This is a genomic window from Ruegeria sp. AL11, from assembly GCF_056540865.1.
The window spans coordinates 230,018-287,688 of record NZ_JBQFXO010000008.1 but is presented as its reverse complement, the minus strand read 5'-3'; the positions used below and the strand labels follow the sequence as shown (position 1 = coordinate 287,688).

Here is a 57,671-nt window from a genome sequence, read left to right as displayed (position 1 = left end):
GGAAAGAACACTCACGGTCCGCTTCTTCCGCCGTGAAGACATAGCGCTGAATTTCCCTGTTCTCTTTCAGATCCCAAAGCACCAGCTTGGCGTCGCCGTCTTCGAACGGAGGGCCTGCAACATGGCCCTGATCGAGAATCCACATCACGTCATTGCGGTCGATTTCAAAACCCAGCACGGCTTTCAGGCCATCGGGGTTCGACATGCTGTTCATGTCTTCAGACGGAAACGCCTCGAGTTCCCAAGTGTCGCCGTTCTTGACCAGCTTGGAGACGGTTGAGGGGATCTCTGCCCCACCCCAACGCGCGGTGGACACATAGATGTTGCCCTGGCTGTCGACCTTGGCGCCTTGAACCAACGCTTTGCCGTAAATCTCGCTCCCTTCCCAAGCGGATTTTGTCGCCGCGTCCTTGACGGCATAGGGCAGAGTGTTCCATTCCGCGACCACCTCGGGCCCGTTCGCGAGCGCCGGGGTAGCCAGGACGGCGGTAAGGGCCACCGTGTTGAGCATTCGTTTCAGCATGTATTCCTCCCTTGTTGTGTTCTGGTGTCCCGCAGGTTGTTGCGAGCAACCTGCGGGACGGTTTGTTGTTTTAGATACGGCCGTATTTCGCCAGACCTTCGCGCAGCGAGCCGCTTTCAATGATCAGACGCGCCTGTTCGGCTTCGCGCTCATCAATTTCGCGTGCCATGTCCAAGATCGCTTCGGCGTGTTCACGGGGGACCACAACCGCACCGTCGATATCTGCAACGATGATGTCGCCGGGGTGTACAATCACACCGCCCATGTCGACTTCTACATTCGAAGCCAGCGTACGAACGCGGCCCAGAGTGGTGCCCGGGTTAACGCAGCGGGAATAGACCGGGAAGTCATAGTCGCGCTTGATCTCGACCAGATCCCTCACGCCACCGTCCAGAACGGCACCTTCGTGTTTGTTGGCAACGGCTCCGGCGGTCATCAGACCACCCCACAGCGCCACATCGGTGGTGCCATTGGTCGAGATCACGATGACCGAACCGGCCTCGGATTCGTCGATTGCGTCAAGCGCGTGCTGCGGAGGCAGGAATTCATCGGTAGGGCCTTCCAGAATTGTTACGGCCGGGCCAACGATCTTCTTTTCATTGATGCGCGGCTTGATCGAGGCCGGCAGAAATCCGGTCTTGCCGGACACCTTGTCCACGGCATCCGCGACGGATGCGGTGGCCACGTCGCGAAACCCGGCAACGATTTCTTGGGTGTTCATGAGAGTATCCTCTTACGTTGGGAAGATTGAAAAGATGCGGCCGTTAGGGCCGCGTTGACTTGTGCGCGAGCCAAGTCGATGTGACCGGCCTCGAGCGCCTGGGCGGGCAGCAGATTTCCACCCATGCCGACGCAAAGCGCACCGGCGTTCAGATAGGTTTGCGCAGTGTCAGGAGACACGCCGCCAGTCGGCATTAGGGCGAGATTGGGAAACACGGATTTGACGGCCTTCAGGAAGCCGGGCCCTCCGGCAGCATCGGCCGGAAAAACCTTGATCACCGCAGCACCGTTTTCCGCATGATGGTGAACCTCGCCCGGGGTCATTGCACCGGGCAGATAGGGCACTTTCGCATCGCCGGCTTCGCCCGCGGCAGCATCGCTCCAGCACGGAGAGAAAACAAAATCGGCACAAGCTGCCAGCACCTTTTCAGCCTGATCCGCGCTAAGAAACGTTCCGGCGCCAGTGCAAATATCAGGATAGAGTTGGCGCAGCTCAGCGATCAGAGCAACGGCATCCGGAACCGTTGTAGTGATCTCCAATGCGCGGATTCCGGCCTCAGCCAGCAGGTCACAGGCCTTCAATGCGATTTCGGGGTCGCTGTGGCGGATCACCGGGACAATTTGCGCAGATCTCAAAGTGCTGACGAAATCTACCATTTGTTCACCCAGTGATCGGGTTGCTCGTCCTCAAGAACTCTCGCGACTTCACGCGCAGCACGTCGCTGCAGCACAGCAACCGAGCGTTCAGAGTACCAGGCAGCATGATCCGACACGATCGTGTTGGGGCTGTGCAAAAGGGGGTTGGCTGGCTCGACCGGTTCCTGTTCGAACACGTCGATACCTGCGCCGAAAACACGACCTTGGTGCAGAGCCTGAGCCAATGCGGCTTCGTCCACCAAACCGCCGCGCGATACGTTGATAACGATTGAGGTTGGCTTCATCTGCGCGATACGCTCGGCGTTCAGAATGTGCCGCGTTTCGGGCGTGAGAGGAGCATGCAGACTGACAACGTCGGACGCTTTGCAGAGGTCAATCAAATCCACCTTTTGCACGTCCGCCGCTTGGGCTGCGTCGTCGCTCAGATAGGGATCGAACACCAGAACCGAAGAGAACCCTAGGGCCCGGAATTTCCGTGCCGCTTGCAAGCCAATCTTACCGCAGCCAATCAGGCCAAGGGTGGCGTTTTCGCGGCTGGGGATCAAGGCCGCCTGCCCTACCCCCCATTGACCTTGCCGCACTTCCGCATCTCGGGACGGAATACGCCGCTGCACGGCAAGATACAGTGCCAGCGCATGTTCGCTGACTTCGGTTTCCGCACCATAGTCTGGTACATTCGCAACATAGATGCCTTGCGATTGCGCGTAGTCCAAGTCGATGTTGTCGACGCCCACCCCATAGCGGACGACGACTTTCAGGTTCGGGCAGGCATCGATCACAGCCGCATCCACAATGCGTTCCCGCACAAGGATGGCAACCGGATCCAGTGCCTGCAGGGCCGGGACCGCCTCGGTTTCCGGCGCAACCGGCGCGATCTGAACATCCTGCTCGGCCAACACCGAAGCCTCGGTGTCATAGGCGGCATAACCGGGTTCAAGAATAGCGATGGTTTGGCGGTTCATGTGGCGGTCTCTCGGCATGAGTTATTGGGCCTTGTAGGCTTCGACAGCGGCGTCGAGGCGATCGGGCCACTCCTCGCCGATCTCACCGACGATGTACTCGCGCACGGCAGGCTGCGCGGCTTCGCGGAACAGGGCCTTCTGCTCGGGACTGACGGGGACCACTTCCATGCCTTTCTCCGACAGGATCGCGGTCGCATTCGCGTCCTGCGCGGCGGTCATGCCACGGTGGATCGTTTTCGAGATCTCGACGCATTGTTCGACGGCTTTCTTCTCGTCATCCGTCAGGCTTTCGAAGAACATGTCCGACATCAGATAGGCGTGCCAGCTGAACACATGGCCATCCAGCGAGACGTATTTCTGGTGCTGGTAGAGCGACGCGTTGACGATATTCGTCACGCCGTTTTCCTGACCGTCCACAACGCCCTGCTGCAGTGCACCGGGAAGTTCCGGCCACGGAACGGGAGTCGCCGATGCGCCGAGGCTTTCGACCAGAGTCACCCAGACCGGCGCGGTCATTACGCGCATTTTCAGGCCTTCCATATCGGCAGGTTCGGCCACGGGCTTCACGTTGTTGGTGAAATTGCGCACCCCGTTGTCGGCTACGCCAAAGTTGCGGATGCCGGTTTTCGCCCGCATGTCTTCGGCCAGCGCGTCACCGAATTCACCGTCCATCACTGCCCAGGCCATCGCCTGATCGTCGAACAGATAGGGCATCGCCAAAACCGAGAAGGGTTTGTAGACAGCCGAGATCGGGCCGTCATGGATCGCCGCCATCTGAACTGTGCCCAGCTGCAGCCCTTCCATGATCTCGGACCCGCCACCCAGCTGCGATGCCGGGAAGATCTGAACGTCTATCGAACCGGAGGTTTTGCCCTCGACGCAGGCTTCAAACGCCAGCGCTGCGGCGTGTTTGGGCGAGCTCAGATCAGCGGCTTGAAAATGTGCGTATTTCAGCTCTTTAGCCGAGGCCGCACTGGCGGCGGTCATTGCAATAACGGCTGTTGCCGTCATCAGTTTCGACATGGTTTTCATGAGGTTCCTCCCTTTCATGTCAGTTCGCAAATCCAAAGAAGTTGGGGATGAAGGTGCTGACGCCTGGCACAAGAATGACCAGAAGAAGCACTACGAGTTCAGCCAGCAGCAGCGGCAGAACCGCTTTTGACAGGCGTTCGATTTTCAATTGTCCGACCGTGGCGATCACGAACAGCACCGGACCAACCGGAGGGGTGATCATCCCGATAGTCAGGTTCAGCACCAACATCATCCCGAATTGCAGCGGGTCGATCCCCGCGGAATAGGCAATGGGACCTAGGATCGGAGTCAGGATGATCAGCGCGGGCAGCGTGTCGATGAAGAAGCCGCAAATCAGGGCAAAGGCCGCCAGAATGAACAGAATTCCCAGACGGTTGTCGGTGATCTGAGTGATCAGCTTGGCCAGTTCCTGCGGGATTTGCAGGTAGGTCAGCAGCCAAGCAAAGATCGACGCCATCGCCACGATCAGGAAGACCGAGGACGTCACCACCGCAGCCCGCACAAAAGCGACGTACAGAGCGCGGACCGTGAAGGCGCGCAGGATGAAACCAAGGAACAGAGCGTAGGCTGAGGCCACCGCGCCTGCCTCGGTCGGAGTGAACACACCGAACAGGATACCGCCCAGAATGATTGCTGGCATGATCAGGGCCGGAATGGCCGCCAGAGTTGCACTGCGCAACTCAACCATGGTGGCGGGATGTTCGCGCCCGCGGTAGCCGTTGCGAGTGGACACGATATGGTTCGCGATGGCCAGCGCAACGCCCAGCATAACCCCAGGCACAATTCCGGCCAGAAACAGTCCCGCGACCGTCACTCCATTGGTTGAGATCGCAAAAATCACGGCCAGAATGGAGGGCGGTATAATCGGGCCGATGGTGGCCGTCGCAGCGGACAGGGCACCAGCATAGTTCTTCTCATACCCGGCCTCACGCATCATCCGCATGACAATGGCAGAAGGTCCTGCAGCATCCGCCAGGGCAGAGCCGCTGATCCCCGCAAACAGCATCGACACAAGGATGTTCACATGCCCCAGACCTCCACGTACATGCCCAACCAGAGCATTCGCAAAGCGCAACAAAGCGTTTGTTAGCCCGCAGGCCGTCATCAGTTCAGACGCGAGAATGAAGAACGGCACTGCCATCAGCGGGAAACTGTCGATCCCGGCAAACATGCGTTGGGTTGCGACCAGTGGGTTCAAAGATCCGTCGATAAAAATCGCGGACAGGCCGGCGATCCCCATCGTGAAGGCTACGGGAACACCCAGAAACAACGTCGCGAAAAACAGGATGATCAGGGTTTTTGCCACGGCTCAGACCTCCGCCTCATCGCCCTTGGCGCTGGGGCCGTGTTCAAACTCTTGGCCTACGAAACGTTTGGCGAAAAAGGTCAACTGGATCAGGAACAAAGCGCACCCGATCGGGATAGCGAGATAGGGAATGCCGCGCGAAATGCCGGTGGACATGGTTTCCTTGTTCCAGCCGAATTCAACGAATTTAACGCCCAGCCACAGCATCGTCGCCATGAAGGCAAACATCACGAAGACGATGCCCCAGCGCAGCAGGCGGGCCAGAGCGTCGGGCAGCAAATCCGGAATTGTGGTAATCGCGACCAAGCGACCTTCGCGCAAGGCAAGACCGGCACCGCAAAAAGCGCCGAGGATCATCAGGTGTCTGGCGACCTCTTCAACCCAGGCCAGGGACGTACCGAACCCGTATCGCCCCACCACATTGGCGAAGACGATTGCAAAGACCGTAGCCAGCGCCAAAGCCACCAGCGCCCGGTTCAACGCAACAATCCATGTTTCCAGAGTTTGCAAAGACGCCCCTCCCAATGCCGTCTCCTCGTGGAAATCAAAACTGGCATACAGTATGCTAATCTGTCAACACTAACACATTGTATGCCAGAAACAGGCCTGCTACTGTTGAACTGAGGAGAGCGACATGAGCCCATTCAACAGACCGAAATCATTGACGGAATTGGTGACCGAAAACCTGCGCGAGCGGATCATCAAAGGCGAGTTCGAACTGGGTGGGCAACTGTCTGAAGCTCGAATCGCCAAGAATCTTGAGGTAAGCCGCACCCCTGTGCGCGAGGCAATCAACCGGCTCGAGATGGAAGGTCTGTTGGTCGTTGAACCGCAAAGAGGCTCATTCGTGTTCAATCTGGAGCCCGAGGAACTGGCAAAACTTTGCGATGCACGTGTCTGCCTTGAAACAACCGCTTTGACCTCGGCCATGCAGACGAACCCAGAGGCGCTTCATGCCGCGCTTGATAAATGCGTTGATCGGATGACAGCGGCCCGTGAGGACGCGGATGATGCAGAATATCTTTATCAAGACACTCTATTTCACCAATGCCTTTTCGACTGTGCGGACAATCGGTTTCTGAACGACGCCTATCAAACGATTGCATTGAAAATGGCCGCTTTGCGCAGCCGGTTGGGGCATCACCCTGATCACATGGCTAAATCCTATCGGGAGCACATTGAGTTGCTTCAGTTCGTTCGGGATGGAAACGTTCCACAAGCCTTGGAAGTGCTGAAACTCCACATAGACAGAAAAGAAGGATCTTATTGGAGCGATGCGACGCAGCCCGACGGAACAGGTTCAGGATAGCGTGCGATGAATCGTCTAACCGGGAATGCCCAACAACGCGAGAACCTCGGCGATTCCGGGCCCATTTGACCAGTTGGTTCTCGTTCTAAAGAACGGCGCATTCTGGCCGGATGAAGAGCGTCAGATATCCTCTAACCTTAGACTCAAACCCGCGTGTTGGCATCATCGAGATCACGCTCCCGCAGAGGGCAGCACCTCTACGGCCAAAGCTTGATTCAGCAAGCCGAACAGGCGGTGGTAGTAGAAAGGGCATTAATAGTCCGAAACGGGTTTTATCTGGCGTGGCCCAAATCCCAAGTCATAGCACCGGATGCTGAGTATGTCTGCGATTGGATTCCAACCACTAGACCTATTGGTTGAAACCGCTATCCGGCGTCCATAAGATTTTCGTCTAAAAATGGCTGCGCAACCGCAGGCCAGAACGGCAGTTTTCGTTTGGTGAGCGCGAGGTCGTGGAACGCAGGCTGTGTTCCTCCGGGGCTGGCAACCTGCAGGATGTGGTTCGAAATTTGGCTGAACGGGCCGTAGAAATGGAACAGGGATTTCACCGCCACCACCAATTTCTCAGCCAGCCGGATGCCGATCTGCTCGAACGCTTCAGGATGGTACACCTGAACACGCAGATCGTTGACCAGCAAGTCGATCTCGCCACCCAAGCGGAGCCAGACCACGGTGCCCATTGGTTCAAGACCAGTGCCGAGATGCTGACCCAGGCCTGTCTCTATGTTCATAACCCTTGCAATCAGGTCGATCGGATCCCCTGAAACTACACCGGTTTTTCCACCAAGCCGAAGCTTCAATCTGCTTCCAATGCCCGCATCCTGACAAATCCGCACTACTCCGGGATCCCAGAACAAACCGCTGGCAAAATTTGTCATTCCACGCGCCAGCATGCCTTTCAGCAAATGGGTGGCGTCGCCCGGCGCTCCTCCGCCTGAATTGTCACCCATGTCCGCCAGAACGCATAGACCGGACCGTGTACCAATGTGATCCAGCGCCTCGGAGATCGGTAGATACCGCGTGGTTACTTCGTTTCGCAACTCAAAGAAGCGCCGCCCCAACTCCTCGGCCAGTCGCGCGGCCAGTTGTGCCTGGCCATCTGCTATTACCAACATCCGCGCGCCGACATCTTCGACATCTGCCCAGGGAAAACCGTGACTCAATGAAACCGACAACACACCGGGTCTGGTTTGAGCTGCGGCCATCTCGGCCACAAAATCCTTCATCGCCCCAGCTTTGGTCAGGTATAGGTTCATCATACGGGTATCAAAAAACGCCATCTTTGGCGTGATCTCACCCTCATGTGCCCGCTTTGCCAGATCAAACAGTTCGGCGGCGCAGGCTGTTGCATCGTCATGAGGGTATTCTCTGAAATGCACGATCAGATCGCTGGCGTTCAGCATCTTCTTTGTCAGATGAGAATGCAGGTCCAGCGAAACGCCGATCGTTGCATCCGGGCACTTTTTGCGGACGCGGGTCAGAATATCACCTTCGCAATCCTCTATATGCTCGGCCACCATCGCGCCGTGAAGTTGCAACAGAATGATATCTGCACCGCCGCATTCTGCGAGATCAGACAAAATCGCGCCGCTCAGCACGTCATAACAGCTGCGTGTGGTCAGACCGGCAGGTTCGGCTATGGCGGTCAGGCTTTCGACAACCTGCCAGCCCAGAATTTCGGCCTTTTCGCGCCACAGATGAAGCGCCTCCGTCATAAGGTTTGGAGGCTCCTGGGTCGCCGTACCATGCCGCAGGAAATAGTCCTCGAAACCCGACATCGCAGTCGGCATCGTGCAAAACGTGTTCGTCTCTGTCGACAGTGTCGCAATGAAAAGCTTCATAAATTCCCTGTTCCCAACACGTCAGAGGACGGCTGCAAGAGCCATCCTCTGATCTTTGGCGATGCAATCATATTTAACCAGAGTTATTCGGCTTTCCACCAACGCTCCATAAAGCTGCTTCCATCCAGATCCAGATTCGAGCCGAATTTTTCGGGCGTACCAACGCTTGGGCGCGTGGCAAAAACATATGAAGCAAACATCGGGATCGCGACACCACCCTGATTGGCGACGATATCCTGCATTTCACCATACATCTGGCGACGTTTTTCGGTGTCCAGTTCAGCTCGGGCCTCAACCAGAATCTTGTCGAATTTCTCATTCGACCAGAGAGATTCATTCCAAGCGACACCGGATTGGAACGCCAATGAGAACATAAGATCCTCGACCGGTCGTCCGGCCCAATAGCTGGCGCACCAGGGTTTTTTCGTCCATACCTCGGACCAATAGCCATCGTTAGGCTCTCGTTTGACAGAAACGTTGATCCCGCATTTCGCCGCCGAGTTCGAAATCAGCGTCGCCGCGTCCACCGCGCCAGGGAAAGCAGCGTCAGAGGACGAGAGTTCGACATTCAGCGACTCCAGACCAGCCTGTTTCAGATAGTATTTTGCTTTGTCCGGATCGAAAGTCTTTTGTTCAAGCTCAGCATTGAAATACTTCTGACCGGACCCGATTGGATGATCATTGCCGACCTCGCCGTAACCCAGCAGAATCTTGTCCACCAGCTCTTGCCGATCGATGCCCCATTTGATCGCCTGACGCACGTTGTTGTCGTCAAACGGCGCGGCATTGGTCAGCATCGGGAAGGAGTAGTGCTGCGTACCGGCAACTGAATGCAGCGTAACATTTGGATCACGCGAGACAAACTTGGCCGTCTTTGGATCAACCTTATCGGCAATGTCGACCGACCCCGCCGACAGCGCCGCCATCCGTGCGGTCGTATCCAGCAGCACCAGAAGCTTCCATTCGTCCACATGCGCGACATCGGGGTTCCAGTGGTTCCCGTGACGGGCCAGATCCGCCGAAATCCCTGGCTGGAAATCCTTCAACTGATAGGCTCCGCAACCGATACCGGATTGCCAGTCAATGCTGTCACCCTCTGCCGGCAGAATGGCAAAGCGGTAGTCGCTGAGGATAGCCGGGAAATCTGCGTTACCGCCCTCAAGCTCGAAAACGACGGTGTTTGGCCCGTCCGCACGCAGTTCCTTCACACCGGCCAACAGCGGCGCCCCAGTCGAGGTTGACCCTTCTCCGCGGTGAAAATTGATCGAGGCAATCACGTCCTCAACTGTCACTGTACGACCATTGTGGAACTCGACCCCGTCGCGCATCTCGAAGGTCCAAACCGACGCGTCCGGCGAGGCCTCCCATGATTTTGCAAGTGACGGCTGCACGTTGCTGTCCGCGTCGATCGCAGTCAGGAAACCGTTCATGCCCAGGCTCAACGGAATCAGGAAACCCGCTGATATCTGCCCCGGATTGAGTTGCTCGGTCGTCCCGCCATGACCAATCCCGGCAATCATGCTGCCGCCCTTTTTGGGCGTAGCCGCAAAAGCGCGATCCGCCAAAAGCGTTGCGGCACCGACGGTCATGCCGGTTGCCAAAACACCGCGCATGAACTGGCGACGATCCACCTGACGCAATTGCAGACGCTGTTCCATCTGCCGCACGTATTGAAATTTATCCATTGCTTGACTTTCCCTGAGCATTCTTCTGTTGCCCGCAAGATCACGCACCAATTTGAGCTTAACAATGATGCCACATTATGCTTTCTTTAGCGAGTTTATGCTAGCCAAGGCCCAACCACCGATGCACCAGAATTTAGCTGCAAACCTGCGTCACCTTTGTGCGGATTACCCGTCAGTGGCAGCTATTTGCAGAGAGATCGGCATCAACCATCAGCAATTCGCCAAGTACCTCAACGGCCGCAGCATGCCTTCGCCAAACAACTTGCGCCGCATTGGCCGGTTCTTCGACGTGGGCGAGCATATCTTGCTGGGAGATCATGCAGAACTGCGGCGCCACACCACCCAACTCGCCAAAACCGAGGCGGATCGGCGACGAGACCCTCTGATCGATGTGTTCCCAGGTGATCTTCAACGGCTGCGGCCATTTCTCGGATCTTATCAAGTGTTCTTTCGCGCACCGAACGATCCAACCAAAGCCATTGTCAACGTTGCCTTTTTGGATGAGCGGAACGGGACGGTTTACAGCCGTGTCGTCGAAGCCTTAACCGAAGGAAAGTCATCGACGCGCCGCTGGACAAGATGTGATGGCAAAGCCGCCTTCCGCGCTGGGCAAGTCTTTGTCGTCGATTCCGAACGCGGTCCAGACGCACCTGTCAGCCTGTACATTCTGAACAAACCCCATCGCGACAAGTCAAAGCTATTGTTCGGCACGATGTCTTATCTCGCTTCGTTGTCCGGCCGAACGCCGACCTCTTCTCCTGTCGTCTGGAAGAGAGCTGAAAACTACCGCTCAGTGCGAGAGCTGTTTTCGAAAAGCGGTATCGTCGATTTGAAGAGCACCAAACTGGATATGAAGGTTCGTCAACACCTTCTTGGTGCGTCCACAGACTCTGGTGCGAATATTATTACTGAGTAGCAGAACCGCAGGATACCTGCGTATGGGGGTCCGTGCCCATTTGTTTCTGCTGGTGGGGGTGGATCACGTCTCAATAGCGAGATCGGTAAGCATGTCTGATCTTACCTTTTTTGCACGCCGTATAATTCTATCTGCGGTATAAAATATCTTATCGTGACCTCGAAGAGATCATGGCTGAACGCGGCGTGAGGGTGAACCACGCCACTTTCAACGGGTGAATTGTCAAGTAGTCGCCTATGATCGCGAGGCGCGCGCAATTGAAGAAGCGACCAACGCTGAGTTCCCGGCGCAGGGATGAGATATTTGCTCGTGTTCGCGGCAAATGGATGTACCTCTATCGGGCCGCCAACACTGCTGGAAGCGGCAATTCTCTAGCTCCACGCCGGCTGGTTTTCGGTAATTTGCTGAGATCGATGGATGGGTGCGTCCAGTAAGTCGCTGGTTCTGGCCGTCGCATAGGTTTGCGACACATCCTTAACCATCTCGAGAGTGTCACACCCGTTCATCTGGGCTGATCGTCTGCCCTGCCGCGTCGAAAAATTGCAGTTTCTCGGGTGCAAAATACAAGCCGATTTGCGCTCCGGCTTTGATCTGCGTGTCTCCGCCAAGGCGAACCGTCACCTTCTCTTCAAACCCGCAATCAACGATGATGAACATATCTGCGCCAAGATACTCGACCACCTCGACCTTGCCGTCGCTGTGACCCGAGCCGGGTTCGACCACACTAATATGTTCCGGACGGATACCCAGCATCGTGGCGGTGCCAGTCCGATCAAACGGACCGCCTCCACCGTTATCCAGCTGAAACTGATCGCCGGACACGGTGCAGGGAATGACGTTCATTTTCGGACTGCCGATGAACTGCGCCACGAACAGGTTGGCGGGGCGTTCGTATAGTTCGCGTGGAGTGCCGACCTGCGCGATCTTGCCGAATTCCAGCACCACGATACGATCAGCCAGTGTCATCGCCTCGACCTGATCATGAGTCACATAGATCATGGTGCGGTTGAGGCTCTGGTGAAGCTTGGCAATCTCATACCGCATCTCGACCCTAAGAGCGGCGTCTAGGTTGGATAGCGGCTCATCGAACAGGAATGCGGTGGGATCACGCACAATAGACCGACCGATTGCAACGCGCTGACGCTGGCCACCGGACAGGTCTTTAGGTTTGCGCTCCAAATAGGGTTCCAGCTTGAGCACCTCGGCGGCTTTGCCCACGCGTTCGGCAATCTCGCCCTTGGATACGCCCGCCACTTTCAGCGAAAACCCCATATTTTCGGCCACGGTCAGGTGAGGATAAAGCGCATAGGACTGGAACACCATGGTCAGCCCGCGCTTCGAAGGTGGATTGTCGGTGACGTCATCCCCATTGATCAAAAGAGACCCGCGCGAGATGTCCTCGAGCCCACCGATCATCCGCAACAGGGTTGATTTACCACAGCCCGACGGGCCGACGAAGACGACGAACTCACCTTCTTCGATCTTTAGGTCGATGCCTTTGATCACCTGCACTTCGCCGAACCATTTTTCGACGGAATTGAGCTCTATGCTGCCCATCAGTTCCTCCCTGCCCAATGCAGCCAGACGGCAGCGGTCCATGTGAAAGAGTTGCCCCCAGCGGGACTGCCGGTAATCGGGTCGTAATATTCGGCAAATCCGTGGCCTGCGATCAGACGACCGGTTTTCAGGCGCAGTGCTTCGGCCTCAACCCCGTGGCCCATATCCTTCAGACCGAACCCCGTCAGCATGTTCATAAATGCCCATGTTGGCCCTCGCCAATATCGGCGCTCGTCAAACTTGGGCGAATTGTGATCATAGCTAGGGATCGGGTGGGGGACCGTGGTCAAAACAGTTTTCAATCGGTCCAACATTTGCTGGGATTCAATGCTTGCATACCAACACAGATAGCTTGCATTTGAAACGCTTTCAGCCCATTTGCCCGTATGCGCATTTCGGGAATCAAAGGTGCCCAAAGCCTCGTTCCACAGTGACTTTGCGCCGACCTCGAGCCGGTCTACGTCTTCACCGAGGCCTTCGGCCCTGATCCCCAATTCCTCGCTGATCGCCAGCAGATCGCGGGCGGCGCGTAGAGTTGTGAAACTCATCGTCGGATCGGCGACGCGGAATGGGTTCTTCTCTAGCAATTGCTGCTGATCCCAGCCCGCTTCACGCCCAATCTGAACCAGTTTGATGTAGCGGTCATAGTCGTATTTGGTGGGCCGGTCGGCGCTGTTCACGTGGCTCGTGTCGCGCCGCTGGTATTCCCCCACGTCTGAGGCATCAATGCTCGCCATTGCGTCGTCCCAGTCCGGTGCATTGTCACGCCCTGCCTCCCATGGGTGGGTGGTGCATACCGCGCCGTGGTCATCCAGACGCCATGTCATGAACCACCGATGCCAGGCAAACATGGCCGGGAACAGCGCGCGGAGGCGGGCTTCACCAGCCGCGCGGTCTTTCTCCCATACCCGCCGGGCCATGGTAGCCGCCAACGGTGGCTGGGTTACGCCAGAGGAGGCAATCGGCCCGATGCCGCCCCAGACATCCGGCCCGGGGAAATAGCCCGGATCCGTTTTGTGGAACAGGATGTGGGGAACCATTCCGTCCTCCCACTGGCCCGAGAACAGCGTCTCAAGCTCAGTCCAGGCGCGGTCGATATCGAACTCGGCAAAGCCCAGCGCGGCGATCGCGCTGTCCCAGTTCCATTGGTAGGGATAAAGCCCGCTGGTCGGGATCGTATAGCCACCCCGATCATTGGCGATCAGGATATTGCGTGCTGACTCTGTCGGCGAAGTAAAGTGGTTCATTTCTGTCATCCTTTGACCGAGCCAGCCGTCAGGCCTTTGGTCATGAAACGTTCAAGCCCCAGGAACAGGGCCATGATTGGAACAGTGGCAATCACCGCGCCAGCCATGAGGTGTTGGCGAGGGATTTCCGAAGAGTTCAGCATTGTGACGCCTCGGGTTAGAGTGAATTTCGAGGGATCATCCAGCAGCATGAAAGCTAGAAGGAATTCGTTCCAGGCGATCATGAAGACATAGAGCGACACCGAAGCCAGAGCCGGCAGGCTGAGCGGTAGGGTGATCTTCCAGATCACCGCCAAGCGCGAGAGACCATCCATCAGGCCGGCCTCTTCGACCTCGGTCGGGAGACCACGGAAATACCCCTGCAGCATGTACAGCGCGACTGGGATCGTGGTGACCGGGTAGATCATGACGATGCCGAGGATCGAGTTGCGCAGGCCAGTCAGCGAAAAGGCGATATAGATCGGCAGCGCCAGAACGATCATCGGCACCATGTAGATCAGCAGGATCGAGCGCGAGAACGCCTTTTGCCCTTTGAACCGGAACCGAGCGACGGCATAGGCCCCCGGAATGCTGAAGGCCAGTGTGATGAAGACCGTCAGCACCGAGACGTAGAAGGACGTCCACAGGTACGAGCCGAAATTGAAATCGCGGAACAGTTCCGTATAGCTGCGGAACAGCGCCCAACCCTGATCCAGATCCAGCGAGAAATCCAGCGGGTTCTGCAACAGCGCCTGCTGTGACTTCAGGCTGGTCATCACCATCACGTAGAAGGGAATGACCACTATCGCCGTGAAGAAGATATAACCGAAACCAGTGCAGAACCTGATCACGGCGTCTTCGAACTCATGACGGGTCAGTTCGCCAAAGGGCAGCTCTTTCAGGATTTCAGCGATCGACAGATGCATGACCACGGCAGTCGAAACCACGGTGACCGATAGCGCGAGCAGCGTTGTGTCCGAGCCGATCAGAACCGGGCCAAAGCCTGTCAGGCAAGTCAGACCCAAAAGGGCCGACACTCCCAGACGCGCCGAGGCATGACGAGCGGGAAAGCGGACATATGCCAGACCAGCCAACGCGCCCCAGATCAGGCTCAGCAGAACTTGGGGACGGAAGGCCGCGCCCGTGGCGAAGGACATGGTGACCGCGATGGTGGTAGCAATCACCACCAGCCACAGCGCACCCAGGATCGGGCCAGTGATATACCCTTGGCGCATCACAGACCCTCCTCACGGCTTATGAATTTGAAGAAGACAAAGCTGAAGGCGATCAGACATAGCAGGATCACCACGGCCACTGCCGCGCCCGCCCCGATGTTCGAGACCGCAAAGGCCTGTTCATACACGTTCACCGTCAGCGTGCGGGTGCCCGCGTTACCACCGGTCAGCAGGAAGATGTCGTCGAACTTGTTGAACGTCCAAATGAAGCGCAGCAGGAACAAGACCGACAGGATACCCAGCAATTGCGGGATACTCAGCAGCCAGAACTTCTGGAACGGTGAAGCCCCATCCATATCCGCCGCTTCATACATGCTGGAGTCGATGGACTGCATCCGCGCCAGAATGAACAGGAAGGACAGCGGGAAATAGCGCCAGATTTCAAAGACGGTGACCATGATCAGCGCCAGTGGGCGTTCCCCAAAGAAGTTGATCGGCTCGCTGCTCAGCCCCATCTGCACCAGCAAAGCATTGGCCGAACCCGAGAACGGATCAAACAAAGTGACCCAGGTAAAGGCCACGGCGATGACGGGGGCCACGTAGGGGAACAGGTAGAGACCCCGGATGAAGCCCTGCCCCTGGAAGCTTTTGTTCAGCAGCAAGGCAGCGAACAGGCCCATGACCAACGCACCGATGGTGCCGAAGACGGTGTAGAACAGGGTAACCCAAAGCACGCCCCAGAACTCGTCGCCGTCGAACACACGGGCGAAGTTCTCTAGGCTGAACTCGAAGTTTGTCAGCACGCTGGGGCCGCTGCCGGTGACCGTTGGTTCAGACCCTTCAACCAGATCTTCGAAGGAGTCCGGGTCGCCATCGACCGCAACGGGAACGCGAATACGCTCGCGCTCGCCGCCTTCCAGCGTACCAAAGTCGCAGAACAGCTCTTGCCCGTTCAATACACAGGGGGTTGCAATATCGCCAAGTGGCGTCACGCCATCGGGCAGGACATCCCGGACTGTCACGCCGTCGATCGCAATATCCTGACTAGAGTTGCGCAGGCGGTATTCGATCCGCAGATCATCACCCGATCCGCGCAGGCTTTCACGCACGACCGGAGCAGGCGGGCGCAGGTCAGACAGGGTGAAGGGCTTGAAGCTGATCCAGAAGATCGCCAGCAAAGGCAGGATCACAACCAGCGACACACTGATGATGGTCGGAGCCAGCAGCGTCCAGGCCAGACGCGCCTCGCGTTTGGCTAACGCCCCGGTTCCTGTCGGTGGGGAGGCCGAAGTCATGGGTTACCTCGAAGGGTTTAGGGGCAGCGGCGCGCACGCCGCTGCAGGTGCCGGGTGGTTACTGAACCTTGGCCAACTCTTCGTTCATCGCCGCAATGGCTGTGGCCGCGTCGATCTCGTCGTCAATATACTGGCGAACGACGCGGTTTATGGCCTGGCTGTTGATCATCTTCGATGCCAGCGCCAGTTGGCCTTCGGCCACGCCCCAGCGCTGCGCCACATCCAGACCGCCAACGATCTCGTCGATCATGGATTGTTCGTACAGCTCGCCCAGGGGCGCTTTGCGGTCGACACCAACAGGCAGCTCTGCCCAGGCTTCCGAGAACGCGGTCGGGTTGTCGGCATTGCCACGACGGACCGGGAACTTGCCTTCTGGCGCGATTGCCAGCGTCTGGGTGTAGCCGTCGTCCATGGCGAATTTCACGAACTCCATCGCCGCATCGGTATCGGCGTCGTTGGTGATACCGAAGTACCGCACATCTCCCCATGCCGCGCCATCGGGGTTTGATGGGCCGGACAGCTTGGTCACGATGCCGGTCTTGCTCGCCAGATCGCGCGAGGTCGGATCATCGTTGATGGTTGGCGGGGCACTGTCACGCAGACCCGCGAGTTCGTCCAGAATAAAGGGCGACCAGATGATCATTGCGGCTTTGCCGTCAAAATACAGCTCGCGCGATTGCTTCCAGAAAAGCTCACCCGGAGGCGACGCCTTGGAGATTGCTTTATAGAAATCCAGAACCTCGGTGGTTTTGGCTTCGTCAAGCGGCTGGAACCCATCGGGACCCACAGGCGACACTCCATTGGCGAGGAAGACATGTTCCAGCACCTGGCTCATGAAGTTTTCGTCCACTTTGGTCGCCGAGACAAAACCGTACATTTCCGGCGGGTTGTGCAGAGCCTCAAGCGCGGCCTGAATATCGGCAAAGCTGTCGGGGGCCTCCAAACCAGCCTCTTCGAACAGGTCCTTGCGGTAGACCACCATCTGGGTCCAGCCATCGACTGGCACCGAGGCGGTTTCGTCGTTGAACGCAGCCATCGCCAAAGCACCGGGGGCGAAAGTGTCAGCGCCTAGTTCTTCGATCACTTCAGTCGCGGCTTCGGTGTCCAGAATACCAGCCTCGGCCCAAGGCAGGGCATATTGCAGCGTGTGATAGACAACGTCCGGCAGGTCGCCAGCCGCAAAAGCGGCCGTCGCGCGCGTGCCCAGATCGCTTTCAGTGACCGGGATCACCTCAACCGTGGTACCGGTTTCGGCTTTGAACTGGTCTGCCATCTCTTGCTGTTTTGCCAGACGTTCAGGTTGCTCCTCAGTGGTCCAAAAACGGATCGTGTCGGCCTGCACGGATAGCGCTGTCAGCGCCAGCGCTAGCGACGAGCCAAGCATCAGCTTCGCAGCTTTGGGTGTTAGTTTCATCGGTGTCCTCCCCGGTTATGTTCACGTCAGATGGTTCAGTTTACGCGCCAATTCGTGTGACGTCAGATTTGGTGGCCCGTCAGAGTCACCTTCGATCAGGTTTGCTTCGGCCAGCTCTCGCAAGTCTGCAGCCGCTTCGCCACGGATTTGCCGGATCAGTAGGGTCGCCAGCCGTTCACCGGCCGCGCGAGAATCGACGGAAAATGTGGTCAGTGCGGGGCGCGCGTACCGGCACTCCGGAATACCGTCGTAGCCAATCACTGAGATGTCGCGCCCGATCTCGAACCCCTGATCCTGCGCATCTGCGCAGAAACCCAACGCGGCCAGATCAGTCGCAAAGACAATCGCCGTTGGAGGTTGATCCAAGGCCATCAGCACCCGTCCCTGAGCCGCGCCATCTTCACGCGTGCGCGCCCCTTCCTGGATCAGATCCGGATCCAAGGGCAGACCAGCAGCGTGCAAACCTTCGGCATAACCGTCACGGCGTAGATGCGCGTAGTTGAATTTGGGATCGCTGCCGACAAAGCCTATGCGTGTATGCCCCAAATCGCTCAGTCGCAAAACGGCGTTACGCATTGCGCTTTCCCCAGCTATGTCAAACCAGGAAGTCTCGCCCCAGTTATTTGGTTGTCCATACCCGGTGCGCCCATACAAAATATGAGGTACTCCAAGACTGCGCAGCAGGCCAATACGCGCATCCTTCACCGCTGTCCGCGGTAGAATGAATCCATCGGCCTTCCGTTCCTCATAAAGGCGGCTCAGCACCTTCAATGTGTCTTTTTCGGAGGTGGCCGTGGAAATGGTCATGGTCCAGTCGAGGCTACTTGCCGCTGCGCAAGCTCCGGCCAGAAAATCCTGCAAGAAGGGATTATGCTGATCCGGCTCCTCGCTGTTGATGACCATAGCTATCGCACGAACTTGCCCGGTCCGGATCGCCTGCGCGTGGCTGAGCGGCCGATATCCCAACACCCGAGCCGCTTTTTCCACCCGTGCGCGCGTCGCCGAAGAGATATCGGGATACCCGTTAAGCGCGCGCGAGACCGTGCTTTTGGACAAGCCCAGATGCGCAGCCAATTCGTCCAGTTTCACCCGGCCCGTGACGGTTGCGTTCCCTGACTGGTCACGCGGTGGATATGAAAGATTCGCGGTCATTTAAGCTATTTGTTCGCTCCGAAACCGGTTTCGGCAACAAGAAAGTTAAAAAAAGTGCAACTTGGCTATTTTTTGGACGTTATTTGAATTGCATCGGAACACTTAAAGAACACACGGAAGGGCTTTGTCGTAGCGTTGGGACCAGTCGCGTTGGTGCGGCTAGGAGGTGCCTGTTCGAGGATGGCTACATCCCAGAAAGCCCAGCATTGGTGTTCAATAGAAACTGGCGGAAAATTGGGCTACTTGCCGCTCCAATACCGCGGGCGTTTTCTCCAACAGCTGCTGCTTCAACAACCGGAGGAATCAAACCGCGTTTGTCTTGATTGGCTAGGTAACGACGAACCCGTGAAACAAGCTCGTCCCGTATTTCAGGTGGGAATGCACCATCAATGAAAATCGCCTCAAAGTCTATGACCGCGCAAATAGACAGCGCAGCCTTGGCGAGTTCCTGTGCCGTGGTGCCAATCCAGGGTTCGACATAGCGAGAAATGCTGCTCCAATCCTGCGGCTTTTTCCACAAAATGACCGGATCAATACCCGCTTCGATCAGCCTGTCCTCGAGCAGAAACAGCGATGCTGTGTCGATCAGTTGCTGGCTCTCACCCAAAGGACCCGTTGTCCGCATGGCGCCCAAGGCACCGGCATTGCCTTGGTTGCCCTCAAATACGGTGCCATTCAGGGCAACGCCTCCGCCAATCATTGAGCCGATGAAGAAATAAAAATAGTCTCGATACTCGGCCCCGCGGCCATAGAGGTGTTCGGCGTGACACGCGGCCGTCGCGTCATTGACCACAAAAACCGGCAGGTCGCTGAACTTGGCCACTTCGGAAAAAAAGTTCACGTTTCTCCAGGATTTGAATTTCTGAGCCGCAAGCCCAGACAGGTCGTGCCACTTCCACAGCTCGAACGGTGTACCGATCCCGATCCCGCATACCCGGTCGCGGAGCTTCTGGGGTTCATTGGCCAGAAGGTCTTGCAGTCCTTCCTCCAAAAACCCGAACACAGCTTCGGGAAGCGGGTAGTCATAAGTCGTCGAGAGCTGTTGGCGTGGCTTACCGGTGAAGTCGATCAAAAGAAGATCGGCGCTGCGGCGACCGATCTTCATTCCCACCGATAGAATGCCTTCGGGATTGAGCTCCATGGGGATCGAAGGTTTCCCTACTTTGCCCTTTAACGGCGTCCCACGTTTGAGAATCTCGTCCTTTGCGAGCTTACGCAGAATGATCGACACGGTCTGTGGGGACAAGCCCGTCAGCCGCGCGACATCGGCCCCGGCAGCAGGTCCATGCCGTTGTAAAACCGTCAGAATTAGGCGTTCGTTGTGATCACGAACACCGCTTTGGCTTACCCCGCCGGTTAGTATTTTCAGCGCCTCTCTTTCCATTACCCTAAACATAAACACCTTGTTTTCTTATGAAAAGATGCGCAGCCAAATTAATAAATAAACTTTATTTATTTATTGACACAGAGGCTAGAATCACGGTTTCTTGAGCAAGACCTTCATTGGAGGATGGAGGCGCGCCTTGTCGCTATTCCACGCAGGGCCACAACAATTTTCTGGGAGGAGACTAAATGAGAAATCTATTTAAGATTGCCGCATCCGCCACAGCGCTGACTTTGGCTGCAGCATCTGCGCAGGCTGCCGGGGAAACCGTCTGCCTGATTACAAAGACCGATACCAACCCCTTCTTCGTTAAGATGAAAGAAGGTGCGACCGCCAAGGCAGAAGAGCTTGGCATGACGCTCAAGGCGTTTGCTGGCAAGGTCGATGGCGACCATGAAACTCAGGTCCAGGCTATTGAGACCTGCATTCTCGATGGCGCAAAAGGCATTCTGCTGACGGCATCCGACACCAGCTCTATCGTTCCTGCGGTCAAACAGGCCCGGGATGCGGGAGTTCTGGTCATTGCTCTAGATACACCGCTGAGCCCGATTGACTCAGCGGACGCGACATTCGCGACGGACAACTACAAGGCCGGTCTGCTGATCGGTCAATGGGCCAAGGCTAAAATGGGCGACGCCGCAGCCGACGCCAAGATCGCGACGCTGGATCTGAACGTCAGTCAGCCGACAGTGGACGTTCTGCGCAATCAGGGTTTCCTCGACGGGTTCGGTGTGGACCTGGCGGACCCGAATGTCATCGGTGACGAAACCGATGCGCGTCTGGTCGGCAGTGACGTGACCGACGGCAACGAAGAAGGCGGCCGCCGCGCGATGGAAAACCTTCTGGCCAAAGATCCATCCATCAACGTTGTTCACACGATAAACGAACCGGCCGCTGCGGGCGCATATGAGGCGCTGAAATCCATCGGGCGTGAAAACGACGTTCTGATCGTTTCGGTCGACGGCGGATGCCCCGGAGTCCAAAACGTCGAAGCCGGTGTGATCGGCGCGACAAGCCAGCAGTACCCGCTCTTGATGGCGTCGCTTGGTGTTGAGGCCGTAAAGAAATGGGCCGAAGAGGGTGTGAAACCCGAAAACACACCTGGCAAAGACTTCTATGACACGGGCGTGGCACTCATCACCGACCAGCCAGTTGATGGGGTTGAGTCGCTGTCGGTCGCAGAAGGTCTGGATCTCTGCTGGGGCTAAAGACAGCTCTTTAGGTGAGGCGCGCAGCAGCGCCTCATCAATCCTTTCACCAGCAAACCGAAACTTCCTGTACACTGATTTCGTGGACGCGATGCCAGCCACGAAAAGGGGGAGATATGTCTGAAGCAAACCAAAACGCCCAGGAATTCGAAACCGCCGCCAATGCGTCAGAAACCGTTGCGGAGTTTGAAGATCACCGGCGTGGTGTTCTGGGGAAGTTGCAGCATCTTCTCCACGTCAATCCATCCTTTGTGCCCTTGATCGTTCTGGTTGGCGCGATCGTTATTTTCGGCCTGCTGCTGGGATCAAAATTCTTCTCACCCTTTGCGATGACGCTGATCCTGCAGCAGGTTCAAATCGTCGGCATCGTGGCCGCGGCACAAAGCCTTGTCATTCTGACTGCCGGCATCGACCTAAGCGTCGGCGCGATCATGGTGTTTTCATCCGTCATTATGGGTCAGTTCACCTTCCGCTATGGCATCCCCGTGCCCATAGCCGTGATGTGCGGGCTGGCCATGGGGACCCTGATCGGGGCTCTCAATGGATGGCTGGTCAGTCGCGTAAAGCTGCCGCCCTTTATTGTCACGCTCGGCATGTGGCAGATCGTTCTCGCGACAAACTTCCTGTATTCCGCAAACGAAACAATTCGCAGTCAGGATATCGAGGCCAACGCCCCGTTCCTGCAATTCTTTGGAACAAAATTCAGCGTCGGTGGCGCGACCTTTACGGTTGGTGTTATATTCATGCTCGTTCTGATTTTCGTGCTGGCCTACGCGCTTAAGCACACGGCCTGGGGCCGTCATGTCTATGCGGTGGGGGATGATCCCGAAGCCGCCGAACTATCCGGTGTGAACGTCCACAGAACGCTGATGTCGGTTTATATGTTGTCCGGATTGATCTGTGCCTTTGCAGGCTGGGCCCTGATCGGGCGCATCGGGTCGGTTTCACCAACATCCGGTCAATTGGCCAATATCGAAAGCATCACTGCGGTTGTGATTGGTGGTATCTCATTGTTCGGCGGACGAGGCTCCATTCTGGGGTCCCTGTTCGGGGCTCTCATCGTCGGTGTCTTTACTCTGGGGCTCAGGCTTCTGGGCGCGGACGCGCAGTGGACCTTCCTGCTTATCGGACTTCTCATCATCGCAGCCGTCGCAGTCGACCAGTGGATCAGAAAGGTATCGGGCTAATGTCAGACACAACTCCAGTCGTCCAAGGCCGCGGGATCGTGAAGCGCTATGGCCACGTTACCGCCATCGACCATTCCGATTTTGAACTGCGGCAAGGAGAAATCCTTGCGGTCATCGGGGATAACGGCGCGGGCAAGTCGTCCATCGTCAAGGCCATCTGCGGAGCCACGATCCCGGACGAAGGCGAGATCCTAATAGAAGGCAAAAAGGTCAACTTCACCTCGCCGATCGACGCCCGGAACATGGGGATCGAGATCGTCTATCAGCAGCTTGCCATGTCCCCTGCCCTGTCGATTGCGGACAACATGTTCATGGGGCGCGAGATTCGCAAACAGGGATTCATGGGCAAATACATGCGTCAGCTGGATCGGCCTGCCATGGAAAAGTTCGCCCGCGAAAAACTGACTGAGCTTGGCCTCATGACCGTGCAGTCAATCAATCAGGCGGTAGAGACACTATCCGGCGGCCAGCGCCAAGGCGTTGCCGTTGCGCGCGCAGCTGCCTTTGCGACCAAGTTCATCATCATGGACGAACCGACGGCGGCTTTGGGCGTCAAGGAAAGCCGCAAGGTGCTTGAGCTGATCCAGGACGTAAGGGCGCGTGGCATTCCAATCATCCTGATTAGCCACAACATGCCGCATGTCTTCGAAGTCGCCGATCGCATCCATGTGCACCGGTTGGGTAAACGCCTTTGCACGATCGACCCCAAGGACTACACGATGTCCGATGCGGTGGCCTTCATGACCGGCGCCAAGGAACCTCCAAAAGAGGACGCCGCGTGATCAAGCAGGATGCAAAGCAAGTTTGCGACCTGATCTCCTCCCGGAGGCAGGTTGGGGTTCGGACGATTGTTGCAATCGCCGGCCCCCCTGCATCCGGAAAGTCGACCTTAGCGGAAGCCGTTGTGCAATCGCTGAACGCGCAAAAGAGCTCGGCGGTTCCTTCAGCCACTCTTGTGCCAATGGATGGTTACCATTTGGACAATCGCGTATTGGAGACGCGCGGTTTGCGGGCAAAAAAAGGCGCACCAGAAACCTTCGATGCTTTTGGGTTTTGCAAGGCAATTAACGCGCTGCAATCCGCGCGACATGAATCCTTTCATCCCATGTTCGACCGCCAAATGGACCTGGCCATCGCCAATGCGATTGCGGTTCATCCTGAAACTCCGATCGTGGTTGTGGAAGGAAACTACCTTTTGATGAACAGCGACCCCTGGAGGACGTTAGAGGATGTCTTCGCCCTAACCGTTTTTGTCAGCCCCACATTGGAAGAACTCGAAAGCAGATTGCAGCAGCGCTGGATTAAGCACGGATTTGACCCGGAAACCGCGCTGAAACGCGCGAAAACCAACGATCTGCCCAACGCAGAACGTGTCATCCGCGATAGCCGAAAGGCAGATCTTACACTGAGTCAAAACTACACCGAATTCGGGATGCGCTACGCGTTGTGAACCTGTGCACTGGCTTCAACAAGCCCTTGAGGCAGGGCCTTTGGACAGCTTCAGGTACAATCCAAGTCACCCCAATACGCGATAAGGGCACCTGATGAAATTCTTCGAGGACACCGCAGAAGTAAACGATAACAAAGACCCGACAGGCTTCGGATTATTGGATTGAATGACCACCAATCCAAGCCTAATCGCCAAGTCCGACCGCGTTTTCAAAGAGGTCATTGCATAAATACGCAGTCTGACGGATAGAGCGGTAACGGCTAAGGTTGCAGCTTTGGTTGCCGCGGGAATGATTGCACAGGCAGAGCACCTCGCGGGGATCGCCAACAACATCATTGTTAAACGGTTTTGTTGCAAAGTTTTGGACGCGCCAAACTGTTTGGGCGATCTCTATTATCTTATGCAGCCAGTTCAGCAATTTGTTGGAAAAGACAGATTTCGGGCTTGAGCTGACCTTTGCGGATCAGGTTTGTGACCTCGACCTCTTCAAGTGTCGCGACGGCTGAAGCGAGTGCTGAGAACCCCAGCGTTTGCTTCGTGTGATCCGCTACAACGCCGCGTTCGCACATTATTTCTGCCAGGTCGCGCTGGAAGACACCCTATCGAACATAAAAGGTCACTGCGAACAGTATCCCGTTCTTCCGATACTGCGCGCCTGCAAAAGAAATCATGATCCAACCTTCAACTGGATCTAGCGGGTCGCCACACAGGCGCTAACGCTACGAAGGTTAAGGGTCAAAAGATGGTAACAGAACCGTCTTCAAGTCACCAATTCCCTGAGCCGAAAAGGCGTTCTCCCTGCTCGTCTATAACCTGCTTCGCCTTGGCGATGCTGAAGCTTTCGGCCTGGTCCCGACTTTCGAAAACATCCGCCCGGATCACCGTGTGGGTCTTGCGATCTCCGTCGATAATCTTTTCGATACGGGCCAACAGGCGGTATTTGCCACCCTCGGCCATCAGGTCGGGGAATATCTCGAACCCTTTGTACGAGACCGGCTCCGGTTCGGTCTTTTCAGCGCCACCGAAGAGTTTTGAGAACAGGGACATAGGGAAGTTCCTTTCAATTTTGATAGTATTGGAAGCTAACTCCGCAATGTGCTGAAGTGAAACAGGTCGTTAGATCAGATCACCCGCCGTCGATCCGATAGCACGCTTGGCGCATGGTCTGAAAGCCCCGAACCGCAGCGAAAGCCCGGTCCACCGCTCCACTATCCATTGCATAAAAGAGCCCTAGGTGGACGTTCGCACAAACCGACTAGCCCGATGTTGCAGCGACAAGAGCTACCGGGCTTTTACAGCAACGACGCAAGGATTAGTCACATTTCAGCCTTTGGGAGTATACCAAATTGGCGAGGTGTAAGCACGTTCCTGCGTTGACGTAGGCACCTCGGCAGGCACCTCGTCTCCAAACCGAACGGCGTCGTAAATTGTCCACCTCGGAGTGGGAATCTCTAGAACACGGGCATAGTAGAAAGCGCTAACTGAAGGATCGAACTCAGGATCCGTCCAAACGCTGATCAGCTCTGGAGAACCGATCGAATTGGTAAACGTGCCCGTTGCAACATCCACGGTGTTCCCGACCGCTGGCAGCTTGCCGTCCGCATCAAGTTTTCGGTCTCCCGACCACGCCACGTCATAGACCCGCTCTTCAGTTTCGCCATCGGCATTTAACCAACCTTTCACAATCTGAACTCGGTCGAGATTGCCGGAAAATGGATCTTTCAGCGCAGCAACCAGGAATGTTGGGGCGTCCGCGCCTTCTGTTGCATCTGCGAGGTCCCCTCCCATCGGAACGCCTTTTTCATATCCTATTTCGGCGGGCAAACGAGACCTTGCATCAGCATCGGTAAAGTCCCAGCCACCAAAGAAGCGAACTGCAATGCGACTGCCGGTCGTCCCATAGACTTCCTTCCGTTCCATTGCGTCGAATATTGCTTCGCGTGTGTTATCTTCTGCCCAGACTGCGGCGTAGCCAGACGCTGCCATTTCCCATCCAAGAATTCTTGTCGTATCGAACTCACCAACGACGTGCTGCCAACGACCGGGCTCCGGTTCGACGCCAGAGTGTTTGCCAAAGAAATTGTCTTCTTCCGCCGTTGCCAAAGCGGTATGGCTGTCCGTCGAACCTACCACTCCGAATTTGTATGGATTTGTGCCGAGTTGAGCCTCAAGCTTCAGTCCGTTCTTCAGAGCCTCTCGGGCATACTCGTACTGGAGCATCCAGTCTTCTTTAGGAGTTGGTCCGAGGTTGGATTTATCCCAAGTCTCATAGTCTGCGAACTCATCGTTTGGGCTTAAAAACGGATGCGTTTCTCCGTCACCTTTGATTTGGGTGATCTCATACATCGGCTCCCACTTGGCACGCCGCTCTGCGTAATCTTCTGTCAAAGGCTCACCCGTTTCAGGGTTTGTCTCGACCGGAAACATCAGGCCGTTAGAGACGTTGCCGTTGTGTGCAAGGGCCAGTACACGGCCGCCAGTCTCCTGTTCATATGTTTCCATCCAGTCCCACAACCGTTCCGGATTAAAGGTTTCTGCGGTTGTGAAGGGCAGCATTTGCCGAGCGCGAATGGCATCATCCCGGTAGATCACATTGCGGTGGAGGTTGTTGCCAGCTTCGGTGGACGTCCATTCGTATCCAATGAACGCAGTGAATGTGCCAGGGGCGTTGTGATGATCCGCAGTTTGCGTGAACTCATCCCATATGGATTGTACAAACCTGCGATCTGAAACAGCCTCGGGCAGAGCATCTCCGGTGATGCCAGCAAAGGTTTCAATAACTTCCATGGTTGCACCTAGAGCGACGTCCCCGCCGGCGTTGAGGCGTTCGTTCCAGTCTCGCAGCGTTGGATCACGCATCAGTGTAGAGTTCCCCGCCACGATCTCATTCATGGCACCCATGGCATCTGAATGATCAGATACGACAAGCCAGTCGAGGGGACGCGACAGCTTCACACGGAGGCCATGCGATGTTGTGACTTCGTCACCACGTGCAAACCTATAGGCATCGTCTGGGCTCAGAATGACGCCAAATCCGCGCGCATCGAGCGAGTTTGACGTGTGCAGGTGAGTGTCACCCCATAGCGGGCGTGTCGGAAAATCTCGACCTGCATACGGCGAAAAATCAGTAGGCGCTGGTTCACGCATATCATCAACTGAAATGGTCATCTCTCCAACTTGCCCGCCTTGTGCGGCGTCTTGAGCATTTGAAGAGCTTGCTATGAACGCTATGGAAACTATTGCTGTCGATGTCTTAAGAAAAAACTTCATTTGAACCTCCCAGCCGAGCTGAATTCTAGTCTATGGCAACATCTGAGCCGGCTGTTCGTCAAGGAAAACAAAGGTTTTTCTTGGGTGGGCTCAAAAGACCCCGGATGAGGTTCGACTAGTCCCGGGCTGCAGCTTCGCCCATAACTTTGACGCTCAGATGCGGTAAAAAGCACCCCAAATAGCGGAGATTCTAGACGACTGGTGAATTGGTTCGCAAGTCATGAAACCGAGACCTTGATCGGAGGCGTTGCCGTAAAGAGGTTGTCGCGAACATTCCTATTTTCCTTATCCCTTTTTATTTGCCTCGGTCGTTTCAACTCAAGATAAGCCCAACATCATATTCATATTTCAAGATAATTTTGGCTGGGGTGAGCCAGGGTTCAATGGCGGTGGAATAATTCGTGGCACCGCTACTCCGGAAATGGACGCTCTGGCCGCTGAGGGATTAAGGCTTACGAACTTCAACGTGGAAAGCCAATGCACGCCGTCCCGTGCAGCGACCATGACAGGACGTTACGGTCAACCATAGCGTCCCACTTGGGGGTGGCGTTTACGGTCTGACTCAGTGGGAAATCACAATTGCAGAGATGCTGAAGGTGGTAGGCTACAACACAGCTATGTACGGCAAGTGGCACCTTGGCTGGACCGAGGGGCGCTATCCACCGAATCATGGCTTCGACGAATTTTACGGAGTTGAAACCACGGACGTTGCAGTCTGGCGCACGCTTCCGGGTTTTGCCGAAGCCAAAACGGAAGAGCCTGTTGTGATGCGGGTGTTGCAGGCGAGCCAGTAACTATCGCGCGGGACTACAATCCGGACTATCGCGGCGAGATAGTTGGCGACCTGACGAAAAAGGCTATCGACTTTATCGAAGCGAAGAGCGCCGAAGACGCCCCGTTTTTCATCTATCCTTCATATACGCAGACCCACTATCCAAACATCGCGTCCGAGGAATTTAATGGCGCTACTGGAAACAGCGTTTAGGCCGACTTTTTACTTCAGACAAATACGTAGATCAGGAGTAAAGATGATGCGCTTGAGGCCGCTGGTGTTTCCGGCGGCACGGTGGTGATCTTTACGCGTGCAGAACTTGAATTGAACCGAGTTTAGCCGAAGAATTCCGCAAGGAAACGCAATTGCATAATTTTCTTGTTTCCATTCATTTCAGGTAGATTTCCCGGCATCAATCACGGTTTGTCAGTACCAAATACGGCGACAGGTTCGGCCAGACCTTCGATCTCAACCGAACCAAAGCTCACCAGCCAATCAATCCCCGATAGAGCGTCATTGGTTGCGGCATCCAAAAGCATCGCCGCGCGGAGCGATTTGCATTTAGCTTCTAGCCTAGAAGCAAGATTGACGGGATCTCCGTACACAGTGAACGACTGGCGGATGTCGGACCCGATCGTGCCTGTGACAAGCTCTCCGCTTGCGATGCCAATCCGGATTGAAAGCCCGTGCCTGCCAGCCGTCGCGTGCAAGGTTTCTGCAGTTCTTACCGCCGCGTCCGCTGGCGTCTTGACTTTGACTGGTGCGTTGAATGTCACAAGAAATCCGTCGCCAAGATAAGAAATAACAATCCCATTTTCGGCTGAAACATCCTCAGTCGCGTCCGTGAGAAAGAGATCCAGGCGTTTGATCACCTCGTCCGGAGAATGCTGTGAGGAAAATCTTGTGAACTCAGCAATATCCATCACGAGCACCGTACCAAATGATTTCTGAGGTCTCAGCGGAGCATTGTCGTCAATGAGCTTCTTCGCGATTTCTTCCGGCAGGTATTTGGCAAGAAGGTCCGAAACATGTTGTCTTTTTACGCGTTCGCGACCGTGCTCCAGATCAGCTTCAACTTGCGCAAAGAAGACCGCTCGGCTTCTGAATACAGCAATTGCTAAAATGCACGTCGCAAACAGCAGCATCCCGGTTTCTTCGATGCGATTGCCGCGACCGATGAAATCAATGGAAAGAAACACAGCCTCATAGGTTTCGCGGGTGGCCATAGCAGACATATCTGCCCATGACAGCGTCCGCTCCATCGGCAACGTGACCCAAATGAATGCCGCCCACCATCCGACTACACAAAGGCCTCCAGTCCAGAGCACAAGACGCCAGGAAAGGCTGAGGCACGACAAAGCGACTATTGGAAAGAGATAGTATATTCCATAAGCGCGGAACGCGATGATCTGCGGCACGTCGTCGGCTCTGCTGATGGGGACGAGCGCAAAAAGTGAACAGATCGCCAATGAATCCAGTGCGTAAACGGCATACTTGATCCAGGCCCTGTCATAGCTGGTGCCAATCAATACGAGATGGGCGACGCCGATTGCAGTGAACGCGAACAATGCGAAGGTCGTGACTTGGCGTGTACTGAACTCAGGAAACAATAGTGTTGAACCCAAGTACCAGAAAAACGCTGCAGCGGTAATGAAGGTGCGACAGGCAATCGCTAGGCGTAGTCCGCGCTGCTCGGCCTTTGTGAGTCTTCTTTCGGCCTCCGTTGCGAATTGTTGCGCGTCGATTTCGGTCAAAACTGGCTCCGCCGAATTGGAATTAAGTCAAACACTGCCGTCGCAGGTCGCAGGGGCTTCTGCTTCTAATTTGCACAATATCAAAGTGTCTCGTGACTGACATTCATGCCTTCTTGACCAACGAGCCAAAACGCGGATGAAGCGCATCTATTTTGACCCAGGCTCCGCTGAGGACCAAAACAACCTAGCAATAGAGGCCCAACTGGAGACCGCGTTGAAAAAGAGAAATCTCTGTTTGGTTGTAACCGGGCTAGCCTAGGCAGGACAGCCAAGTAGCTCTTATACGGATAAAAACACTTAGTTTTGCAGGTATTCCCAAGCTTGGGATATGACAACTGACCCTTCTCCCACCGCGGAAGCAACGCGCTTGACCGATCCTGCGCGCACGTCGCCCACGGCAAAAATCCCGGGACAAGACGTTGCGAAAGATGATCCGGCATTGGCCTCGTTGCCCGTGACCACAAAGCCGCGTGCGTCCAGCTGGCAGCTCTGCGACAGCCATTCGGTATTGGGTGCAGCCCCAACCATAACAAAAGCGGCGCTACAATCGAGTGGCCAGTCTGATCCGTCACGCTCAATGATAACCTTGGACATGGATTTGTCCCCAAGAAGTGTCTTTAGCTGGGACTTGTAGTGGATGGTGACCGCCGGGTCCGTCTCTAACCTTGAAAGCAGGTAATCGGACATCGATGCAGCCAAGCTGTCTCCTCGGACCAATACGTGGACATGTTTTGCGGATCGCGACAGGTACATCGCTGCCTGCCCCGCAGAGTTTCCGCCCCCAACGACGACGACTTCTGCGCCCTTGCAATAGCGCGCTTCCATTTCAGTCGCAGCATAGTAGATGCCCAAACCCTCAAAGTCTTTCAGCCTGTCCAACGGCAGGCGCCGGTACTGGACCCCCGTGGCGACTACGACCGAACGTGCCCTTAGCTTTTGCCCATCATCCAGCGTTACACAGAACACGCCATCAGATTGACGTTGCAATTGAGTAGCCCGTTTTGGGCGAACAAATCGAGTGCCAAACTTCATGGCTTGGACTTCCCCTCGCCATACAAGGTCTGCACCCGATATGCCGGTTGGAAAGCCCATGTAATTCTCGATCCGACTGGATGTCCCAGCCTGCCCCCCAACTGCGAGGTCCTCCACAACAATCGCAGACAGCCCTTCCGCACCAGCGTAGACCGCAGCCGCGACCCCGGCCGGACCACCTCCTACAATCAACACATCTATGACCTCTCGACAATCGTAAGACTGTTCGAGCCCGAGCAATCGGGCGACCTTGGATGGGGTCGGGTTGTCAACCACCAGGCTGTCACCAAAGATAACCGCCGGCTGATGGCCTGTCAGGTGACAGGCCTGCGCGACCTCACATGCATTCTCAGAACCTAGGTCCATCGTTTGGAACGGGATCTTGTTTCGGATAGCAAACTCTTCGATTTGACGGATGTTGCGATCCAGGTCAGCGCCAATCAGTTTCAGAGAGCTGTCGTTGTCTTCGATTTGACGTCGGCGACGTGCGGAAAAGACAGTGATGACGATATCTGACATCTCTGGAATGCGCGACATTGCGTCCAGCATCTTCTCGCGCGGCACGGAGATAACGTGCGTGTCCTCTCGCGCACGCATCGGCAGCGAATAGACCCCGCCGCTGAGAAATGCGATCTCTCCCAGGAACTGCGTCGGCCCAAGGGACGTGGGTAGATAAGCCTCACGCGTTTGTGGATCAATTACCTCAACCCGACCTGTGACTATGTAGACAAACCGGTCCATTGGATCGCCAACCTCAGCGATCATTTGGCCTGCCTCAAAACTCACTTCAGTGCCCAACGCTTTCAAGGTCTCGACATGGCTCTGATGCAAAGGCGTTCGCGTCATTTCGCGAAGATTGGCAGCAAGGCTCTCCATGTGCAGTTCTCCTGACGTTCAGCGCTATAAAAAGACCTAGCGGCTATTTCGAGGTTTTCACCTATTCACTTGGCACTAGGGCCGCCGCAATAGACCTACCGACGTTTTGCATGCTGCTTCCTGCGCAGCGAGCCTCGCGAAGGCATCTATCACTGCACCATTGGCCTACGTCGTGGTTTGCCGCATCGGGAATACCGTGCGCATGGCCACATAAAAAACAGGTGTGAAAAACAGTCCAAGCAGAGTTACACCCGACATGCCAAAGAATACTGCCGTTCCAAGAGCCTGTCGCATCTCTGAACCGGGACCGACTGCAATCATCAAGGGCACAACGCCGAGTATAAACGCGAATGCAGTCATCAGTATTGGCCGCAAGCGCAATTGGCTGGCCTCGACAGCGGCATCAATAGCCGACAACCCACGTTCTTCCTGCGCTTGTTTGGCGAACTCCACGATCAGAATGGCATTCTTTGCGGCAAGCCCCACAAGAACAATCAATCCAACCTGCGTCAGAATATTGTTGTCCATACCTCGAAACATCACCCCCAGCATCGCGCCCAATACAGCCAGTGGAACGATCAAAATAATGACCAACGGAAGCGTCCAACTTTCGTAGAGCGCCGCGAGAAAAAGAAAGGCAAACAGCACCGAAAATGCAAAAATATATGCTGCCGTATTGCCCTGATTTCGTTCCTGCAAAGCAAGCTCGGTCCATTCAAAGTCCAACCCCGGCGGCATGACGGCTTCTGCGAGTGCTTCCATCTCCAGCAATGCCTGACCCGTTGACACACCGGGTGCTGGCGAGCCCTGAACCGGCACAGACACCTGTTGATTATAGCGCTGAACCAAGGCGGGCCCCGCGGTTTCGCGGACGGTAACCAAGGTACCCAACGGAACCAAAGCTCCTGTTGCGGAACGGACTCGCAGACTTCGAATATCACTCTGGTTCAGACGGAACGGCTCGTCCGCCTGCGCGCGCACCTGGAAAAGACGCCCGAAAGCATTGAAGTCGTTCACATAGGCAGATCCGAGGTTGATCGAGAGTGCTTCGAATATTTCGCCAATCGGGACATTGAGCATTTGTGCCCGAACGCGATTGATCTCAAGGTACAGCTGCGGTGATCCGGACGAAAAGGTTGTGAACACGCCCTGAACCTTGTCCGACTGGCTTGCACTGCCCATGACTGCATAGGCAGATTGCAACACGCGTGACATGTCTGCACTTTCAAGTTCCTGAAGCTGAAGCTTGAAACCGCCACCAGTGCCGACCCCGCGGACCGCCGGAGGTGCAATGGCGATGATAAAGGCTTCGCGCAGGGCCTGCATCCGGCCAAAAAGCTGGCCCACAATAGCACCTGCAGTCAGCCCGTTTTCCTGACGGCTTTCGAAGCTCTCGAAGGTGGTAAAAATAACACCTTGATTGCTTGCATTGGTAAACGTCGCCCCCGAGAAACCCGCAAATGCCACAGCATTTGTGACCCCGGGTGTTTCCAATGCTATCTCAGTCGCTTGCTTGATGATATCGTCGGTCCGGTCCAGTGCTGCACCATCAGGCAGTTGCACCACAACGATGGCGTACCCCTGGTCCATTTCAGGGATGAAACCGGTCGGTACTTTTGTCGTGATCCAATATGTTCCGCCCATCAATCCGGCAAAAACCAAAAGGACGATGCTGCGCATCCCGGTTGAACCAGACAATGCGCGCACGGTCCGACCATAAGCGGACGCCATTGCGTCAAACCCCCTGTTGAACCCGTTGCTAAGTGGGTCTGTGACAAAGGCCAGCGGATTTCGTGTTGGTGCACTGGAGTTTGGCTTCAAGATCACGGCGGCCAACGCTGGCGAAAGGCTAAGTGAATTGATGGTCGAAATAACTGTTGCGACGGAAATCGTGACAGCAAATTGCCTGTAGAATTGGCCGGTAATGCCGGGAACCAGAGCGGCTGGCACAAAGACAGCAATCAGAACCAGTGTTGTCCCGATGATCGCATTTTGGACCTCGTCCATGGTGCGGGCGGACGCATCTTTCGGAGACATGCCGTTTTTGATGTTTCGTTCAACGTTTTCGACAACAACGATGGCATCATCAACGACGATCCCGATCGCCAGAATAAGCCCGAACAGCGTTAGCAAATTCAGAGAGTATCCAAGCGCCAACATCACGGCAAATGTCCCGATAAGTGACACGGGAATGGCGATCAACGGTATTATGGCCGTTCGCCAGCTCTGAAGGAAAACAACGATCACAACAACAACCAGCAATACGGCTTCGAACAAAGTTCGATAGACCGCGTTCACCGAGGCTTCGATGAATTCTGTAGGGTTGTACACCACCTGATACTCAAGCCCGGATGGGAAATCCTGTGACAACTCTTCCACAACCGCCAAAATCTCATCCGCCGACGCCAATGCGTTCGAACCTGGTCGTTGGAAAATGCCGAGGGCCACAGCCGGTTTGTTGTTAAGGTACGAGTTTGTCACGTAGGAGCGTGCTCCGATTTCAACCCGCGCCACATCCCTAACTCGTACGACGCGCCCGTCGTCAGTCGACTTGACGATAACCCGACCAAATTGGCGTGGATCTTCCAATCGACCTTGCGTTGTGAGCGTCACTTGAAAGGCGCTGTCGGTCGCATTGGGCGGTGATCCCAAGGAACCGCCCGAAACCTGAACGTTTTGTTCGCGCAGCGCCGCGACGACATCTCCGGACGTCAATCCTAGCGAGCCAAGCCGGTCCGGGTCCAACCACACGCGCGCCGAAAACTCCCGTTCACCGAAAATAATCAGATCGCCAACACCATCAAGACGCACAAGGCGATCTCTGACACGCGAACGGGCGTAGTTTGATACATAAAGTTGGTCAAAAGTCTCATCGGGTGAGAGCATATGTATGACCATCATGAGATCGGGTGAAGACTTGTTCGTCGTGACGCCAAGCGCCCTGACCTCCTGCGGAAGGCGCGGTTCAGCGATAGAAACGCGGTTTTGGACAAGAACCTGAGCAGCGTCGAGATTGGTGCCCAGTTCAAACGTTATCGTCAGCGACATAGACCCGTCAGCCGTCGAATAGGAAGACATGTAGAGCATGCCCTCAACACCGTTGATTTCTTGCTCCAACGGGGTCGCGACCGTAGCGGCAATCGTTTCAGCGTCTGCTCCGGGGTAACTCGCCCTGACCACAATCGATGGAGGTGCGATTTCCGGATACTGCTCAACGGGCAGTTCGAAATACGCGAGCAACCCAACGATGGTTGTCACAACCGCGACAACGATCGCAAAGATGGGTCGAGTGACAAAGAAACGCCCCATATCAGTTTTCAGCGACCATCGGCAGCTCGATCAATTCCGCAGCAACAACGGTGCCCGGACGGGCGCGAACAAGACCTTCGATGACCAGCGTCTCCGACCCATCCAAACCTTCACGCACGACCCTGTAGCCGTCTATTCTGGGGCCAGGTCGGATTTCTTTTGGTATGACATTGCCTTCAGCATCCACTGTCATCACAAGTCTTCGGTTCTGATCGGAAGCAATCGCCTCATCCGGGATCAGAATGCCCTCATAAGGAAGCGATCCGGGAACGTTGACGCGTCCGAACAGACCGGGTGTCAAAAGCTCATCCGGGTTGCGCAGAACTGCGCGTACGCGCATCGTGCCGGTTTCATCATCAATGCGGTTCTCCGAGAAATCCAGTATTCCGTTCTGAGGCGGTATGCTTCGGTCAGCCACTGTTACCTGAACTTGGAGATTGTCTGCACCTTCTTGCAGAACGGATCCCCGGGCACGCGCATCTCGCGCGTATGCCAGAAAATAGCGTTCATCTATGTCGAAATAGAAATAAATCGGGTCGGTCGAAACGATCGATGTCAACAGGGTGTCCTGGGCTATGATCAGGTTTCCAGGATCAACCCGGGCCTGATCGATACGCCCTGACATTGGTGCTCGGATCTCCGAGTACTCCAGATCAAGCTCGGCCAATTCCAGTGCAGCACGCGCTTGTTCCAGAACACCTTGCGCCGCAAGAAAAGCTTCTCGACGTTGGTCCACCACGCTCTCCGCGATGTTGCCATTTCTGATCAAAGCCTCGGCGCGTTCAAGCTGATCAGTCGTGAAGGCACTCGTTGCTTCAGCAATGCTGATCTGTGCCCGGGCTTGTCGCAATGCAGTGCGAAACTGACGCTGGTCGATCGTAAAGAGCAAATCGCCCTGTTCGACGAGAGTTCCGTCCTTGAAATGCACCTGGTCCAGAAAACCGGAAACCCGCGCACGGACGTCCACGTCAGCCGCGGCACCAAAGCGACCGACAAACTCATCATCTTCAACTATGGACTTCACAACCGGCTTTGCCACCGTCACGGGTGGAGGACCCTGCTGAGCCACAAGAGCGCCTGAGAGGGCGATCAAAATGACGGTGGCGATAGGAAAAACCCTGATGATCATGCTCATGCCCCCGGGATAGATGATGACTTAAGGTCAAATCTGCCATCGAACACTTTAGAGTGTTCTAGCACAAAGGGTCTAGTTGATTTGATGTTAGTGATCATTCTGCTCCATTTCTGGACCGCATTCAGCGAACTACGACCAATTTTTTAGCAGTGAGCGAATTATTAGTTCGGCCCAAAGCTGACGCGCACGCCAAAGCCTCGATGCAGCGGTTGCCGCCCGCCTTCCGGACATTCGCAGCGCTTTCCAACAATGTCTTTTGCGTGAACCAGAGCAATCGTTAGGCGTAGGCGTGATAGTGGCACAGATTGCCTCCTATCAGTGGTTAGTTGGATTCGTATAGCTTGAGAACGCTCAACTCAGCATTCTTTCCGAAACGTCCTCTAGAAGTGTATGAAGATCAAACTCTTCACCTTTCTCGGCAAGCCTTTTGTCATGCAGAATGAAGGATAGCCCGTGCACGAAACTCCACAACAAAAACCCACGGCGGCGAACGTCGTCTGTGATGCCCGGTTCACCGAGACATTTTGCTACCTCAGTCAAAAGAATCCCGAAACTTTGCTGGCCGCCTTCCTCTAGCCGCGGGTCCGCGATGCGATCTGTGAAGCCGCCAAATTTCAGCCTGAAGATCCCAGGCTCATTTAACGCGAAGGCAATATACTCCATCCCTATGGCAGTAATGCGCTCGGGAGATCCTTCAGGAACGCCTTCCAGCGCAGCAAGCATATTGTCTCGATGCCGATCCATTCCCTCAAGGACAGTGGCAACCAGCATTTCTGTCTTGTCTTTGAAGTGCTTGTAAGGTGCCGCGGTTGACACGCCCGCGCGTCTGCACGCCTCGGATACGGAAAAACTGTCCGGACCTTTTTCTTCTACCAACTGTCGGGTTGCTTCGATCAGTGCAGCGCGGAGATCACCGTGATGATAGGCCTTCTTGCTGACGGAAAGACCCGCCGTTTGTCTGTTTGTCGGATGACTTTTTTCGATGCTGCTCATGATCCAACATGTGCCAGATCACGTATCTCTTGTCAAAGTGAGAACTTCTAACATATGTTAGAGACACTAACTTGATGAGGTCCCCAAATGCCGAACCCTGCAAATTCATCTACTGAAGCGACCAAACCGAGCCTATTTGTACGTGTGTTACGCGGCAGTGTGCGTCTGGGAGTGACCGTCAGTTTTGTAGCAATTGCGGCGGCCGCTGTTCACTTCGGCGCATCCGAGCTCACGCGTCGAGCGGAGGCGGTGCCAGCACCGGATGCCGCCGCTGTTACACCGGTGTCCGTGACGCCGATCACCTCCGAGAGCGCGTACACGGTCGACCGTGAGTTCATCGGGCAGGTCGAACCTCAGCGTTCGGCAGATATCTCTTTCGAACTGAACGGGACGCTGGATCAAATTCTGGTGGATGAGGGTGACGAGGTTGCCAAGGGTCAACTTCTTGCGACACTGGACATCGCACTGCTGGAGGTCGAACGCGACCGTCTGACAGCATCACGCGATGCTATTGCAGCCCAGCTTGCATTTGCAAGAAAGACGGTTGAGCGAAACGCGAAACTCATCGAACAAGGCTTTACCAGTCAAGCCCGTTTGGACGAAGCCGTTTCTCAGCAAGATGAATTGTTATCCAGAATTGGTGAGCTGGATGCGGCCTTGCGCGATGTGACCGTTCGGATTGAGAAATCCAGCATCGAGGCCCCATTTGCCGGTCAAATAACCGCGCGACACGTGGACGGCGGCGAAACTCTGCGCTCGGGCGAGCTGGTTCTGGGAATGGTCGAGGTCGTGTCGCCGCAGGTTCGGATCGGCATTCCTCTCGATGTTGATCCGGCGCTGCTAACTGATGTTGAGATCGAAATAGCAGGTCAAAGTTACCGGGCTGAGCTTGCAACCTTGCGGCCCGATATTGACCCGGTGACCAGAACCCGCACCGCGCTGTTCGATCTGAAGAACGCTCCCGATGTTGCTTTCGGACAAACCGCACGTGTGCATGTACTCGATCCTGTCCAAAGTGCCGGAACGTGGGTGCCCACAACATCACTGAAGGAAGGAACGCGCGGGCAATGGACACTGCTCGTAGCCGACGCGCAAAAGACTGTGCGCCTGGCGACGGTCGAAGTACTGCATGCCGAAGATGACCGCGTATTTGTGCGTGGCGCGTTTCCGGAAGGCACCGTCCTGATCGATCAGGGGCCGCAGCGGGTCAGCGTTGGTCAGCGCGTCGCCTTCAACACTGGCGAGTAACGGAGCGATCTGATGGAAACCCTTACCTTTCGCCATCCCCGGCTGGTTGCCCTGATCATTTTGGTGCTTGTATCTGCAGGCCTGTCTTCGTTCCTATCGCTTGGGCGACAGGAAGACCCCACGATCACCAATCTCTTCGCAACTGTAACCACGCAGTTTCCGGGCGCAGACCCCGAACGGGTCGAAGCATTGGTGACCGCAGAAATCGAAGAAGAGCTGCGAAAGATCGCCGAGGTGGATGAGATCAGTTCAGTCTCCCGCTCGGGCGTGTCGGTCGTTTCTGTTGAATTGCTGGAAACACTAGACGAAGCCACCATTGAGCAGGTTTGGGCCGAGGCTCGGGACGCCGTTGAGGATGCGCGCCAGAACTTCCCGGCAGGAGTTTTGCCGCCAGAGTTTGATGCCGAGGGTATTGCTGCCTATTCCGCTGTCATTGCAGTCGCGGCCGAGGACCCTGACTTCCCGTTAACTTTGCTGTCTCGTCATGCCGAAGCACTGAGTGACAGATTGCGCGCGATACCTGCGACACGAGCCGTCGACTATTTCGGTCAGCCGGAAGAAGAGGTGCTCGTAAGTGTCGATATGGACAAAGCCGCTGCGCTTGGGCTTGGCGCCGCTGAGATTTCCCAGCGGATCGCCGAAGCAGACGGAAAGGTTCAGTCTGGGCGGCTGCAATCCGATGTCGACCTGACCATAGGCGTCAGCGGAGAAATTGAGAGTTTGGATCGCATTCGGAGCATCGTCCTGCGTGAAAACGCAGACGGTGCAGTGGTGCAACTCGGAGATATTGCCAGCGTAGACCGGGGCGCACGCGAACCGCAGTCCTCAATCGCATTTGCAAACGGAAAGCCCTCCGTTTTGGTGGGGATTCTGGCGCAGGACGGCGTGCAGATCGACCGCTGGACAGGCTTTCTACGGGATGAGCTTGAGGCCGGCGCCGCATCAGTGCCTTTGGGCATGCAGGAAATACTGCTGTTTGATCAAAGCCAGTACACGACGGATCGTTTGTCAGAGGTTGGGATCAACATGGCCATTGGTGTGGCTCTAGTCGTGGCAGTCTTGTTTGTTACGTTGGGCGTTCGTGCAGCTGCGATTGTGGCCTTGGTATTGCCGGTTGTCTCATTGGCAACTCTTGCGACTATGAACATGATTGGATTGCCAATTCACCAGATGTCCGTGACTGGCCTGATTGTTGCCCTCGGTCTGCTCGTTGACGCAGCCATCGTGATGACGGATGAAATTCGTCGTCGTTTGCAGGATGGGATGGAGAGACTTTCAGCCGTGCGAGATGCTGTTCGCCGGTTGGCTGCGCCTCTGCTGGCGTCGACTGTAACAACGGCGCTCGCCTTCACGCCGATGATCTTGCTGCCTGGCCCCGCCGGCGACTTTGTTGGTGCTATCGCTATCGCCGTGGTGCTTATGCTTGTCTGGTCACTAGTTGTCGCTTTGACGGTGACCCCCGCGATTGCGGGCTGGGTACTGTCCGACCGCCCCGACGCAGGAATGCTGAGCCGCGGTATCAGCATCCCGCCGCTTGCCCGAATGTTCGAGGCCTCAATTCGATTGTCAGTCACTAATCCGGTGCGATCCATCGCGTTGGCACTGGTCTTGCCCGTGCTTGGCTTTGCGGCCTTTCCAACGCTGACCGCGCAATTCTTCCCGGGCGTCGACCGCAACCAATTCTATATCGAGGTCGACATGCCGGGTGGAACATCAATTGCCACCACCGAAGCAACCGCCCGCCAGATCGATGAGATGCTGCTGGCAGATGATGGGGTCAAAAGTGTCTACTGGACAGTCGGAGAATCCGGCCCTGCATTCTACTACAACATCGTTGGCAACCGTTCACGCGAGCCCGGTTTTGCACAGGCCATGATCACGACCGACACGGCCGACGACGCAGCCCGCCTTGTCGGAGCCCTGCAGGGTCGTTTGGATACCGACTTTCCTGACGCGCAGATCATCATTCGTAGTCTCGTGCAGGGCCCTCCGGTCGACGCACCAGTTGAAGTAAAAATTCAGGGGCAGGACATCACGGTTTTGCGCGATCTGGGCGACGAGGTGCGTTCAGTTATGGCCAATCTCGACCTGGTGACGCAGGCGCGCGCCAGCGTGAACGGCGGCAATCCTCAAATCCGGTTCGAGATTGATGAGGTCAAAGCCCGTCTGCTGGGATTGGACGTGGCCGACATAGCCGGTCAGTTGGACACGGCACTTGTTGGCGTCACCGGAGGATCACTGATCGAAGGGACTGAACAGTTGCCGGTGCGAGTTCGTCTTGGTGACGAGGTGCGATCAGACCTAAGCGCCATTGTCAGTATGCCCATCCTGCTGCCCAATGCCGCCGCCATATCCGCCACTAGTGTTTTCCCTGCTGTGCCGCTGTCTGAACTGGCCACACCGGTGATCGAACCAGCGGAGAGCGTTATAACCCGAACGGATGGCGTGCGCGAAAACACTATCCAAGCGTTTATCGTCCCCGGTGTTTTACCCGAAGAGGCGTTGCAGGACGTACTAGAGGCGCTTGATGCGTCCGGATTTGTGTTACCACAAGGCTATTCTATGTCCTTGGGCGGTGACAGTGATGCCCGATCCAATACTGTAGGCAATCTGCTTGCCTCTGTTGGTTTGATTGTCACACTCTCCATCGCGACCATTGTACTAACCTTCAATTCGTTCCGACTAACCCTCGTGACCTTGGTCGTGTGCGTGTTGTCTGCAGGCCTTTCCATGCTGTCGCTGGCCGTTATGCAATTCCCGTTCGGAATAACGGCGATCATCGGAGTTATCGGCTCGATTGGAGTTTCGATCAACGCGGCGATCATAATTCTGACTGGGTTGCAACAAGACGTTGACGCAAGCCAAGGCGACCGAGCAGCTATGGCGCGTGTTGTGTCCGGTTCAAGTCGGCATATCATCTCGACAACGGTTACAACCTTTGGCGGGTTCCTACCCCTAATCATAGGTGGTGGAGCATTTTGGCCACCATTCGCGGTAGCCATCGCCGGAGGGGTGCTGTTGTCGACCGTCGTATCTTTTTATTTTACGCCGCCCGTTTTCGCATTGGTGTATCGTGGCAAGCTCGACAAGCCGCTTGAGGCGAAGAACCAACCTCCCCAGCCTAGAGAAGGAATTGTCGCGCTTGTGGCAGAATGAGGATTGAGACTACTTCTCGTTCCGACTTGGTGTGTTTCAAAACCGTCGGTTTTCGAAGCAAAGTTAAAGGTCTGCCATGGGCCGCGCGCCGGACTTTGACCAGCTTGGAACAAAGGGCGTATTGTAGGTCAAAAACGCACTCTTAAAGCAAAACATGTCAAAGCGATACAAGCTTGCCTTGAGCATGGCGAAAACCATCGCGATATTGCACTCTTCAACACGGCAATCGACAGTAAGCTCTGCAGCTGCACTCTGGAGAAGATGAAGGTGGCCGGTTTCGTGGCATCGGGTCAAATCACGGAACGGGCTTCTGTACTGCAAAGCAACACACAGAATCCTGTTCGCTTCGAAATATCCGAGGGAACCTGCACCGCTATTGCGAAATAGATGGAAGACGAACTCATGGTCGGGCCAGAATACCTTTGGCCCGGTCGGCTTCACGAACGATTGCTCCTGTCGACGCGTCAATACGCACGGCTTGCAAGAGACTGGGTCACATCAATTGGTCTCGAGGCAAGCGCCTACGGAACTCATTCAATGAGGCGTACAACAGTAACCCAGATCTACAAGAAAACTGGCAACCTCAGATCCTTTCAGTTCTTGCTTGGCCGTACCAAGATGGAGAGCACAATCCGTTGTATTGGCGTCGTACTCGAGGACGCCCTGGCCATCGCAGAAGCCATTGAGATCTAATAATACTCGGTTGCCAACGCTGAATTTTAGCTTAACGCCAAGCCCTTTTTTTCCGAGAAGACTCTACCACTGACCGAAGAGTCGTCAGGGCGTTTTCCATAGTCGCTCGACTGCGAGGAGCGCCGATAGAAAGCCGGAGCCCATTTTGTAGCCCCGAGCGTTCGCCCTTTGCCGCGAACTGAGAGGCGGCGGACACCAATACATTTGCATCAGCCAAAGCTTCGACCACCCAATCTTTCCGGGCATTGGACGGGAGCGGCAACAGCACATGCATGCTTTGCGGTTGGGTGATGACGTCCATGCCGTCTAGGACGCGACGTAAAATCGCTTGGCGTTTGAAGACCTCTTTACGCTTGGCACTGACAACCAGATCGTATTGACCAGATGTAATGATCTCAGACGCAACTGAAGCCATGAGTGGCGCGTTCATCCAAACGGAGGCACGCTGGGCTCGGTCCGCTGCATATCTGTAATTTTCTGGCGATACGAGGTAGCACACTCGCAGGCCAGGAGCCCAACTTTTGGAGAGCGTTCGGATGTAAAGCGTGCGATCTGGGGCAAGTTCAGCGAATGACGTTGGCGGCTGTTCGAGCAGGAAGCCATAGGCGTCGTCTTCGATAACCATGACATCATTCGACTTGGCGATATTCACGATTTCTGAACGGCGTTCCATCGGCAGCGTGGTCGAAGTCGGGTTTTGTACGTTGGGGATACTGAAAAGTGCTGAGACATCGTGCTTTTGGCACAGCCGAGCAAAGCTCTCTGGGATGATCCCTTCGCTGTCGGCGTCCACTTCTACCACGTCAAGGCGGAGCATCTCGCAAGCCAGACGCACCATCGGATAGGTCAAACGCTCGACGGCCACGACTTGTCCAGGACGGCAGGTTGCCATTAGGGCGAGCATCAATGCGTGCTGTCCGCCGCTGCATATGGTGATTGCCTCATGGCTGTCGATTGGAGTGTCGCGGTCTTCGTTCAGCCATCGCCAAGCCGTTAGACGGTCATACTCGGACCCCGGATTGTTCCGGTAATCGAGTACATCACAGCCAGGATCGGCCAGTACTTTTGCAATCGCAGTTTGGAAGATGCCGTCCTGCTCGGGCAGAACCAGGTGGTTTTTGCTGAAGTCCACCACCGCTTCACTCGGAGTCTCGTATGAAAACTCCATCGCACGCGCGTCGGCGTTCATGCGGACGAATGTTCCTCGACCAACCTCGCCGATTGTCAGCCCCATGGCCTCCATCTCCGAAAACACCTTCGTTGCGGTCCCCAACGACAATCCGTGGCGATGTGCGAGTTCCCTATGTGTCGGCAAGCGATCTCCCGGCTTCAGCGTCCCACTTCGGATATCTCGGGCCAGGTCGGCAGCTACGTCTTTGTACTTTGCTCGCATGGGGCGATCCGCTTTTTGAACAATATAGAGATTGTACTGAATAACTGAGGTTTCACAAGGACGCTTCAGGTATGAGAAGAAAATCATTGCCTTATATACAATGAAACTATTGACCACACGATGTGATACAATCAGGAATTTGTTCTATATTATTTTTCCAAAGAGGCGACGCGAAATGGCGACAATCCCGTCACAAAGACACCTGTTCGATATTCCTCCGGATCTCGCGTATTTCAACTGTTCCTACAATGCACCGCTGCTGAAGAAAGCCGGTGACGCCTTGGTCGAAGGGGCCCTTTCCAAATGTCACCCTTGGGAACGCACGCCCAACCACTTCTTTGAGGACGCCGAGGCTTTCCGCACGGCAGCATCCAAAGCGTTTGGCGTCAGCGCAGACAATTTTGCCGTTACGCCGTCCGCCAGCTACGGATCGTCAACAGCGGCTCGAATCCTAGAAGAGCGCCTATCAGATCAGGATGAGATCATCGTCTTGGACGAGGCGTTCCCGTCCAACTACCTCCCATGGCAGCGGCTGGGTCAAGAAACCGGGGCCCATTTTGTCGTCGTACCAACGCCTGAGGACTTCGGTTGGACCCAAGCCGTGCTGGATCGCATCACGCCGCGGACCAAGCTCGTCGCCATTCCCAACTGCCATTGGACAAACGGCGCTTTGTTGGACCTCGACAAGATCGCTGAGGCTGCCCGGTCCGTAGGATCTTACTTCATCCTCGAAGTCACGCAGTCCTTGGGGGCAAAGCCAATCGACATCGCTTCCTTGAAACCTGACTTCCTGATCTCCGCTGGGTACAAATGGCTGCTCTGCCCTTATGGCCTCAGCCTCTTCTATGCAGATCCCAAGTGGCATGATGCTCGCCCGCTGGAAGAGACCTGGCTCAGCCGAGCCGATGCCGAGATGTTTGAGAACCTCGTCCAGTACAACGATCAATACCAAGTCGGGGCCCGCCGGTTCGAGATGGGGCAGAAGAATATTCCATCGATCCTGCCCGGTGGAGTTGTGGCTTTGGAACAGATTGCCAACTGGGGCGTCATGAACATCGCTAAGACCCTTGAAGGCATCAATGACAGCATCGCGGCGATCCTAGAGCCCTTCGGCTTTCTTCCAGTCCCCAAAGAGGTTCGGAGTCCTAACATCCTCGGCGCGGGCCTTGAAGGCGGCATTCCAGAGTCGCTCCTCCCTAGCCTGGCCGAGCGCAATGTCTATGTCAGCCGCCGCGGCAGTTCCTTGAGATTTGCCCCATACCTGCATGTCACGGTCAACGACCTCGACAGACTGTCCGAAACCCTGAAATCCGTTTTCCAATAGAGACGAGCATCTGATCGATATCGCATGTCGATCAATCAACGCTTGAAAGACATTGGCATTCAACTGCGCGATGCCGTCGCCGCTGTGGCCAATTGCGTTGCGATGCATTTGAGCCCGGATGAAACCCTCTATGTTTCCGGACAAATCGGGTTTGTAGATGGGGTTCTCGCAGATCGCGGAACACAAGACGGAACGAACTCGGTTGAGGACGCTTTAAGGTCAAACCGACCTCCTTTGCCTAGAAGACCAAATGACTGAGGAAGATCGACGATGAAAACTATTGGCATCTTAGGAGGAATGTCAGCGGCATCGACGCAACTCTACTACCGTGAGCTTTGTGATCTCACCCGCGAAAGACTCGGAGGACTTCATTCGCCACAGTTGTTGATCAGGTCGTTAGACTTTGCAGAGATCGAAGCGCTACAGGCCAAGGGTGCTTGGGACGCCGCCGGAGACATCCTAAACCGCGAAGCTAAGGCGCTGGAACGGGGTGGAGCAGATCTTTTGATCCTGGCCACGAACACCATGCACAAGCTGGCCGATCGGATGATGGAAGGTGTCGGCATTCCCCTGATCCATATTGCTGACGCCACCGCCAAAGCAATACAGGCTGCCGGACTTCAACGCCCTGGGCTAATGGCCACAGCGTTCACGATGGAGCAGGAGTTTTACACAGATCGTCTGAGAGCGGCTGGGTTGGAACCGCTTGTTCCAAACGATGATGACCGCGCTGAGACGCACCGGATCATCTATGACGAGCTTTGCAAAGATATCACGACCGAGGCCAGCCGCAGCACCTATGTCGAGATCGCTTCACGCCTGGTAGAAGCCGGTGCGGACTCTCTGATCCTTGGATGCACGGAAGTGGGTATTCTGCTCAATTCTTACAACGTTCCGGTTCCAGTCTTCGATACAACTCTGATCCACTGCAAAATTGCATTCGATCGAGCGATGGATCCTTGAACATTGCTTATGCGGGATCGGCCCTTTCCAGCCGTTCACTCGCCGCGCTGGTGTGGCACTGCGGCCCTTCGGTCCTGGCATTCGTTCCTACTGCAAACTCTGGCCAAGTGTGAGTACACAAATCGATTCCACGTGGTCGATCAGGGTTTAAGAGTGGATTCCATTAGTTCGAGTTCTCAGGTAATACGTAGTAATGGATATTGTCGTCATTACGACCATCATCACTTCTTTTTTTGTTGTAATCGGCGTGGCGGAACCATTGGCTGCACGTATGCGCCTGCCTTACAGCGTTATCCTAGCGGTCCTGGGGATAGTGATCGGACTTGGCGCAACGTTCTTTCTCAACACTGACTTGACGGATGCATTGAACCCGGGAGCGCAGGCGATTATTGATTTGCCGATCCGGTCGGACGTCTTCCTCTATGTTTTCCTGCCAACGTTGCTCTTCCAGGCGACACTTGGCATGAACCTGCGCAGGATGCTGGATGACTGGATGCCCATCCTGATGATGGCCGTTGTCGCGGTGATTGTGGCTACCCTCTCTATTGGCTATGCGCTCAGTTGGGTAAGTGCGCTACCGCTGGTCGCCTGCCTGTTGATTGGTGCTATCGTATCGACAACGGATCCCTCGGCGGTTGTCAGCATTTTTAGGTCAATCTCCGCACCACGCAGGTTGTCGCGAATAATTGAGGGAGAAAGCCTCCTGAACGATGCTGCCGCGATTGCTCTTTTCGGGCTATTCATGAGCTTTGTGATGCTCGGCAGACCTGATCCATCACTAAGTGAAGCCGTGGGGCAGTTTCCGCTGTTGATCGCCGGTGGCGCACTCACTGGTTGGCTTATGGCGCGTATGGCGGTTTGGATGATGGCTTTCGTAGACCGTTGGGACAAGGCGCAAATTTCAATTTCTGTCGCGCTGCCCTACCTCGCCTATATCGTTGCGGAACAAAGCGTCGGGGCTTCGGGTGTTATCGCAGTGGTGGTCACAGGACTAACGCTCAACCTCACCGGCCCCGGTCGTTTGTCCCCAGTCGCTTGGACAAATCTGCAAGAAGTATGGGATCTCCTGGCGCACTGGGCCGGAGCGCTGATCTTTATTCTTGCAGCATTGTTGATACCGCGACTTTTGGAAGGGGTGCAGCCATCTGACTTTGGCCTGCTGGCAGTGGTGGTTCTTGCTGCAACACTGGCGCGGGCGGCGGTTCTGTTCGGCTTGTTGCCCTTGCTCACGACAATCGGTCTGTCGCCAGTTGTGGAACGCCCCTATCGCACCGCAATGCTTTGGGGTGGGCTGCGGGGCGCTGTGACTTTGGCATTGGCGCTGGCAGTCACTGAAAGCACTCAAGTGCCGCTCGAAACCAAGCGTCTGGTCGGTATTTTGGCCACTGGCTTTACGCTGTTTACACTGATTGTCCAAGGGACAACCTTGCGAACGGTGATCACAAAGCTAGGGCTCGACAAACTCACTCCGCTTGATACGGCATTGTCGCGCCAGGTGGTCGCGGTCGCCTTGCAATCAGTCCGCGAGGATGTGTCCCGCACCGCGGAAAACTATGACCTGACCCACCAAATTGTAAGAAACGAAGCCAAACAATTTAGCGAACGCCTCGACGAGGCTGTAAAGGCCGCCGAGGACAGCGCGGAGATCCTTGATCGCGACAGGATCACGCTTGGCCTTATTGCGTTAGCCGGTGCAGAGCGGGATTCAGTATTGGCCCGAATGCGAGAGCGTACCATGTCATCCGTTCTCAGCGAAAAAATTCTGTCCGATGCTGATCGGCTCATTGAAGGCGCAAGGACCGGTGGTCGGATCGGCTATCAGCGCGCGTCCAATCGATCTGTCGTCTATGGCAAGTCTTTTCGGATCGCCGTTTTCCTGCACAACCGCCTACGAATCTCGTTTCCGCTCACTCGTATAACAGCGGACAGGTTCGAAAGACTGCTCATGCAACGTCTGATCCTTCGAGATCTCGATGGGTTTGTCCGTGGTCGCATACGCCGGATCCACGGTCGCCGGGTTGCGGAGCTGCTAGACGACCTGTTGGAGCGCCGATCCGAGGCGGTTGAGACAGCGCTTGAAGGATTGCGGCTCCAATATCCAGGTTATGCGGAAAAGCTGGAGCGGCGGTTCATCCGAAGGACAGCATTGCGACTGGAGGAGCGAGAATACGCGGTCATGCGCGAGGATGGCCTGGTAGGCGAAGAGCTTTATTCAGTGTTGATGCAGGAAGTGGCGGCACGACGTGCTTTGTCGGAAGGGCGTCCTGTACTTGACATCGCCCTGAAGGGGCGGGATCTGGTCAGGCAGTTTCCACTATTCTCTGATCTCGACAAAGCTTCACTGCGAAAACTCAGTAGAGCGCTGCGTACCCACTACGCCAACGCGGGTGACACGATCCTTTCCAAAGATGAATTGACCCGGAGTGTGTTTTTCATCGCTTCTGGAGCCGTCGAAGTGGAGTTCGGCAGACACACCACACGTTTAGGTCGTGGCGAAATGTTTGGGCAATTGGCCATGCTCATGAAACGGCCCCGTCGGGTAAATGCGCGAGCGCTGGCACCCTCGACACTGCTTATGCTTGACGAAGCAAGTTTCCGGCGCTTGCTGCGGCGAAGCAAGGCCATGCGGAAGTCGGTCGAAATGAGTGCTGCCAAGCGTATGATCGACCCAGCAGTGTTGGACCTGGATGAACCTTCAACTACCTCTTGAACACGGCTCAATTTCTCTAAAGAGAACCAATCTGAAAGGACCTGCAAAACAATAGTATTGTTTCGCGAGGCATCAGTCGGCTTCGGTCATAGGTCTCGTCCATGCACTATGAACTCAGCGTTGGACGCTTTTTTGATTGCGCGCGAGCTGCGACGATCGGCGAGTATTTCACAATCCACCTATTCGATGTGGCATGGTTAAGTCGCACATCGCGCTCCTCCATGATCTCTTCCAAATCACGATAGGACAGCTTGTGCATTTGAAAGAATTAAACAGCGTACAAAACCGCATGCTTGGAGAAATGAAAGCCCTTTAACGAGATCATGGTTAAACAACTTGTTCGAAAATTACGCGACTAGTACAAACCTCAGATCACGCAGGCTCGTCAACTAGACCTCAAAGTTTGCGACGCATCTTAACGCCTTACACATAGCGAACCAATAGACCTGAATTCCCAAGATTGTCGCTCTGATTGGTAAGATCCAGTGTCGCTGTAGATGTCACTCGGCTGGGGCTGGGTTTAAATTGAGATTGGGAAGATAAGATGCTCAGCGGGTTTGATTGGGCCGTGTCGAACAAAGGGATCGGTCGTCACCATTGTTTCAACGGACCCGCTGATCCTGCGTGAAACTACTAGCAAGGGGCGGCCAAAACCATTACCCAAGTTCGATCCGCGGCTTCGTAGAGCGCGAATTCCGTTGCCTCGCGAGAGAGCATGTTCGATCGATGTCCGGGTGATCGAGCCCAAGCCGACACGACTGCTTCCAACCCTTGCTGCCCCCTTGCGATGTTTTCGGCAACGAAACACCATTTGTAGCCTGCCCCGAGAACTCGCCTTCCTACATCAGACCCGTTTGATCCGGTGTGCGAAAAGAAACCTCTATTCGCCATGTCTTCTGCATGAGATTTCGCAGCTTTCTCCAGTTTTTGGCTATATTGCAAGACGTGAAGACCTTGGCTTTCGCGAAGTGAATTCAATGCGTCCGTCGCCAATGTGTTGGCCACGACGGTTGAAGGGAGTAGGTACGCCAAGACTAGCAGTAGACGGAACATTTCAGTCATCCCCGGTTTCTTCCAATAGTTGCGACTCTGTTTTGCTACAAACGAAGATAGTTGGTCGTAGGTCTTGCTACGATAAATGTACCCATTCAGAGACGAGATATACGCTGGCCAAGGCTATTGCGGCCTAATGTACGACGCGCCGAACTCGTACCCCCTCATTGAAAATCGTAAACCCCATTCTCGACGCGCCGCATTCTTTCGCTATCCAGTCGGAATGTTTGAATTGTGACAGTTTCATTAAAGAAAAGGTGATATACGCCTTGACGTTACGGAAAGCTGCATGTCGCTATTTGTGTTTGATGCTGGGGTTCGTCGGGCGACACACCGAACCAATTAACCCCCTCAAATCCAGTTGGAAAAACCAGAACGTTCTAAAATAAAAGTATGTCGCCCACTGACGGAGGGTCGCATTATGGCGGAATTGTGTCCACGGTTCATTGTGAAACTTACCGTTTGCGATTTGGAAACAAACCGTTTCGTCGCAACTCTGGGCATTACGGGGTTTCCCCAATTTCGGGTTGAGAACGTTTCTGCCAAGTTGGTATCAACCGGAAGACAACACCACTCACTCAAGGGTGAGAGAAAGGGGCTGGCTTTGACCCCCTCGGCCAGCCCCTCACACCCCCCACAAATCAGAGCTCAGGTAAGATGGGTGGTTTCACTGTTCGGCTGCGACTATCCAATTTACATGTTTGTTTTGTATTTAAGTCTACTCACCAAATTTGGGGAGTGACAAAAAATGAAACCTTGCTCCAATCAACTTCTGCATGCGTTTCTTCGAGCCTTTCATGGCCTCCAACCTATCAAAGTCCCGTTGCAGCGATGCATCGAAAATCGGCGTCGCGTTGGACGTGACAAACTGTGGAACGCTAAACCATTACCGACCATTTACCCTTGGCGCGAGAACTGTTGCAAACTTTTGGCTGTCTACGACGTCAGATGCTGCGGGTGAATGACTTTCGGTATAGTCAGTTCATGGTTTCCTTCGAAGGCACGCAACATCCCGAGGCTGTGATCCTGTTCGCGGTGTTTATCTATGACCGATACAGTGTCTCTTACCGGGATCTGGAAGAAATCATGGCCGAGTGCCGTGTTTCAATGGTCCATACCTCTCTAAACCGATGGGCAAAACGGTATTCTGGTGCAATCGCTGAGGCAGCACGTCGTCGCAAAGGGCCATATAGTCGTTCGTGAAGAATGGACGAAACGTACACCTAAGTTAAAGGCGCATGGGTTTACCTCTATCGAGCTTTCGACAAGCGGGGCAAGACCCTTGAATTCATGCTTTCACGGCGTCGCAACAAATCCGCCGCCACCAAGTTCTTCGCCAGAATGTGGGATATCAACGTATTGCCAAGGGAGATTGTGATCGACAAGCGCGGTTCCAACACCACCGGCATCAAGGCTATCAACAAATTGCTCAAAGGCTTTGGCTGCCCGATCCCAATTGAGATGGTGAGGCGGAAGTACTCGAACAATATCGTGGAAAAGGACAACCGGTTCATCAAGAAACACACGCGGCATATGCTGAGGTTCAAGGCCTTCGCCTCAGCGACGGCAAAGCTCGACGGAAATAAAGTGGCGCATTTGATCCGCCAAGGTCAAATCACGCCTGGACTCTACCCATTTCAGCAATACGCTGAGCTCGCCACTTGACTCACAAGCGATCGCTGAAACAACTCAACCGGCTCAGATCTGTGCAACAAAACCAAGGAGCCTACGGCGTATGGGCCTTTTTAGAAGCCGTACAACCTTTGGAAGCGGAGGAGCGATAAGGGCGTCTTCGTTCTGTCGCAATCACTTTTCTGGCATAGCACCGGTCGAATTGGTGGGCAGTTGAGTCTACCAGTTGGCCGAACTGCTTTTGAGAACTCGGTACCAGAAATTTGATTACCTTTTTGGTCAATAATCTACGTGCTGCACAATTCACGAAAACGGCAAAAATAATAAGAAAAACAAAACTTTAAGGAGACAAAGAACTTCTTATTTTTTAGTGAGTTTACCAACTATGTTATTGATTTCAGTTGCAGTGCGTTGGCATGAAGCATCGTCAAAAAGGATTGTGCGATGATCTGCGTTGATGTCGTACTGATCAATTTCACTTGCAAAAACATCCCAAGACAAATTGGGCGAAGGCCCAAGAATTGAACGTCGTTTTGTAGCGCGCAGAAGACAAATTGTCCCTTTGTAATAGCTGGGCTCGTATCTAGAAAGCGCATTGTAAAACTGGCGAACTGTTGCACGTATTGACGCTGGATGACTTGATAGCACAACAGGGAATAAGCCGGGCTCATCCAACACTTCACCCTTTGTCGAAGCAACACTCGCGAATACGCGGCGGAAGGACCTAAATCGCCAGGCCATAATCCGTGCGTGCCACTCGATTTTATCTGAAAAGCGTTTTCGACGCAGTCTAGATGGAACTGCGGAATCTAACAGCACAGGCACGACGGTATTCTGGGACTCATCCTTTAGGATGTTAGCGGTTTCGTATGACAAAAAACCCCCAAATGAGTATCCGACGATCAAAGTAGGTTGAAAAATTCCATGTCCGAGAATGATCCTTGCGCATTCCTGCGCGTATTCAGCAATTGATTGGTTGTCGCGCTCTCTTAACATTTCTGTATTGGGTCGAAGGCCCAAAACTTCGCAACGATCGTCAATAAAGGGGAGGATTTTGTTGATCCAAAGCGGAACCCCGAAAAGATCTGGCATCGCTATCACAGTGATACCTCCAGTTCCACTACGTAGCACCTCAAGGGGCCCATCCTGAGGTTCCTCGGGCTCACTTGTATCAGGCGCTTTGACTTGCCTCGCAACAGTATTGGAAAGATCTTGAAGCGTTTCAATACTGTTGATTTCAGACATCGATATCTGAATATCAAAATGGGCTTCAACTTCCATAACCAATACTGTGTGAGAATAGCTGTCCCACCCCCCTATTTGGTCTGGGCCAAACGAAATGTTCAAAGAGCCTTTTTTCGCCCCAAACACTTCGGCGGCAATATCCAGGATGACTGCATCGTGCTCGCTATTGATGTCACGGGTGATGGTCGATTGGTTCTGCAAAATTTCTTTCAGTGCAGGCAGATCAACTTTTCCTGATCCTCGACGCGGAAGCTCTTTCAAAAAAACAACTTTCTTGGGTACCTTTTGGCGTTCCAGCTTAGTTCGACAAAACTCCAAAATGTCAGACTGTTCCAGAGGCTTCTGAGGGACAATTGCAGAAACTGGTAAGGCCCCAAAGTCTTCGTCCGAAACACCTACGGTCTGCGCCTCAAGCACATCCGGGTGTTTTAAGAGCACCTCATCAATCTCTTCAGGGCGTATCAAAAATCCACCGCTATTGATCGCTGTGCTCATTCGTCCAACAATACTGAAGTTCCCCCGCGGCGTTACGGTTGCAAGGTCTCCCGTGCGGAACCATTCGCCACGGAATGCTTTTTCCGTTTCTTCTGGTCGGCCAAAGTATCCGGCAAAGATGTAGGGCCCGCGCAAGCACAACTCCCCAACTTCACCTTGCGGCTGTTCTTTTCCAGTTGACGGATCGACAATTATTGCTTCGCAATCGATCGGTTTGCCGATCGTATATCGTTCACCCATTTCCGCGTGCGGTCCAGCAAAGTGACTGGCGGCGACTGTCTCAGTCATACCGTATTCATTCACAATCGGTTTTTTGAATCGCTCCTCGAGTCTGTCCCAAAGATCTGGGGCCATTGGCGCGGAGGTCGTCAGGATCGTTTTAAACTCACTACGATCAAAATAGTCTGATCGGGCCGCGTGTCGGTCGATCAAGGCATACACCGTTGGGGCACTAATCATATGCGTGGCACGACTATCACGTAACCAACACAAATCCTGTTCTAGCCGGTTCAATGAAAATGCATCGGGCCGAAGCAGTGTTGCTCCATTGAAGGCTGTCAATACCGGCCCCTGGACCAATCCATCGGTATGATAGGTTACAAGACCATTAAAGATTTTTGATCGGCGTTCCAGTTCCCAGACGCGCGAGATTGCGGCCAACTGAGTCTGCAAGTTCGTGTGCGTCAGCATCACGCCTTTGGGTTGCGACGTGGTACCCGACGTAAATAATAGATAAGCCAAACCGCTTTCGGGTTGCTTCAAAGACGGATCTCGTTTTTCAGCGTTGGGAAGGTTGTTGGTAAAAAATGAAACCCACGAGTCGGATTCAGCCCAAGGCTGATTGCAGCGCTCAGTATCGGCGACGATCAGACTCGGTTTGATCAATTCAGCGATGCCGACAAGCCTGTCCTCGCTGGAGTCCGGGGCAATGATTGAAGGGACCTTTCCGTCAAGTACTGCCGCGATCCACAACGTGGATGCGACCCAATCGTCGTTGGAGACGATGACCAAAGGTTGACCGCTCTCCAGTCCAATGCTGTCGAATCTTCCACAATGCTCGCAAATTGCACGCGTAAGATCGTCATAACTGTGTGCGTAATCCGGACCTTGCCAAAATATCTTTTTCGGATCTGCCTTAATTTGTTGCCACAAATGGTTTGCAAATTCAGAGTGCAAAACAACTACTCCTGATCGTCGGAACCCAGTGTGCTGCGCGAGAGATCCAACTGCTTAACGGTCGCAGGGTTTCCAGCAACAAATGCCCCATCAGGCACGTCTTTGCGGACAACGGATCCGCCTGAAATGATACATCCAGAACCAATTTCGACATCTGGGTAGATTATCGCTCCAACGCCAACAATACTACCGGATCCAATCTTAATGTTGCCAGCAAGCGTGACGCCGGGCGCGAGACTCACACCGTCATTCAGAACGCAGTGATGTCCAACGCTTGCGGTTCTGTTCACGAGAACCCGTTCGCCCACAATGCTTGCGCCACCGATTACAGCTCCTGCATTTATGAAACTCATTGCTCCCACCCGCGTTGACCGCGCGAGCACCGCTGTAGGATCAATCATGGCGTCAGCGGGCTTGAGTCCATGCTCTAATGCAATTTCCGCCAGTTTTTTACGGCGTCTTGGATGAAACGCACATGGCCAGAAAACTCCATCAGTATCCCCTAGATCGTCGAGATGAACCACCGACCTACGCGAAAGCACGCGAACAGGATCCCCGAGTGACACACAAAAATCGGCCGGCGTATTCAATCGCCGAAGCGTCTCTTCATAGTCAACAACCAGAGGGCTACGAGCTCCAAAAAGTATTCTTTTCAAAAAAATTCTCCCGATAACGCCTTAAACTAGACCAGCGAACATCTAAATTCGTAGTTCGTCAACAACACCCTGCGGGGCGCGCTTTCGCTGCCTCAAATGTCCGGTGGTCGAAAAACCAAAATTTGGGTTACAGGTACAAAGATCGCTTGCAAGACGGATGTAGTAGCCGGCTGAGTAGAAACGGCATCTAACTTAAACAGAATGGCCCCCAAAAAGGTATGTTTGAGGCGCCGCCACAGTTTTCTCCTGGCTGGAAAGCTAGCATCAGCAGTTTGCCTAGTTAGCGCCCTGCTTCGCGGTTCGCGGACAAACGCGCGCTGACGATCTCACTCACATTTTCAAGCTCGGGGGTCGCCTTTCCAATTTGGTCTGCAATCAGGTTTACGAGCAAGTCCACCCGTTCGACTTGCCCTGCTCCTGCTTCAATTGCACGCGCTGCAGAAGAGGGCTTCAATAAACTTTTTGCCGCGGTCGCATATTTTTCGAACGGTACTTTGTCTTTTGGATCTGCTCCCAATTGACTGACAATACCGCTCACCGTTTCGTATATACTCTCGGACAGTTCGACGTCGCTGTGAACGGCATCCTTAATGGCACGAGCTCCTTCGGGCAAAACACACCTATAGTTGCCTGCAAAAAGCATACTCCATTTCGCGAATGGCACGAATAAGGAGTCGAAAACCCTTAGCTTGACAGGTACGTCGTTTCCTTCAACGCGAACTGCATCAATCGCAGTTTCTAGATTTCGCAGTATTTCATTGTGCTCATCGCTTTCGAATGGTGCGGCTTTGAAATTGGTTGGTAGACCCACGTGCAAGACATTTGCGCCCTCTTCCACGACCCGATATGCCTGAGGGTCGGGACTGCATAGAGTTACATTCCCCGGCTTGAAGGCGCTCCAGCACTCGGGGCACGTGAAACACGACTTTAGCCTTTCCACATCCAGCCCTTCGATGCGCTGCAAATAAGGCGGTGGCGGCATATTCATTATAGATAAGCAGGGTTTCCCAGCATTTGCGATCCGCTGAAGCAAGTTTGCAATCGCTTCATGACAGTACTGCGGCTCTGACATTGCAAGGGCAATCAGATCGTATTCATTTGGGTCGACCTGGTCAGGAGGCATTGCGTTCAGCTCTCCGGGAAGGTCATTCGAGCTGAACGACCTGTGCTTTTCTTCACCGCGCAGCTTTATACGAACACGTGTCCCCTCTCGATTTATTAAATCGGCAGTTTCTTTGCGACAAACAAGCGTCACATCTTGGTTAGCCATCAATAGTTTAGTAGAAAGAAGTGATCCGTACGAAGCTCCCAAGATCAATATCTTATATTTCACTAGTTTAATCCCTTACAAACACAAAACTCTGTAATTTAGGTCAAAACGAATTGATTCTAGCAACAGAAAAGCGATTGAGCGTAGCTATCGACTTGACACGATTTACTTCTCTTGAGGCCTCGGGGTGGCATGGTTCTGACGCACACTCTGCTCCCAACGGATCTGTTGCAAACTCTTAGCCGCTGACGTGATCAGATGCTGCGGATGAGTGGCGTTCGGTAAAACCCGTCGACAGTCAGTTCATGGCTTCCTTCGAAGGCACGCAATATCCGAAGGCTGTGATCCTGTTCTCGGTGTTTTTCTATGTCCGATACAGTGTCTCTTACCGGGATCTGGAAGAAATCATGGCCGAGTGCCGTGTTGCAGTGGACCACACCTTTCTATACCGATGGGCAACATGATATTCTGGTGCAATCGCTGAGGCAGCACGTCGTCGCAAAGGGCCATATAATCGTTCGTGAAGAATGGACGAAACGTACACCTAAGTTAAAGGCACGTGGGTTTACCTCTATCGAGCTGTCGACAAGCACAGCAAGACCCTTGAATTCATGCTTTCAATGCGTCGCAACAAACCAGCCGCCACTAAGTTCTTCGCGAGAATGTGGGTATCAATTTATTGCCGAGGGAGATTGTGATCGACAAGAGCGGTGCCAACAGCACCGGCAGCAAGGCTATCAACAAATTGCTCAAAGGCTTTGGCTGCCCGATCCCAATTGAGATGGTGAGGCGGAAATACTCGAACAATATCGTGGAAGAGGGCCACCGATTCATCAAGAGACGCATGCAGCCTATGCTGGGGTTCAAAGCCTTTACTTCAGCGGCGGCAACGCTCGTTGGAATCGGAGCGACTCTCATGATCCGCCGGGGTCAAATCACGCCCGGACTCTGCCCATTTCAGCAGTTCGCTGAGCTCGCCACCTGATTCACAAGCGATTGCTAAAACAACTCAACCCGCTCAAATCTGTGCAACAAGACCAGAATGTCATAACGTAAGACGCATCTTTGGTCGAAATCATCGGACCAATCTGGGTTTCAGAACGGCCGCTCTCAGAATGCTATTGAACCCTGCCAGAACGTAAATCCATTTTGGCCACTCAGCGCTGCAATTCAGCGGAATTACGGTTTACCCAGCATTTTTTCGGGGTTTCCATAAAACGGCGCGGGCGGTTCCTTTAGCTTTGTACAGCAGAATAGCGTTGTTACCCAAATCATGACGGACTAAGCCGCTTTCATCTCCGAACCCATCGCTTCGGAGCGTCACAAGACCGAAAATGCTTCGCGAAAGCTACGGGAAAACGTGCACTTTCATAATTTACAAGCATTTTTCATTTGTGTAGCCGATTGAAGCGTAAGTGGTGAAGTTCTCGACATACTAGTGACTAAATTTCGTATAAATATGACAAGAATCGCCAACCCATAAGTTGTCAATATTTGTGTTTGAGGAATGCTTGATT

At 54.6% G+C, this 57,671-nt stretch carries 43 protein-coding genes and 4 pseudogenes (2 of these 47 running past the window's edge); 18 read left to right on the top strand and 29 right to left on the bottom strand.

Going from position 1 to position 57,671, the window contains the following annotated elements:
* The 7 genes from ACR0IP_RS14865 to ACR0IP_RS14835 all read right to left on the bottom strand — a co-directional run.
* Positions 1–523, bottom strand: the start of a protein-coding gene (locus tag ACR0IP_RS14865) for an L-dopachrome tautomerase-related protein (RefSeq protein ID WP_425085521.1). 668 nt of this gene lie to the left of the window's left edge; 523 of the gene's 1,191 nt are visible here — the first part of the coding sequence; the start codon lies at positions 521–523; the stop codon falls past the left edge of the window.
* Positions 524–593: 70 nt separating this feature from the next.
* Positions 594–1,244: an RraA family protein gene (locus tag ACR0IP_RS14860; RefSeq protein ID WP_480526416.1), complete on the bottom strand. Its 651-nt coding sequence runs from the start codon at positions 1,242–1,244 to the stop codon at positions 594–596.
* On the bottom strand, positions 1,241–1,900 hold the full coding sequence (locus tag ACR0IP_RS14855; protein WP_480526414.1) for a bifunctional 4-hydroxy-2-oxoglutarate aldolase/2-dehydro-3-deoxy-phosphogluconate aldolase: 660 nt from the start codon (positions 1,898–1,900) through the stop codon (positions 1,241–1,243). Before ACR0IP_RS14855 ends, ACR0IP_RS14860 begins: the two co-directional genes overlap by 4 nt.
* Entirely contained in the window at positions 1,894–2,862 is a 969-nt protein-coding gene (locus ACR0IP_RS14850; RefSeq protein ID WP_480526412.1) for a C-terminal binding protein, read from the bottom strand. The genes ACR0IP_RS14855 and ACR0IP_RS14850 overlap by 7 nt, the downstream gene beginning before the upstream one ends.
* Positions 2,863–2,883: 21 nt before the next feature.
* Positions 2,884–3,894, bottom strand: coding sequence for a DctP family TRAP transporter solute-binding subunit (locus tag ACR0IP_RS14845; protein ID WP_480526410.1), 1,011 nt, complete (start codon positions 3,892–3,894; stop codon positions 2,884–2,886).
* 19 nt (positions 3,895–3,913) lie between these two features.
* A complete protein-coding gene (locus ACR0IP_RS14840) occupies positions 3,914–5,200 on the bottom strand; it encodes a TRAP transporter large permease (protein WP_480526408.1) in 1,287 nt (428 codons plus the stop codon).
* Between the two features lie 3 nt (positions 5,201–5,203).
* The gene (locus ACR0IP_RS14835; RefSeq protein WP_480526406.1) at positions 5,204–5,710 is read right to left on the bottom strand and encodes a TRAP transporter small permease; all 507 of its coding nucleotides are present in this window, start codon (positions 5,708–5,710) and stop codon (positions 5,204–5,206) included.
* Positions 5,711–5,834: 124 nt separating this feature from the next.
* On the opposite strand from ACR0IP_RS14835, the gene ACR0IP_RS14830 reads away from it, so the two are divergent.
* Positions 5,835–6,509, top strand: coding sequence for a GntR family transcriptional regulator (locus ACR0IP_RS14830; protein ID WP_480526404.1), 675 nt, complete (start codon positions 5,835–5,837; stop codon positions 6,507–6,509).
* A 365-nt stretch (positions 6,510–6,874) separates the two neighbouring features.
* Here ACR0IP_RS14830 and ACR0IP_RS14825 read toward each other — a convergent pair whose 3' ends face one another.
* Both ACR0IP_RS14825 and ACR0IP_RS14820 read right to left on the bottom strand, forming a co-directional pair.
* On the bottom strand, positions 6,875–8,350 hold the full coding sequence (locus ACR0IP_RS14825) for a M81 family metallopeptidase (RefSeq protein ID WP_480526402.1): 1,476 nt from the start codon (positions 8,348–8,350) through the stop codon (positions 6,875–6,877).
* Positions 8,351–8,433: 83 nt separating this feature from the next.
* On the bottom strand, positions 8,434–10,035 hold the full coding sequence (locus ACR0IP_RS14820) for an ABC transporter substrate-binding protein (protein ID WP_480526400.1): 1,602 nt from the start codon (positions 10,033–10,035) through the stop codon (positions 8,434–8,436).
* Between the two features lie 64 nt (positions 10,036–10,099).
* On the opposite strand from ACR0IP_RS14820, the gene ACR0IP_RS14815 reads away from it, so the two are divergent.
* Together ACR0IP_RS14815 and ACR0IP_RS14810 are read left to right on the top strand one after the other, a co-directional pair.
* A complete protein-coding gene (locus ACR0IP_RS14815; protein WP_480526398.1) occupies positions 10,100–10,951 on the top strand; it encodes a helix-turn-helix domain-containing protein in 852 nt (283 codons plus the stop codon).
* A gap of 125 nt (positions 10,952–11,076) precedes the next feature.
* Positions 11,077–11,310: pseudogene (locus tag ACR0IP_RS14810) on the top strand (IS6 family transposase); the annotation flags it as partial.
* A gap of 133 nt (positions 11,311–11,443) precedes the next feature.
* On the opposite strand, the gene ACR0IP_RS14805 reads toward ACR0IP_RS14810, so the two are convergent.
* The 7 genes from ACR0IP_RS14805 to ACR0IP_RS14775 form a co-directional block, all read right to left on the bottom strand.
* The gene (locus tag ACR0IP_RS14805; protein WP_480526396.1) at positions 11,444–12,508 is read right to left on the bottom strand and encodes an ABC transporter ATP-binding protein; all 1,065 of its coding nucleotides are present in this window, start codon (positions 12,506–12,508) and stop codon (positions 11,444–11,446) included.
* Positions 12,508–13,755, bottom strand: coding sequence for an MGH1-like glycoside hydrolase domain-containing protein (locus tag ACR0IP_RS14800; RefSeq protein WP_480526394.1), 1,248 nt, complete (start codon positions 13,753–13,755; stop codon positions 12,508–12,510). The genes ACR0IP_RS14805 and ACR0IP_RS14800 overlap by 1 nt, the downstream gene beginning before the upstream one ends.
* Before the next feature lie 5 nt (positions 13,756–13,760).
* Positions 13,761–14,969: a carbohydrate ABC transporter permease gene (locus tag ACR0IP_RS14795; protein WP_480526393.1), complete on the bottom strand. Its 1,209-nt coding sequence runs from the start codon at positions 14,967–14,969 to the stop codon at positions 13,761–13,763.
* The gene (locus ACR0IP_RS14790) at positions 14,969–16,204 is read right to left on the bottom strand and encodes a carbohydrate ABC transporter permease (protein ID WP_170693199.1); all 1,236 of its coding nucleotides are present in this window, start codon (positions 16,202–16,204) and stop codon (positions 14,969–14,971) included. The genes ACR0IP_RS14795 and ACR0IP_RS14790 overlap by 1 nt, the downstream gene beginning before the upstream one ends.
* Before the next feature lie 58 nt (positions 16,205–16,262).
* Positions 16,263–17,618: an ABC transporter substrate-binding protein gene (locus tag ACR0IP_RS14785; protein ID WP_170693201.1), complete on the bottom strand. Its 1,356-nt coding sequence runs from the start codon at positions 17,616–17,618 to the stop codon at positions 16,263–16,265.
* A gap of 21 nt (positions 17,619–17,639) precedes the next feature.
* Entirely contained in the window at positions 17,640–18,770 is a 1,131-nt protein-coding gene (locus ACR0IP_RS14780; protein ID WP_480526390.1) for a LacI family DNA-binding transcriptional regulator, read from the bottom strand.
* A gap of 184 nt (positions 18,771–18,954) precedes the next feature.
* The gene (locus ACR0IP_RS14775; RefSeq protein ID WP_480526388.1) at positions 18,955–20,154 is read right to left on the bottom strand and encodes an ROK family transcriptional regulator; all 1,200 of its coding nucleotides are present in this window, start codon (positions 20,152–20,154) and stop codon (positions 18,955–18,957) included.
* 188 nt (positions 20,155–20,342) lie between these two features.
* On the opposite strand from ACR0IP_RS14775, the gene ACR0IP_RS14770 reads away from it, so the two are divergent.
* The 4 genes from ACR0IP_RS14770 to ACR0IP_RS14755 all read left to right on the top strand — a co-directional run bounded on the left by ACR0IP_RS14770 (position 20,343) and on the right by ACR0IP_RS14755 (position 23,999).
* Positions 20,343–21,362, top strand: coding sequence for a sugar ABC transporter substrate-binding protein (locus ACR0IP_RS14770; protein ID WP_170380654.1), 1,020 nt, complete (start codon positions 20,343–20,345; stop codon positions 21,360–21,362).
* Positions 21,363–21,478: 116 nt separating this feature from the next.
* Positions 21,479–22,549, top strand: coding sequence for an ABC transporter permease (locus tag ACR0IP_RS14765; protein ID WP_170380653.1), 1,071 nt, complete (start codon positions 21,479–21,481; stop codon positions 22,547–22,549).
* Positions 22,549–23,331 (top strand): ATP-binding cassette domain-containing protein, encoded by a 783-nt coding sequence (locus ACR0IP_RS14760; RefSeq protein ID WP_170429655.1) that lies wholly within the window; start codon positions 22,549–22,551, stop codon positions 23,329–23,331. Before ACR0IP_RS14765 ends, ACR0IP_RS14760 begins: the two co-directional genes overlap by 1 nt.
* Positions 23,328–23,999, top strand: coding sequence for a nucleoside triphosphate hydrolase (locus tag ACR0IP_RS14755; RefSeq protein ID WP_480526385.1), 672 nt, complete (start codon positions 23,328–23,330; stop codon positions 23,997–23,999). The genes ACR0IP_RS14760 and ACR0IP_RS14755 overlap by 4 nt, the downstream gene beginning before the upstream one ends.
* A 398-nt stretch (positions 24,000–24,397) precedes the next feature.
* Here ACR0IP_RS14755 and ACR0IP_RS14750 read toward each other — a convergent pair whose 3' ends face one another.
* The 3 genes from ACR0IP_RS14750 to ACR0IP_RS14740 all read right to left on the bottom strand — a co-directional run bounded on the left by ACR0IP_RS14750 (position 24,398) and on the right by ACR0IP_RS14740 (position 27,269).
* Complete coding sequence (locus ACR0IP_RS14750; protein ID WP_480526383.1) at positions 24,398–24,568, bottom strand: hypothetical protein; 171 nt, start codon at positions 24,566–24,568, stop codon at positions 24,398–24,400.
* A gap of 196 nt (positions 24,569–24,764) precedes the next feature.
* Complete coding sequence (locus ACR0IP_RS14745) at positions 24,765–25,046, bottom strand: HlyU family transcriptional regulator (RefSeq protein ID WP_170380651.1); 282 nt, start codon at positions 25,044–25,046, stop codon at positions 24,765–24,767.
* Positions 25,047–25,322: 276 nt separating this feature from the next.
* The gene (locus ACR0IP_RS14740) at positions 25,323–27,269 is read right to left on the bottom strand and encodes a DUF3604 domain-containing protein (RefSeq protein WP_480526381.1); all 1,947 of its coding nucleotides are present in this window, start codon (positions 27,267–27,269) and stop codon (positions 25,323–25,325) included.
* A 334-nt stretch (positions 27,270–27,603) separates the two neighbouring features.
* Between ACR0IP_RS14740 and ACR0IP_RS14735 the strand changes: the two genes are divergently transcribed.
* Together ACR0IP_RS14735 and ACR0IP_RS14730 are read left to right on the top strand one after the other, a co-directional pair.
* Positions 27,604–27,798 carry a sulfatase-like hydrolase/transferase gene (locus ACR0IP_RS14735; RefSeq protein WP_170380692.1) on the top strand — a complete coding sequence of 65 codons (195 nt, stop codon included), beginning with the start codon at positions 27,604–27,606 and terminating at the stop codon, positions 27,796–27,798.
* 28 nt (positions 27,799–27,826) lie between these two features.
* On the top strand, positions 27,827–28,063 hold the full coding sequence (locus ACR0IP_RS14730; RefSeq protein WP_480526444.1) for a sulfatase-like hydrolase/transferase: 237 nt from the start codon (positions 27,827–27,829) through the stop codon (positions 28,061–28,063).
* Between the two features lie 394 nt (positions 28,064–28,457).
* Here ACR0IP_RS14730 and ACR0IP_RS14725 read toward each other — a convergent pair whose 3' ends face one another.
* The 5 genes from ACR0IP_RS14725 to ACR0IP_RS14705 all read right to left on the bottom strand — a co-directional run bounded on the left by ACR0IP_RS14725 (position 28,458) and on the right by ACR0IP_RS14705 (position 37,140).
* Positions 28,458–29,795 (bottom strand): adenylate/guanylate cyclase domain-containing protein, encoded by a 1,338-nt coding sequence (locus ACR0IP_RS14725; protein WP_170380648.1) that lies wholly within the window; start codon positions 29,793–29,795, stop codon positions 28,458–28,460.
* A gap of 297 nt (positions 29,796–30,092) precedes the next feature.
* Positions 30,093–31,703 carry an FAD-dependent oxidoreductase gene (locus ACR0IP_RS14720; RefSeq protein WP_480526378.1) on the bottom strand — a complete coding sequence of 537 codons (1,611 nt, stop codon included), beginning with the start codon at positions 31,701–31,703 and terminating at the stop codon, positions 30,093–30,095.
* Positions 31,704–31,868: 165 nt separating this feature from the next.
* Positions 31,869–35,012: an efflux RND transporter permease subunit gene (locus ACR0IP_RS14715; RefSeq protein WP_480526374.1), complete on the bottom strand. Its 3,144-nt coding sequence runs from the start codon at positions 35,010–35,012 to the stop codon at positions 31,869–31,871.
* 1 nt (position 35,013) lies between these two features.
* On the bottom strand, positions 35,014–36,141 hold the full coding sequence (locus ACR0IP_RS14710; protein ID WP_480526372.1) for an efflux RND transporter periplasmic adaptor subunit: 1,128 nt from the start codon (positions 36,139–36,141) through the stop codon (positions 35,014–35,016).
* A 357-nt stretch (positions 36,142–36,498) separates the two neighbouring features.
* The gene (locus ACR0IP_RS14705) at positions 36,499–37,140 is read right to left on the bottom strand and encodes a TetR/AcrR family transcriptional regulator (protein ID WP_170380643.1); all 642 of its coding nucleotides are present in this window, start codon (positions 37,138–37,140) and stop codon (positions 36,499–36,501) included.
* A gap of 87 nt (positions 37,141–37,227) precedes the next feature.
* On the opposite strand from ACR0IP_RS14705, the gene ACR0IP_RS14700 reads away from it, so the two are divergent.
* The 3 genes and pseudogenes from ACR0IP_RS14700 (at position 37,228) to ACR0IP_RS14690 (ending at position 42,237) form a co-directional block, all read left to right on the top strand.
* Complete coding sequence (locus tag ACR0IP_RS14700; protein ID WP_170693216.1) at positions 37,228–38,388, top strand: efflux RND transporter periplasmic adaptor subunit; 1,161 nt, start codon at positions 37,228–37,230, stop codon at positions 38,386–38,388.
* A 12-nt stretch (positions 38,389–38,400) separates the two neighbouring features.
* On the top strand, positions 38,401–41,544 hold the full coding sequence (locus ACR0IP_RS14695; protein WP_480526370.1) for an efflux RND transporter permease subunit: 3,144 nt from the start codon (positions 38,401–38,403) through the stop codon (positions 41,542–41,544).
* Positions 41,545–41,664: 120 nt separating this feature from the next.
* Positions 41,665–42,237: pseudogene (locus ACR0IP_RS14690) on the top strand (site-specific integrase).
* A gap of 31 nt (positions 42,238–42,268) precedes the next feature.
* Here the strand turns inward: ACR0IP_RS14690 and ACR0IP_RS14685 are convergent.
* Positions 42,269–43,717, bottom strand: a complete 1,449-nt coding sequence (locus tag ACR0IP_RS14685; protein ID WP_480526368.1) for an aminotransferase-like domain-containing protein — start codon at positions 43,715–43,717, stop codon at positions 42,269–42,271.
* Positions 43,718–43,805: 88 nt separating this feature from the next.
* Between ACR0IP_RS14685 and ACR0IP_RS14680 the strand changes: the two genes are divergently transcribed.
* From ACR0IP_RS14680 to ACR0IP_RS14670, 3 genes are all read left to right on the top strand, one after another.
* Positions 43,806–44,954: an aminotransferase class V-fold PLP-dependent enzyme gene (locus ACR0IP_RS14680; RefSeq protein WP_480526366.1), complete on the top strand. Its 1,149-nt coding sequence runs from the start codon at positions 43,806–43,808 to the stop codon at positions 44,952–44,954.
* A 270-nt stretch (positions 44,955–45,224) separates the two neighbouring features.
* Positions 45,225–45,917, top strand: a complete 693-nt coding sequence (locus ACR0IP_RS14675; protein WP_480526365.1) for an aspartate/glutamate racemase family protein — start codon at positions 45,225–45,227, stop codon at positions 45,915–45,917.
* Positions 45,918–46,110: 193 nt separating this feature from the next.
* A complete protein-coding gene (locus tag ACR0IP_RS14670) occupies positions 46,111–48,627 on the top strand; it encodes a cation:proton antiporter (protein WP_480526363.1) in 2,517 nt (838 codons plus the stop codon).
* Between the two features lie 633 nt (positions 48,628–49,260).
* On the opposite strand, the gene ACR0IP_RS14665 is transcribed toward ACR0IP_RS14670, so the two are convergent.
* Entirely contained in the window at positions 49,261–49,680 is a 420-nt protein-coding gene (locus ACR0IP_RS14665; protein ID WP_480526362.1) for a CAP domain-containing protein, read from the bottom strand.
* A 984-nt stretch (positions 49,681–50,664) separates the two neighbouring features.
* On the opposite strand from ACR0IP_RS14665, the pseudogene ACR0IP_RS14660 reads away from it, so the two are divergent.
* Positions 50,665–51,345, top strand: a pseudogene (locus tag ACR0IP_RS14660) (IS6 family transposase).
* Between the two features lie 327 nt (positions 51,346–51,672).
* Here the strand turns inward: ACR0IP_RS14660 and ACR0IP_RS14655 are convergent.
* From ACR0IP_RS14655 to ACR0IP_RS14645, 3 genes are all read right to left on the bottom strand, one after another.
* Positions 51,673–54,228 (bottom strand): AMP-binding protein, encoded by a 2,556-nt coding sequence (locus tag ACR0IP_RS14655; protein WP_480526360.1) that lies wholly within the window; start codon positions 54,226–54,228, stop codon positions 51,673–51,675.
* Between the two features lie 5 nt (positions 54,229–54,233).
* Entirely contained in the window at positions 54,234–54,884 is a 651-nt protein-coding gene (locus ACR0IP_RS14650; protein WP_480526358.1) for an acetyltransferase, read from the bottom strand.
* Between the two features lie 280 nt (positions 54,885–55,164).
* Positions 55,165–56,217 carry a hypothetical protein gene (locus tag ACR0IP_RS14645; protein ID WP_170693448.1) on the bottom strand — a complete coding sequence of 351 codons (1,053 nt, stop codon included), beginning with the start codon at positions 56,215–56,217 and terminating at the stop codon, positions 55,165–55,167.
* A 242-nt stretch (positions 56,218–56,459) separates the two neighbouring features.
* Here ACR0IP_RS14645 and ACR0IP_RS14640 point away from each other — a divergent pair.
* Positions 56,460–57,139 (top strand): annotated as a pseudogene (locus ACR0IP_RS14640) (IS6 family transposase).
* 522 nt (positions 57,140–57,661) lie between these two features.
* A protein-coding gene (locus ACR0IP_RS14635) for a DegT/DnrJ/EryC1/StrS family aminotransferase (RefSeq protein WP_480526356.1) crosses the window boundary here: on the top strand, positions 57,662–57,671 show its 5' end (the start). Its footprint extends 1,118 nt past the window's final position; 10 of the gene's 1,128 nt are visible here — the first part of the coding sequence; its start codon is at positions 57,662–57,664; the stop codon falls past the right edge of the window.

Bases quoted from the DNA above. Each gene is read 5' to 3' on its own strand.
- ACR0IP_RS14860 (WP_480526416.1), bottom strand. From the start codon at position 1,244: ATGAACACCCAAGAAATCGTTGCCGGGTTTCGCGACGTGGCCACCGCA.
- ACR0IP_RS14855 (WP_480526414.1), bottom strand. From the start codon at position 1,900: ATGGTAGATTTCGTCAGCACTTTGAGATCTGCGCAAATTGTCCCGGTG.
- ACR0IP_RS14850 (WP_480526412.1), bottom strand. From the start codon at position 2,862: ATGAACCGCCAAACCATCGCTATTCTTGAACCCGGTTATGCCGCCTAT.
- ACR0IP_RS14845 (WP_480526410.1), bottom strand. From the start codon at position 3,894: ATGAAAACCATGTCGAAACTGATGACGGCAACAGCCGTTATTGCAATG.
- ACR0IP_RS14830 (WP_480526404.1), top strand. From the start codon at position 5,835: ATGAGCCCATTCAACAGACCGAAATCATTGACGGAATTGGTGACCGAA.
- ACR0IP_RS14825 (WP_480526402.1), bottom strand. From the start codon at position 8,350: ATGAAGCTTTTCATTGCGACACTGTCGACAGAGACGAACACGTTTTGC.
- ACR0IP_RS14820 (WP_480526400.1), bottom strand. From the start codon at position 10,035: ATGGATAAATTTCAATACGTGCGGCAGATGGAACAGCGTCTGCAATTG.
- ACR0IP_RS14815 (WP_480526398.1), top strand. From the start codon at position 10,100: ATGATGCCACATTATGCTTTCTTTAGCGAGTTTATGCTAGCCAAGGCC.
- ACR0IP_RS14805 (WP_480526396.1), bottom strand. From the start codon at position 12,508: ATGGGCAGCATAGAGCTCAATTCCGTCGAAAAATGGTTCGGCGAAGTG.
- ACR0IP_RS14800 (WP_480526394.1), bottom strand. From the start codon at position 13,755: ATGAACCACTTTACTTCGCCGACAGAGTCAGCACGCAATATCCTGATC.
- ACR0IP_RS14795 (WP_480526393.1), bottom strand. From the start codon at position 14,969: ATGCGCCAAGGGTATATCACTGGCCCGATCCTGGGTGCGCTGTGGCTG.
- ACR0IP_RS14790 (WP_170693199.1), bottom strand. From the start codon at position 16,204: ATGACTTCGGCCTCCCCACCGACAGGAACCGGGGCGTTAGCCAAACGC.
- ACR0IP_RS14785 (WP_170693201.1), bottom strand. From the start codon at position 17,618: ATGAAACTAACACCCAAAGCTGCGAAGCTGATGCTTGGCTCGTCGCTA.
- ACR0IP_RS14780 (WP_480526390.1), bottom strand. From the start codon at position 18,770: ATGACCGCGAATCTTTCATATCCACCGCGTGACCAGTCAGGGAACGCA.
- ACR0IP_RS14775 (WP_480526388.1), bottom strand. From the start codon at position 20,154: ATGGAAAGAGAGGCGCTGAAAATACTAACCGGCGGGGTAAGCCAAAGC.
- ACR0IP_RS14770 (WP_170380654.1), top strand. From the start codon at position 20,343: ATGAGAAATCTATTTAAGATTGCCGCATCCGCCACAGCGCTGACTTTG.
- ACR0IP_RS14765 (WP_170380653.1), top strand. From the start codon at position 21,479: ATGTCTGAAGCAAACCAAAACGCCCAGGAATTCGAAACCGCCGCCAAT.
- ACR0IP_RS14760 (WP_170429655.1), top strand. From the start codon at position 22,549: ATGTCAGACACAACTCCAGTCGTCCAAGGCCGCGGGATCGTGAAGCGC.
- ACR0IP_RS14750 (WP_480526383.1), bottom strand. From the start codon at position 24,568: ATGTGCGAACGCGGCGTTGTAGCGGATCACACGAAGCAAACGCTGGGG.
- ACR0IP_RS14745 (WP_170380651.1), bottom strand. From the start codon at position 25,046: ATGTCCCTGTTCTCAAAACTCTTCGGTGGCGCTGAAAAGACCGAACCG.
- ACR0IP_RS14740 (WP_480526381.1), bottom strand. From the start codon at position 27,269: ATGAAGTTTTTTCTTAAGACATCGACAGCAATAGTTTCCATAGCGTTC.
- ACR0IP_RS14720 (WP_480526378.1), bottom strand. From the start codon at position 31,703: ATGGAGAGCCTTGCTGCCAATCTTCGCGAAATGACGCGAACGCCTTTG.
- ACR0IP_RS14715 (WP_480526374.1), bottom strand. From the start codon at position 35,012: ATGGGGCGTTTCTTTGTCACTCGACCCATCTTTGCGATCGTTGTCGCG.
- ACR0IP_RS14710 (WP_480526372.1), bottom strand. From the start codon at position 36,141: ATGATCATCAGGGTTTTTCCTATCGCCACCGTCATTTTGATCGCCCTC.
- ACR0IP_RS14705 (WP_170380643.1), bottom strand. From the start codon at position 37,140: ATGAGCAGCATCGAAAAAAGTCATCCGACAAACAGACAAACGGCGGGT.
- ACR0IP_RS14700 (WP_170693216.1), top strand. From the start codon at position 37,228: ATGCCGAACCCTGCAAATTCATCTACTGAAGCGACCAAACCGAGCCTA.
- ACR0IP_RS14695 (WP_480526370.1), top strand. From the start codon at position 38,401: ATGGAAACCCTTACCTTTCGCCATCCCCGGCTGGTTGCCCTGATCATT.
- ACR0IP_RS14685 (WP_480526368.1), bottom strand. From the start codon at position 43,717: ATGATTTTCTTCTCATACCTGAAGCGTCCTTGTGAAACCTCAGTTATT.
- ACR0IP_RS14680 (WP_480526366.1), top strand. From the start codon at position 43,806: ATGGCGACAATCCCGTCACAAAGACACCTGTTCGATATTCCTCCGGAT.
- ACR0IP_RS14675 (WP_480526365.1), top strand. From the start codon at position 45,225: ATGAAAACTATTGGCATCTTAGGAGGAATGTCAGCGGCATCGACGCAA.
- ACR0IP_RS14670 (WP_480526363.1), top strand. From the start codon at position 46,111: ATGGATATTGTCGTCATTACGACCATCATCACTTCTTTTTTTGTTGTA.
- ACR0IP_RS14665 (WP_480526362.1), bottom strand. From the start codon at position 49,680: ATGTTCCGTCTACTGCTAGTCTTGGCGTACCTACTCCCTTCAACCGTC.